A 52702-nucleotide genomic window follows, 5' to 3' on the forward strand; every position below is an offset into this window, starting at 1 on the left:
CTTACTTGACTCAACCAACTCGTCGTTTTGCTTTTTTGTAAGCAGTCCGCCGTGTCGGTGGATGCGCATTATAGGGATGCAGCGAATTAACGCAAGCACTTTTTTGAGAAAACTTTAAAAAACTGCCTTTTGTATCCTTTTTAGTCTAAACACCACAAAAGAGAAACTTTATTAACGCTTCAGTAACTTTTTAACCGTATTTAAGGCCATAAAAGTACAAGACTCTAAAAACAAAAAGGCCCAGCAATATAGCTGGGCCTTTAAATAGTTTGCGTTTTTAGTTGTTAAGCAATGCCGTATTGATCACGGTATGCTTTTACTGCAGCTAAATGCTCATCCATTGTACCTTTGGCTTCTAGGTAACTAATTAAGTCAGCTAGTTTTACAATAGAGATAACTTTAGTGCCAAAGTCTCGCTCGACTTCTTGAATAGCAGATAACTCAGCTTTACCTTTCTCTTGGCGGTCAAGTGCAATTAAAACACCACTTAAGTCCGCACCATTATCTGCAATGATTTCCATAGACTCACGAATAGCTGTACCCGCAGTGATCACGTCATCGACTAACATGATCTTACCTTTAAGTTCAGAACCTACTAATGTACCACCTTCACCGTGTGCTTTTTTCTCTTTACGGTTAAAACAGTAAGGTACATCTTTGTTGTGATGATCAGCTAAAGCAACCGCTGTTGTTGTTGCGATTGGAATACCTTTATAAGCAGGGCCGAATAATACATCGTAATCAATGCCCGCATCTTCAAGTGCTGCAGCGTAAAAGCGACCCAAGCGTGCAAGGTCACGACCGGTATTAAATAAACCTGCATTGAAAAAGTAAGGACTAGTGCGGCCAGACTTTAAAATAAACTCACCAAATTTAAGCACCTGCTTTTCAAGTGCGAATTCAATAAACTCTTTTTGATAATCTTTCATAACTAATAAACCTACTTATTTATTAAGCTAATGCTTGCTTTTGAACGTCGATAATTTCACGAATTGAATGTTTAGCTAATGTAAGTAGCTCATCAAGTTCGTCGAATGAGAAAGGTTCGCCTTCAGCTGTGCCTTGGATTTCGATGATTTTGCCAGTTTCGGTCAAGATCACGTTCATATCTGTTTCGGCTTCAGAATCTTCTAGGTACTCAAGGTCACTAATTGGTTGACCTTTATATACACCAACTGAAATTGCCGCAATCATATGCTTAAGTGGGTTTGAATTGATCATACCTTTACTACGCATGTAAGTAAGCGCATCAACTAATGCAACACATGCACCACTGATTGATGCCGTACGTGTACCGCCATCTGCTTGAATTACATCACAATCGATAGTAATGGTGTTTTCACCTAACGCCTTTAAGTCAACCGCAGCACGAAGTGCACGTGCGATTAAGCGTTGAATTTCCATAGTACGACCGCCTTGCTTACCGCGCGATGCTTCACGACCATTACGAGTATGTGTTGAACGAGGTAACATACCGTATTCAGCCGTAACCCAACCTTTACCTTGGCCTTTCATAAAGCGTGGTACACCAGCTTCAACAGTTGCTGTACACAAAACTTTAGTATTTCCAAACTCTACTAATACTGACCCTTCAGCATGCATAGTGTAATTACGTGTGAATGTAACCGGTCTAATTTGGTTAGGTGTTCTTTCGCTTGGACGCATTAACGATCCCCTTAATTCTGAATTTGCCACATTATAAGTCGATGTGGTGCTAGATGCCATGTTCATTTACATAATTAACTGCATCAGAAAAGCACATTTCAGAAAATTTACGCTAGAGGTTAAAAGCTGATTCGGTATAATCAGTCAACTTTGTAAATTTAATAACACTAGGAAATCATCCATGATCCACAGCATGACAGCTTATGCGCGCCGCGAAATTAAAGGCGAATGGGGCACTGGCACTTGGGAAATTCGTTCAGTAAACCAACGTTACCTTGAAACTTTTATCCGCGCACCTGAGCAATTTCGTGGCATGGAACCGGTTATTCGTGAGCGTTTACGTAAACATTTACAACGCGGTAAAGTTGAAGTTTTCTTAAAGTTTGCTGCAAATCCAGCGCATGTTGGTGAGTTAACGATTAACGAATCACTCGCTGAGCAATTAATTAAAAGCGCTCAATGGGTGCAAAACCAAAGTAAAGGCGACATCAACCCTGTTGATATTTTACGTTGGCCTGGCGTGATGGAAGCCGAAGAGCTCGATATGGATAGCGTAAACACTGCGCTAATTGCAGGCTTCGATGAAGTGATTGAAGATTTTAAACAAGCTCGCGGCGATGAAGGCGCAAACTTACAAGAAATGATCGCAACTCGCCTTGATGCTATTTTAGAGCAAGTAACTATTGTTGAAGGCCACTTACCAGAAATCGCTAAATGGCAGCGCGAAAAACTAAACCAAAAGCTAGAAGAACTAAAAACAGACATCGATGAGTCTCGCCTTGAGCAAGAGCTTATTTACCTTGCACAAAAGCAAGATGTTGCTGAAGAACTAGATCGCTTAAAGTCACATGTTAAAGAAACCAAAAAAATCTTAACTAAAGGCGGCGCATGTGGCCGACGCCTAGACTTTATGATGCAAGAGTTTAACCGTGAAGCAAACACATTAGCATCAAAGTCTATCAACAGTGATATCACAAACGCTGCGGTAGAACTAAAAGTGTTAATCGAGCAAATGCGCGAACAAATTCAGAATATTGAATAAGCACGCTTTACAGTTTTTTATAAGACCCAGCACCTGCTGGGTCTTTGTTTTTGAAAAGTCTAAAAGCAGGCAAACTTGAGCACTTTTAGCGAAATAAAGTACAATAGTTCAATTAAAGGCTTGGATTAGCGATAGTCCGAGCCTGTTTATTTTTTATTAGAGACAGATCATGGCGCAAACTCGCGGAAATTTATTTATCTTGTCAGCTCCATCAGGGGCTGGTAAATCAAGCTTAATTAGTGCTTTATTAGAGAAACACAGCGATATGAAAGTATCGGTTTCGCATACCACTCGCTCACCTCGTCCGGGTGAAGAAAACGGTGTGCACTATCATTTTGTTTCTGTGGATGAGTTCAAAGCGCTAATTGAGAAAAATGACTTTTTTGAATGGGCGCAAGTGTTTGATAACTACTATGGTACGTCTAAGCAAGCTATCGAAAGTCAACTTGAAGCGGGTATTGATGTATTTTTAGATATCGATTGGCAAGGCGCTCAGCAAATTCGCAAATTAGTTGATGATGTTGAGACTATCTTTATTCTTCCACCATCAAAAGAAGAACTTGAATCACGCTTAAATAACCGTGGTCAAGACTCTGCTGAGGTAATCGCAGGAAGAATGGCAAAATCACAATCAGAAACATCACACTATAATGAGTATGATTATGTTGTTGTTAACGATGACTTTGATACTGCACTTACAGAAATCGAAACGATCGTTATGGCTAAACGTTTATCGTTAAAAAGCCAAACTGTGCGCCATCAGGCGTTATTAGAGAACTTACTTAAGTAATACTTTTTTAAGAATAAGATAAAAATTAACCACAAGCTATTGGCGAATTTAACTTGGTACAGTAAACTACGCCTTTGCTTAAGAATTTATTTGGAGTGCTAAGATGGCTCGCGTAACTGTTGAAGATGCAGTAGATGCAATTGGTAATCGTTTTGACTTAATTTTAGTTGCGGCTCGTCGTGCCCGCCAAATCGCGGTTGGTGGTAAAGATCCACTCGTTGATGCTGAAAATGACAAACCAACGGTTATTGCTTTACGTGAAATTGAGAAAGGGTTAGTAGATAGCTCTTCTATGGACTTAATTGATCGTGAAGAACAACAACATCAAGAAGCAGCAGAAATGGCTGCAGTGGCTGCTATCGTAGGTGGCAACCAGTAATCAAGCTCCCCGCTTTGATTTAGCTATACGGCTAGTATTTCTACACTAGCCGTTGGCAAGCCCTTCTTTTCATCGTATATTCTATTCATACCGTTACCGATTTACTTCATTTGCGCATTGGAGTGTGACTTTGTATCTATTCGAAGGCCTCAAAAAGAAAATATCCGAATACTTACCACCTGCTGATATTGAGCTGGTACAAAAAGCATACGTGGTCGCTCGCGAAGCCCACGAAGGCCAAACACGCTCAAGTGGCGAGCCTTATATCACCCACCCTGTCGAAGTGACACAAATACTTGCCGGCATGCACTTAGACCACGAAACGCTTATGGCTGCCCTGATGCATGACGTGATTGAAGACACTGACTTTAGCCAACAAGACTTAGCTGAAATTTTTGGCGACACCGTTGCCGAGCTTGTTGAAGGGGTGAGTAAGCTAGATAAACTCAGCTTTAAAGATAAAAAAGAATTCCAAGCCGAAAACTACCGCAAAATGATCATGGCGATGACGCAAGATATTCGCGTGATTTTAATTAAATTGGCTGACCGTACTCACAACATGCGTACTTTAGGCGCACTGCGCCCTGACAAACGCCGTCGCATTGCCCGTGAAACCCTAGAGATTTACGCACCAATTGCGAACCGCCTTGGTATTCACGATATTAAAAATGAATTAGAAGATTTAGGCTTTCAAGCGTTATACCCGATGCGCCATCGCGCATTAAGATCAGAAGTGGTCAAAGCACGTGGTAACCGTAAAGAAGTTATCAGTAATATTAAAACTGAAATTGAAGCGCGTTTAGAAGAGTCTGGCATCGAAGCAACTATATCTGGCCGCGAAAAACACCTTTATAGTATTTACAAAAAAATGCTTAATAAAGAGCTTTCATTTAACGAAGTGATGGATATCTACGCGTTTCGTATCAATGTTGATAATATGGATACCTGTTATCGCGTATTAGGTGTTGCGCATAACCTTTACAAGCCAATCGAAACTCGCTTTAAAGATTATATTGCTGTACCAAAAACTAACGGCTATCAGTCGCTTCATACCTCATTAGTTGGCCCTCATGGTATTCCTGTTGAGATTCAAATTCGTACCCACGATATGGATCATATGGCAGATAAAGGGGTCGCTGCTCACTGGATGTATAAAAAAGCCGGTGATAATGCAGGCCACACAGCACAACAACGTGCTCGCCAATGGATGCAAAGCTTACTGGAACTTCAGCAAAGCGCTGGTTCGTCTTTTGAGTTTGTTGAAAACGTTAAAACAGAGCTATTCCCTGAAGAGATCTATGTTTTCACGCCAGATGGCCGTATCGTTGAGCTACCCATGGGTGCGACAGCAGTCGACTTTGCTTATGCAGTTCATACTGATGTAGGTAATACCTGTGTGGGAGCACGCGTTAACCGTAAACCTCACCCACTCAGCAAAGCGCTTGATACAGGGCAAACGGTCGAAATCATCACCAGCTCTGGAGCACACCCTAATGCAACTTGGTTAAACTTCGTTGTAACAGGTAAAGCACGTTTAGGTATTCGCAATTACCTGAAGAGCCAACAGCATGAAGAAGCCATGCTGCTCGGTCGACGTTTACTAGACTCAGCACTTGGTGAAACCAAACTGGATGATATTCCAGATGAAAACATTCGCCGTGTACTTCAAGAGCATGAACTAAATACCGTCCTTGAGCTACTAGTCGAAATAGGCTCAGGTAATCTCATGAGTGTGCTTATTGCAAAACGCTTGATGCAAGTTGATGCAGACGACCTAGACGACCTAGCACAAAAAGCAAAAGCGACCATCATAGGTACTGAAGGCATGTTAGTTAATTACTCTAAATGCTGCCGCCCAGTCCCAGGTGATGCAATTACAGCTTATATAAGCCAAGGTAAAGGCCTTACGGTTCACCGCCAAGAATGTAAAAATATTCGTGGTTGGGAAAAAGAGCGCTCAAAATACCTCGTTGTAAAATGGGACGATAACCCAGAGAAAGAATATATTGCTGCCCTTCGTATTGAGATTATTAATCACCAAGGTGCGCTGGCTAAATTAACCAATGTTGTTGCCTCAACCCAAGCCAATATTGTTGAAATAGCGACTGACGAAAAAGAAAGTAATTTATACATGATAGATTTAGGCATCACGGTTAAAAACCGCGTTCATGTTGCTAACATTATGCGCCGCATTCGCGTTATGCCTGATGTGCAAAGAGTCTATCGTAAAAAGTAACAAGGATAATCATGAACAAATCTTTTATTTCTACTGATAATGCGCCTGCAGCTATCGGTACTTACAGCCAAGCAGTTAAAGTAGGCACGGCTGTTTATTTATCAGGTCAAATTCCACTTGTACCAGAAACAATGGAAGTGATCTCTGAAGACTTTACTGAGCAAACTCACCAAGTATTCAAAAACCTAACAGCTGTTTGCCAAGCTGCGGGTGGTCAAATTCAAGACATGGTGAAAGTAAATATCTTTCTAACTGACTTATCTAACTTTGCGATTGTCAACGAAGTAATGAGCCAGTACTTTAAGCAACCATACCCTGCACGCGCCGCAATTGGCGTACGTGCGTTACCAAAAGGTGTGCAAGTTGAGATTGACGGTATCATGGAGCTACCTTCAACAAACTAATCAGCCCTGCCAGCAACACAAAGTTGCTGGCACTTTTTTAGAAAAAGTTATTACTTCCCTCACCCGAAATTCTTGACTCATTAGCAAATCTCTAGCACTCTGTTGTTATAACAAATAAAACCTTTAGCTAATGTAGTCAAAAAGGATCTCCACGTGTTTAAGCTCGCTCACAACGGCAACGTTTTATTAGATGTTCATGAAAACTCGCCTCCTAGTGCTGCGTTTATTATCGAAGCATTAGAAAAGTCACCATTTTGCGAATGCAGAGTGGATCATGAAGCTATCAATAAATTCTTCAAAAGTGACTCTAACGAGCGCATGCTTGTTGTTGCCTCTAAACATGATGCGAGCCTAGTTGTAACCCTAAGCGATGATAAAATGCTTGCTACAGGCGAACTTACTCTTGCTGAAGGCGGCAAAGTTATGACGCTTGATGAAGCTAAAAAGGAGCTTATCAGAGCGGGCGTTGCTCGCGGATACAAACAAGCTTTCTTGGAACAGCTATTACAACAACAGTTTGAGTTACCAGCAGGAGAAGTCGCTAAAGGCGTGCTAGCAAAAGGTCGCTTACCTATCGATGGCCAACCATCAAAACTAGTTTCTCAAGTTGAAACGCTCAAAGATCGCTTAAAAAAACCCAAATTGCGTGAAGATGGTACTGTCGATATGCGTGATTTTGGCAAGCTTGCCAGTGTCGAACCCGGCGTATTACTTATCAAGCAAATCCCTGCGACTCCGGGTAAAGAAGGCTTTACTGTTACCGGTGATGTATTACCAGCCAAGCCTGGTGAAAGTAATACTCTAGTTGCTGGTGAAGGTACCGAAATATCTAAAAATAATCCGCTTGAACTTATTTCAGCCATTGCAGGTGTTCCAGTAGATATCGCGAATGGTATGCGTGTTGATGATATTTTTACCATTGCCGATGTCAACGTAAAAACCGGCCATGTAGATTTTGAAGGTAGCGTCATTGTAACTCATAATGTTGAGCCGGGAATGCGTATTAATGCCAAAGGCGATATAACAGTTATGGGCACTGTAGAGTCTGGTCATTTATCTGCAGCTGGTGATATCACCATAAAACAAGGCGTAATTGGCCACCAACTCGAAGATAAAAAGTTATCATGTAATATCATCAGCCAAGGTGACATTCACTTATCACATGGTCAATACAGCTACCTTGAAGCAAACAATATCCTCATCGACCGACAAGCCAGCCATTGTGTAATGAAAGCCACTAAATTGTTGCAAGTCGGCCAAGAAGATAACCCCCAAGGAAAACTATTTGGCGGTGAAATTTTAGATGCTCAAATAGTTATTGCTGGCGAAATTGGCAATGAATCAGGCGCGAAGATGGTGATTAACTTAGCGGCTTCAGGTGCTGATGTAACAGCACAAACAGACCAATGCTTCAAAGATTTAGCACAAACAGATTCGCAACTTGATACCTTACAAGCGGCTATCGAAAAAGCGGATTTAGTAAAAGATGCAGAAAAGAAAAAAACTCTTCTGGCTAAAATAGGGGCCACACAAATGCACTATTGCGAGCAAGCTGAAATGCTTGAGAAAAAACTATCAAGTTTAGAGCATCATTTGCATGATTTACTTGAAGATGCGCAATTAGTCGTTAACAAAACATTGCACTCAGGGGTAGAAATACATATTTTTGAAAAAGTGCTACGTACAAACCGTAAGTACCCCCCTTGCAAGGTTAAGCTTGAAGAGAACAAGGTTGAGGTGGAGTTTAAAACCAGTTAATAAAAAAGAGGCTTTAAGCCTCTTTTTACTAGGGTCATTAATCTTAACTTAGAGAATTCCTTCCACTTGCTGTTTTAGCTGTTCAGGCCAAACACCAACTTGTACTTGCCCGATATGCTGTTTTTGTAACAGCAACATAGCGAGTCGTGATTGACCAATCCCACCACCAATTGTTTGCGGGAACTGCTTCGCAAGTAGCTGTTTATGCCAATCAAACTCTAAACGAGCTTGGTCGCCTGTAATCGCTAATTGTGTAGCTAAGGCATCAGGGCTTACACGAATGCCCATTGAAGAGATTTCAAAAGCATCTTCTAGCACTGGGTTCCAAACTAAAATATCACCGTTTAAGCCAGCAAATTTACTACAGGTTTGGGTTGACCAATCGTCATAATCCGGTGCTCGTACGTCATGAATTTTGCCATCGGCAAGTGTGCCGCCTATACCAATTAAAAATACCGCACCGTATTCTTGTGCTACCGCTTTTTCACGTTGTTTTGCAGTAAAGTCAGGATACATCTGACGTAACTGTTCACTGTGTACAAAGGTGATTTGCTCTGGCAAAAATGGCGTTAAATCAAACTCGCTTGATACAAAGCGTTCGGTTGCTTTAATAGCCTGATAAAGTGATGTTACGGTTTCTTTTAGCTTGTCTAAGGTGCGCTCAGTACTCTCGCAAATTACTTTTTCCCAATCCCATTGGTCAACATACACCGAGTGAATTGGGCTTAAAGATTCTTCATCTGGGCGAAGCGCCTTCATATGCGTATAGAGCCCCTCACCTACCGAAAAATCGTAATCAGCCAAGGTTTTGCGTTTCCATTTAGCTAAAGAGTGCACTACTTCAAATTGGCTACCCGGAATTGTTTTCACTGCTACCGATACAGCATTTTCAGTACCGCTTAAGTTATCTTGAATACCATCGCCTACTTTTGCCAAGATCGGCGCTTGTACCTCAACTAATCCTAATTGTTGTTCTAATTGGCTTGAAAAAAACTGTTTTACTTTACTAATTTGCTGCTGTTGCTGCAGGTAGTGTGAACTCATAATAATTGGCCTCATTCCCAGTTATTGTTACTTGCTTGATTAGAGAAACCCGCTGCTTGGCCCCTCTTGTTAAAACAATCCTCAACTAAACAAAGATAATTTTCAATAACCCGCAATAAAAAGAACTTAACATTGAAATTTTCATAAAAATAATGCTATAAATTTTACTGATTCAATAATTAACACTAATAAATACCATGGAAAATTATCAAATCGATAATCTCGATAAAAACATCCTTAATGCTTTAATGGAAAATGCGCGAACAGCGTATGCAGAACTTGCTAAACGCTTTGCAGTAAGTGCCGGAACTATTCATGTTCGAGTCGAAAAGATGAAACAAGCGGGAATTATTACAGGCACCCAAGTCAGTATTGATGCCAAACAGCTTGGTTACGATGTTTGCTGTTTTATTGGTATTAACCTCAACAATGCCCGTGATTACCCACAAACGTTACTGCATTTAAAAGAGCTAGAAGAAGTCGTAGAAGCCTATTACACCACGGGTAATTACAGTATATTTATCAAAGTGATGGCACGCTCAATTGATCATCTACAAGATGTGTTAATTAACAAAATACAAGCCATCGAAGCTATTCAATCAACAGAAACGCTGATCTCATTACAAAACCCAATTAGCCGTGCTGTTGTTCCCTAGGGTATAATCAGCGCCAATTAGAATCCGTCAACGAGCACACAACTATGGATACAACTCGCTTTGAGCGTGTTAAGCGCGTGTTAGATCGCCGCCAAACGGACCTAACGGTTTGTTTAGAAGAAGTACATAAGCATCATAATTTATCGGCCATTGCCCGCACAGCTGACGCGACAGGCTGCCATCATGTTCATGCTGTATGGCCAGAGAATCAAAAATGGTTAACTAACAATACTTCAGGTGGTAGTAAAAACTGGCTCGAAACTCACTTGCATCGCAATATCGATGAAGCCGTAGCCATGATGCGTGCGCAAAATCCTGATGTACAAATTTTAGCAACTCACCTCAGCGACGACGCAGTCGACTTTCGTGAAATTGATTACACCAAACCGACAGCTGTTATTGTTGGTCAAGAACGTGATGGTATTTCGCCGCGTGCCCTCGCTCATGCTGATAAAAACATCATCATCCCAATGCAAGGAATGGTGCAATCTCTTAATGTATCTGTTGCAGCGGCACTTATTTTATTTGAAGCACAGCGCCAACGTGAAGAAGCAGGTCTTTATAACCGCGATATGCTTGATGCGAAAGTTAAGCATCGTATTTTGTTTGAAGGCTGTCACCCTATCATTGCTGAACAATGCCGCGAAAAAGAGCTGCCGTACCCTGAGCTGGATGAAAATGGGGAAATTGTTGCTGATGAAACGTTCTGGAACATTTTAAAACACACGCAACCGCTTGAAGCCACTAACGAGTGCAAGTAAACTGAAAAACAGTCTACTAATTAATAATTTGAGTCACCTTTGAGTCATCCTAGCTTAGCGTTATACCCAATTACAGAATTAAAAGGCGTCGGCCCAAAAATGGCCGAGCGCCTTGCTAAGCTAAATATTCATACGGTGCAAGACATGCTGTTTCATTTACCTCACCGCTATGAAGACCGCACCCGTATTCATCCCATCTGCGAGCTGCAACCGCATAGCCATGTTAGTGTTGAAGCCACTATTGAAACCAGCCAAATTACCTTTGGAAAAAGGCGCATGCTGGTTTGCCAAGTAAATGATGGCACGGGCCGTTTAACGCTCAGGTTTTTTAACTTCAGCGCGGCTCAAAAAAATGCCTTAGGTACAGGTAAAATCATTCGTTGCTTTGGTGAGATCCGCCGTGGTCGTGTTGGCTTTGAAATGACACATCCTGAATACAGCTTATCGGATACCCCTTCTGAGCAACCAACTAATACCACGCTTACGCCTGTTTATCCTGTTACCGAAGGGCTAAAACAGTTATCTATTCGTGCGCTTAGCGATCAAGCACTTGCACTATTAACTAAGTACCCTGTCGAAGAGTTGCTGCCAGAACAGTTTCAGCCGACCGGAATGCGTTTAGCCGATGCACTTATGACCTTACATCGCCCACAAAACGATATTGATTTAACTGCCCTTGAACAAGGTATGCACCCTGCCCAGCAACGGCTAGTGTTTGAAGAGCTGCTTGCGCAAAACTTAAGCCTTTTAAAGCTACGCCAAAAAGGGCAAACGGTAAAAGCGGTTGCTTTAAAACCTCATAACCAACTTGAGCAACAGTTTTTAGCTAATTTAGCTTTTAGCCCAACCAACGCGCAAAGTCGTGTGGTGGCAGAAATCAAAGGTGACTTACAACACCCGTTTCCGATGATGCGCCTAGTACAAGGCGATGTCGGCTCTGGTAAAACCTTAGTCGCAGCGCTCAGTGCGCTCAGTGCTATCAGCGAAGGCTATCAAGTAGCGCTAATGGCACCAACAGAGATTTTATCAGAGCAACATGGCATCAACTTTAGCCAATGGTTTAATCAACTCGGTGTTGAAGTTGCCTGGTTAGGTGGCAAAAGTAAAGGTAAAGAGCGAGCAGCGACTTTGGAAAAAATCGCCTCTGGGGAAGCACAAATGATTGTTGGCACCCATGCATTATTCCAAGAACAGGTTGAGTTTAATAATCTCGTTTTAATTATTATTGATGAGCAACACCGCTTTGGTGTTCATCAGCGTTTATCACTGCGTGAAAAAGGCCGCTTTGGTGATTGCTACCCACACCAATTAGTGATGACTGCAACCCCTATCCCGCGAACCTTAGCAATGACAGCCTACGCTGATTTAGAAACCTCAGTGATTGATGAGTTACCACCCGGTAGAACGCCTATTACAACGGTGGCTATTCCTGATGCACGCCGAGACGAAATTATTCAACGTGTGAGAACAGCATGCTCAGAGCAAGGTCGTCAAGTGTATTGGGTTTGCACTCTGATTGATGAATCTGAAGTACTGCAATGCCAAGCCGCCGAGGATAGCGCCGAGCAATTAAAAGCAGCACTGCCAGAGCTAAACGTTGGCTTGGTGCATGGCCGGATGAAAGCCGCCGAAAAGCAAGCCATTATGAGTGAGTTTAAAGCCGGCAATATTCATGTACTGGTTGCCACAACCGTGATTGAAGTGGGTGTTGATGTGCCTAATGCGAGCCTTATTATTATTGAAAACCCTGAACGGTTAGGGCTTGCACAACTTCACCAGCTACGCGGCCGTGTTGGTCGTGGGGCAACGGCATCACACTGTGTTTTACTTTATCATGCGCCATTATCAGCTACAGCGCAAAAACGCTTAGGTGTGCTGCGTGAAAGTAATGATGGCTTTGTGATTGCTGAGCGAGATCTCGAAATCCGTGGCCCAGGTGAAGTACTTGGCACCAAACAAACAGGCTTAGCTGAATTCAAAATCGCCGACCTAAACCGCGATAAACAAACACTCAATCATGTCAGACCCATCGCTTTCAAAATATTGAATGACTACCCAGAACTTACCGATAAATTGATTCAACGCTGGCTTGCAGGCAAATCAAACTACGCACAAGCTTAAAGCTAACTTCAGTATAATTTTGTTGTTCAACAAAAAAAGCCCAGCTAATTAGCTGGGCTCACAAGTAAGGGAGTGTTCACTTAGAATTTGTATTCAATACCAACACCTAGGTAATCTTGGTCAACTTGATTGTCTGTATCAAACGTTGAGTAGAAACCAAATACTTTGGTGTTTTTGTTTAGCTTGTGATCAACACCTGCAGAAATAGCTGTTTTCTTATCGCCTTCATCAAAGTCAATTACTTGGTACTGTACTTTGAATGTGTTGCTATTCATTTGGTAAGCAGCATTTACTAAGTAGCCATCAGCTTCTGCGCTACCATCCACTTTTTCTTGTGTTTGGTACATAGCACCTAGTTTGAAGTCACCTAGTTTACCTTGTACTGTTGCACGAACAATGTCGTAACCTTTTACTTCGCTGTCAGCTGCAACTGATGCATAAAGTTTGCTTTCTTTAAGTTTTGCATCGCCGTAAGTTAACGCTACTGAGTACCCGTTATCAGCATCTACATCATCTTCAGCTACATAAGTTGCTAATACTTTGAAGCCACTGAAGTCTTTAGAAGCATAAGAAATAGTGTCGCCTAAACGGTTTTCACCTTTAAATGCGTTTTTGATATCACCTTCAAGGTCATTGAATAAATCAACTTTACCTTGAGATTGCTTCATTGCTGTATCGTTACGACCGATAACAACTTGACCAAAGCTACCTTTCACACCCACGTATTGATTACGCGCAGTGATGTTATCGTCGTTGTCGCCTTTTGAATCAGCGTCAGATACGTCTACACCAAACTCAAATTTATAAACCGCTTCTAAGCCTTCAGAAATTTTTTCTGAACCTTTTAAGCCAAAACGTGAGTTATTGCTTTTAATTTCAGTGAAAGACCCTTCGCCATCATCTGATGATTGAACAGTCACGTTTGCTTTACCATATACATCTACATCAGCTAGTGCAGAAAAAGATAAACCACCAAATAAAGCTAGGAATAAGCTAGACTTTGCAAATTTCATGTCGTTTCCTCAATAATCGCAACAAAAAACACATGTTGTGTTTCAATGCGCGCAGTGTGACAGTAAAAAATGACAGAAAGATGACAGTTGAAATAAAAGCGTCAATTTAGCTTCATAAAATGTAATTAATTTTGAAATAAAAACGTAACTCACTGTTGTAAAATTAAATTTTTATGAAAGCTAAATTAAATTAATTTTAAGCTTTTATTTGTAGCTCAGTTAATAAAGTGACTAACTTCTCTAACAGAGGGGTTTGCTCGTTGTCTCTGTGGTAAGCAACAAACACATCACGCGATGTATGCGCAACATCTTCAACATGATAAAGCTCACCAGATTTAAGCTGCTCTTCAACTAATAACTGAGGAATAAAGGCACTGCCGCCGCACTTCAAAATTAAATCAAGCGCAATACGGCCCGTACTGGTTCTAAAATATGGAGGGGCGTGGCCGTTAAACTCACGAGCATGCCATAAAGAAAAGGTGGTCCCCCAATCAACATAGACATATTGATTATCGAAAAAGTTTTCACTATTTGCTGTTTCAAAAGCACTCACAGGAATAATAGGTAACTCACAAATTCGCTGTACAACCAGTTCATCTACTTTAGGGGGATCGAACAACACAGCTAAATCTAGAGTACGTTCCAGTAATAAGCGAGTACTCTCTTGTTGTGCTTTGACTTCAGCAACTAACGACACACCCGGCATAGCAGAAACAATATTAGTAATACCAAACTGTAAAAATGCATCCCAAATATTAGGTGTTCCTGCTAAGCTAATTTGCTTATGCATATTATCTGCAAGTGCCACATCAACTTTTGCGCGCTGCATACCCGTAATGATCATTTGTGCATGTGGCAGTAATCGCTCACCAGGCGCCGTTAACTGTATGTTGTTACGTTGGCGAATAAATAAGTTAACGCCTAAACCTTGCTCTAATTGTCGGATCCGAAAACTCACCGCAGACTGTGTAATATATAAATTTTCAGCTGCCTTACCGAAATGGCGCGTACGGACCACTTCAACAAAAGTCTTCAATAAATCGATATCCATTTTTTACCCTTACGATAAAAATAATTTGTTTAATAAAATCTACAACTTGATCCATACTCCAGCAAGAAATTAGGGCATGAGGATAAAGCCATGAGCAATGACATTTCATCACTTCGTCAGGCATTTGCAAGCCAACGTCAATTCTATGATGATCAAAATTTCCCACGCGGTTTTGGTCGTAGTGGTCACTTCACTTTGCTAGAAGCCGACATTCTCGAGCAGCATGGTGTTGTTCTAAAGGGTTTATACAACAAAACCCTAGAACCACAAAATGAATTTCAAACTCAATTTGTACAAGTTGTCACCGGCAATCTTGACGCGACCAATGCAATTGAACGTGCTTGGGTCAAATACCTAAAGCAAACCACTTGCAAAACGAAATTTCATACATTGTTTGGACGTTCCCGTATTGCAAACCCAACAACACAAAGCGTTGAATATTATTCTGAGTCAGACAGCTTATAACGATTTGCTTTTTTAGGCTTTTAAGGTTAAAACTTGTAGTAACTATTGCTTCGCCAAAAAGTTATAACAAGGCAAACCGTGACTAGAAGAATATTAATAATTGAAGATACGCCAACGATTGCGCGAGTGCAAAAGCATATCGCGCAAAAAGTTGGTTATGAAGCCGATATTGCAGGCTCGTTGGCTGAAGCAAAAAAGTTAGTTGAAGAGCACTCTTATTTTTGCTCGGTAGTAGACTTTATTCTACCTGATGCACCAAAAGGCGAAGCAATTCCTTTTACTATCGCCTCTGATATTCCCACAATTGTCATGACGGGAAACCTAGATGAGACAACGCGTAATATTGTCGAAAAGCACCCAATAATTGACTACATTACTAAAGAAAATAAACAAGCTTATCAGTATCTGGAAAAACAACTCGCTCGCTTGCCTCGAAATGAGCAAGTGCAAGTTCTTGTCGTTGATGATTCAGCGGCAACTCGCCACCACATTTGTAACTTATTAACTCGTCACAAATACCAAACCATTGAAGCTGTTGATGGTGTCGACGCTTTAAAAGTACTGGCTGAAAACCCAAAAATATCGGTGATCATTACCGATAACGAAATGCCAAACATGAATGGGGATGAGCTTTGTGTTGAAATTCGTCGTTTATATTCCAATGATGAAAAAGCCATAATCGGCATTTCTGCACTCGATACTCTGCACTTATCAACGCGCTTTTTAAAATCTGGTGCAGACGATTACCTTCGCAAGCCATTTAATAATGAAGAATTCTATTGCCGGCTAAGTCAAAACGTCGACATGCTTGAAAACATTAAAACGATTCGTTTACAGGCAAACACTGATTACCTCACTAAGCTGCCTAATCGCCGCTATTTCTTTGGTGAAGCAAACAGCCACCTCAAAGCTGCAAAACTGGCAGAAAACTCTGTCTCTTTAGCTATGATCGATATTGACCACTTTAAATCAATAAACGATAACTATGGTCATGATGCCGGTGATGAAGTGCTTAAAGGCCTATCGCAATGTATGGCAAAGTATTTTAAAAATAATTTAGTTGGCCGCTTTGGTGGTGAAGAGTTTGCAGTATATTTTGCTGATCAAGACCGACATGAATCGTTACAGCGTTTAGAAAAATTCCGCTTATTTGTTGAAAAGCACAGCCCTGAATTTAGCAAAGACCGTATCAAGTTTACGCTGTCGATAGGTTTTCATAATGGGCCTATTTATAGTTTAGATGAACTAATAAAACAGGCCGATCTAAAGCTTTATCAAGCAAAAGAGTCTGGGCGCAACAAGCTAATAAGCTAAGCCTATACAGGCTTAGTCACTGCCTCTAATTTCGCTTTGCGTTGCTTACGACTTTGGCGGTACGAATCCCAACTGAATAACGCCAAAGCGCTCCAAATACAGGCAAAGGTCACCACACGCTCAGCATCAAATACCTCACCATAAAAAGCCACGGCAAGCATAAACATTAAACTTGGACCAATGTACTGAAAAAAGCCTAATGTGCTGTACTGAAGGCGTTTTGCTGCACCGGTAAAACACAACAGTGGTAAAGTTGTAACCACTCCTGCACTTATCAGTAACACGTTAATATGCCAATCATTTGCAGTTAAATCAGAGCTTGGCGAAGGCGCCATAAACCACCAGTAAATAAGTGCAACAGGTAATAAAATAAGTGCTTCGAGCAATAACCCTGGTAATGATTCAATCGGCAGCTTTTTGCGTAAAAGACCATAAATAGCAAACGAGCCAGCTAGCGAAAAAGCAACCACAGGAAATGATCCAAAGCTCACTAATTGAAGCAGCACACCACAAAGCGCGAGGCCTACAGCAACGCCTTGCCATTTACGCAGCCGCTCACCTAAAAACAACATACCAAGCAACACATTTAGTAGTGGGTTGATGTAATAACCTAAACTAGCATCGAGCATGTGATTATTGTTCACCGCCCAAATAAATAACCCCCAGTTAAAGCCAAGTAAACTTGCTGTTATTACCAACATCAAAAGTAATTTAGGTTGCCCAAGCACAATTCGAATACGCTGCCATTGATGACGAGCTGCAATAATAAGAAGTAAAAATAACACCGACCAAATAACACGGTGCATTAAGATCTCAAAAGCAGAAACCTGCTGAAGAAATTTAAAATAAATGGGTGCAAGACCCCACATAAAAAAGGCTAAACAAGCGAAAATGACACCTTTTCGCTGCTCAATGTTGGTAGGCATAAGTTTGGCTTTATAGTTTAAAAGCGCTATTTTACGCCCCCTAAACAGTGACGCAACCAAAACACGCTAAATAAGCCCATGTATTTACTTCTTAAAAGGGACTGCCATTGTTGCAAAGTAACGCCGTGACATTAAGCTCCTGTGAAACGCTGAATTCTGCATTTTGAGGTAGTTTGGGTATATTGCTAAAGACATCGCTATAAAAAACCACTAAAATGCTCGGCGATGAATACCAATACCGCAATGTCCAACACACCCGTTCGATCACCACAAGCCGTACTCAAACAAGTGTTTGGTTACAAGGACTTTCGTGATGGCCAAGAAGCGATTATAGCCGCAGCGCTAGACGGCCAAGACTCGCTTGTACTTCTACCAACGGGTGGAGGCAAATCATTATGCTATCAAGTACCCGCTTTGATCCTCGATGGTGTTACTGTGGTTATCTCGCCGCTTATATCCTTGATGCAAGACCAAGTTGCCCAACTAAGAGCGCTCGGCGTGCAAGCTGCCTACATCAATAACAGCCTGCCTTTTGAAGAGCAACAAGCTGTCTATCAACAATTACACTACGGCCAAATTAAGCTGTTATATGTTGCACCAGAAAAAGTATTACAACACGAATTTTTAGAGCGCTTGAGTCATCTTAAACTCGCACTTTTTGCTATTGATGAAGCTCACTGTGTGTCGCATTGGGGGCATGACTTTAGGCCGCATTACTGTCGGCTCAACGAGTTAAAGCAACGCTTTATGCACGTGCCCATGATGGCCCTTACAGCAACGGCAGATAAAGCAACTCGTTACGATATTATTGAACAACTTCAGCTTAACCACCCTTACGTGCACACTGGTAGCTTCGATAGACCTAACATTCGTTACACCATAGAAGAAAAATTCAAACCTATGGTACAGCTGCTTCGATATTTAAAAGAGCAGCAAAATCAAAGCGGCATTATTTATTGCACCAGCCGCAAACGGGTTGATGATGTAGCCGAAAAACTTGCTGACGCAGGGTTTAATGCCGCCGCCTACCATGCAGGTATGAGCAATGAACAACGCCAATTTGTGCAATCGGGCTTTGCCCGTGACGATATTCAAATTGTGGTTGCGACCGTTGCCTTTGGCATGGGGATTAATAAACCAAACGTACGTTTTGTGGTGCATTACGATATTCCAAAAAGCATTGAGGCTTACTACCAAGAGACCGGTCGTGCAGGTCGTGATGGTCTGGCTGCAGAAGCGATAATGTATTTTGATCCGGCCGATATTGGTCGCGTACGCCGCTTTTTTGAAGATATTGAAGACGAGCAACGGCGTCGTGTTGAAGAGCAACGCTTTAATGCTATGGCCAGCTTTGCCGAAGCACAAACATGCCGCAGACAAATTTTGCTAAATTACTTTAGTGAATATAAGCGCGAAACCTGTGGTAACTGTGATATTTGCTTAAACCCACCGACTAGCTTTGATGGCACACTTGTCGCACAACAAGCTCTCTCGTGTGTGTATCGTGCAGAACAACGTTTTGGTATTGGCTATATTGTTGAGTTACTGCGCGGCGCAAACACTAGCCGTATTCGTGATAACAATCACCACCAGCTAAGCACCTATGGCATAGGAAAAGAGCATAGTGTGGAGTTCTGGCTAAGTATTTTAAGGCAGCTTATCCATCAAGGGTTATTAAGCCAAGATATTACCCAAGGCTCTTCATTACGCTTAACCGAAGCCGCCCGTGCGGTGCTTAAAAGTGAGTATGCACTGCAACTTGCTGAACCTCGCCTACAAGCTAAGCACGTTTACCAAGATAAACTTGCTCAGTTTAATTACGATAAAAAGCTGTTTGCAAAATTACGTGCCTTACGTAAAGAGTTGGCAGATGCTGATGATGTACCACCTTATGTGGTATTCAATGATAAAACTCTCGCTGAAATGGCGCAGCTCATGCCAACCAATGACAGTGAGTTTTTGAAGGTATCAGGAGTTGGTTTCACTAAGCTCAATAAGTACGGCGAACCGTTTTTAAATACCATTCGCGACTATCTTGCCGCTAATTAGGACTGCTATGACTGAACTAAGCTACGATGCTGAGCATGAAATCATTCTCATAACGTCAAGTGAGCTTCCACACGACGAAGACTTTGAACTTTGGGCAACCCTTTTCTTACACGCTCCAGCAATAACAACCGCCGACTTTGATGCTGGCGCTGATCGTCATCAATTACGCTTTCACTTTACAGATCATAGTTTTAATCTAAACTTTGAACATTACAGTGAAAGTATTTGGATTAATGCTGAAGGCATTGAGGCCAGTGCAGTTTTACCGCAACTTTATCAATATTTAGTCATGCAATTACAATAATAAGCTAGACTTTTTTCCACGCTTAGTATGTAGTAGTTGCACAGGACATACTCAACTAAGGGTGTAAATGGGATTTAAGCAGTCGCACTTTGTTGCTAGGCTAATAACACTATTACCAATCTGCATAGCAGCCAATGTTCATGCAGAGCAGCAATTCACTGACGATAATAATTATTGTCAAAACCAGCGCACGCTTAAATCGCAAGATAATAACTTACGCCGCCAACTCGATGCAGATAATCCACTTCCCGATGCTGCTAATAACCGTAAAATAGTCGCCATTGAACTTGAACAGCTAAACGTCTTTAACACTGAGCTAGAAGAAGAAAATAACTTTTTATTCCGGTTTGCCAATCGCGCTCACATGACGACTGAGCCAGAGGTAATACACAGCGTTTTATTGTTCGAAGAAGGTGATGTTTACAATCCACGTAAATTACTAGAGTCAGAGCGGTTACTGCGTAAACAAGGCTATTTATATGATGCACGTATCAACGCAAAGCTCGATTGTGATGGCAACGTCCATGTAAAAGTAATTACGCGCGATCTGTGGACTTTATTACCAGAAATAAGCTTTAGCCGTAGCGGCGGTGAGAATGAGTCGAGTATTGGCTTTCGCGAGTCAAACTTTTTAGGCTGGGGTAAACGAGTGTCATTTAGCCGCACCCGTGATGCTGATCGCACAGGTTACCTATTTGTGTATGACGATCCACATATATTCTCTAGCCGTTATCAAGGCCGTTTAGAATACTCAGACAACGATGACGGTAAACGTCATTACCTCGATGTCAGCTACCCGTTTTTCTCGATTGATACGCCCTACAGTTACGGTGTTACAAGTTACTCTGACCAGCGCAGAGAATCTCTTTACTACCGTGGTGATGTAGTTAGCGAATTTGAGCAAAAGACCATATTAAACCGTGCTTACTTTGGTCACTCATCACAACTTGGCAATAGCTGGACTCAGCGTATCAAACTCGGGGTAGAAAATCGTAAGGATACTTTCAAGGCCATATCATTAACAAATTTACCTATTGCTGAAGACCGAACGCTCAACTACCCCTATGTTAGTGCACAGTGGTTTGAAGATCATTACGTTAAGGTAAGAAATTTCGATAGCATCTACCGAACAGAAGATTTAAACCTCGGTTGGAATATCCACGCCTTACTCGGTTATTCGAGTAAAGACTTTAGCGACGATGCCAGCCGTACTATTTATTCGTTATCTTTATCAAAGGCGCATTACTCTGGAGACAACCAATTGTGGCGCTTTAAAGCAGACCTTGATGGCTACTGGAATGAAGAAACCGATGACGTAGAAAACCTGTTTGCCAGCACGCAGTTACAGTATTACCTCAATACCACACTAAGACAAAGCTGGTATGCCAAAGCCCGCCTACAATATGCAGAAAATCTCACAGCTGATAAGCAACTCACGATTGGTGGGGAGAATGGCCTGCGTGGATACCCGCTTGACTACCAAGTTGGCGACCGCAGCTTTTTAGTGACTTTAGAGAAGCGCTACTACTGGGAATATGACTTACTGCAATTGTTTAAAGTGGGTGGTGCCGCGTTTTATGATATTGGTAGAGCTTGGTATAACAACAAAGATAATGGCGATAACGGTAACGTGCTGCAAAATGTGGGAGTGGGCCTTCGCTTAGCGCCAAGCCGTGCCAATGCCGGTACGGTAATTCACCTAGATATTGCCGCACCAATTAACAAGCAAGATGATGATATCGACTCTGTGCAGTGGCTAGTAACGGTTAAAAATACCTTTTAAAGTAGTGTTATTGTTTAGCTAAAAAGCTAAAATCGAAACGTAAAATATTAATTTAGGAACCCTTTTGGACTTCGTCGAATTCTTTAACGAGCAATATCATTTAATCGTGACTGTCATCGCAGTTTTGCTTTACCCGCTGCTTCGTAAAACCACCAAAAAACTGCTGTTAAAAGCAATTAAAGGCAAAGCTGATCCGCATCGTGAATACCGTGCTGAGCTGTTGCTCAATATCATTCTTGCCATTGTCATGCTGTGTTTAGTATTGGTTTTTTGGGGTATAGAGCTACGCGGCTTACTAGTACTTGGCTCATCCATTTTTGCCATGCTAGGTGTCGCGCTTTTTGCAGCCTGGTCGTTACTAAGTAACCTAACAGCCTTCTTGTTGATGTTTATTCAAAACGACTGCCGCGTTGGCTTTTGGGTGAGAGTAATTGACGGTGCAAACTTCTTAGAAGGCCGCATTATCGAAATGGGACTAATGAACGTGGTACTTGAACACGTTGATGGTCACAAAGTGATTTACCCAAACAACATCTTTGTTACCCGCCCTGTGATGGTCCTAAAAAACCCACCTACGGCAACCAAAGCGCCAACCATAAAACGTATTTTAGGTCCAAAAAAGTAACGACTTTAAGTTAACGAGATGCTTGCTAAAGAGGTGTTTTTTTTCTGCTTCCATAGGCGATTAATATAAAACTAAATAAAATGACTAGAGGGTGAAATAACACAATGTGAACAACACTTTGCTCAGTAAAAAAGCCGTGCGTAAGTGAAATAGCAAGCGTGCATAAGCCTGTATAAAATAGAAAAATTTTCATCTTTGATCCTTTAGTCATTCTTACGACAAGTAAGTAAAAAAACTATAAAACTTGTACTTGCTCTAAGGTCAAGTATTAGATGGGGACAGGCGGATACAAAAAAGCCAAACAGGTAGTTTGGCTTTTTGAATTACAGAATAGGGTATTAGTTATTTAATTCTGCGGTTTTTAACTCGTCTTCAATATCACTTATTTCATCAATAAAGTTTTCGAGCTGTTGTTCAACTAGGCTGTTTGCGTGAGCAAAGTAAGCAAGATGGAATACGGCATCCCCCTCGTTTACCAGCGGCATTGTTTGCTGACCAATGACAATACCGCTGCGTGGCGCTAGTAACTCAAGCTCAGCATCACCAAGAGGGCTACTAATATAAGCTAGAACCTGCCCTTTCATTACTCGCTCACCGAGTGATACTTGTGCACGAACAATACCGTCAACTTCAGCGCGTACCCAACTCGTCGAGCTTGCAATAATCGGCTCTGGTAGCTTTTTAGCACGCTTGCCACGCACCATTTTTAAATGGCGCATGACATAGTCAACACCTTGCACACCAGCTGCAATGGCTATTGGGTCAAAGCGTAGCGCTTCGCCGGCTTCATAGGTAATAACGGGTATTCCTAAATTGGCCGCTTCACTGCGCAATGAGCCATTACGAAGTGACGCGTCAATCACCGCTGGAGTACCAAACGCTTTTGCCATAGCCGCCGTTGCAGGGTCGCTCAAATTGGCACGAATTTGTGGCAAGTTAGTTCGGTGAATTGCACCTGTGTGCAAATCAATAATATGCGTACAATGCATTGCCACCTGAGTAAAAAACGCATTCGCCATTCGCCCTGCTAACGAGCCTCGTGTTGAGCCCGGAAAACTGCGGTTCATGTCACGGCGGTCTGGTAAATAGCGTGACTTGTGAATAAAGCCAAACACATTCACAATCGGTACCGCAATAATAGTACCGCGCAATTGCTCTGGATCGATTTTAGCAAGCAACTGCCTAACAACCTCAACACCATTGAGCTCATCACCGTGAATTGCAGCACATACCATTAATACAGGCCCTTGCTGCACACCATTGACGACTTCAATTGGAATATTTAACGGCGAGTGGGTGTAAAGCTTGGCAGCTTCAATCGCAAATGTTTTACGTTCGCCAACACCAACCGTATCGCCTAAAATTGAAAACGGTGTATTTTTCTTAACCTTAGCCACGCACTTTTCCTTTTAATAGAGCGCTTATTTTCCTATGGGTAAAGGCTTAACCTTTACCACGCGTTGCAGTTCTTTTTGATGCCGCTGTTTTTTCAATAAACTCAACAATCATGCCTGCAATGTCTTTGCCGGTTGCAACTTCAATACCTTCAAGACCAGGTGATGAGTTAACCTCCATCACCAATGGACCACGTGCAGAGCGAAGTAAATCAACACCCGCTACGTTTAAACCCATCGCTTTAGCAGCTGCAACCGCTGTTCTTCTCTCTTCTGGAGTAATACGAACCAATGTCGCACTACCACCTCGGTGTAAATTAGAGCGAAATTCACCTTCTTGCGCTTGACGCTTCATCGCAGCAATTACTTTATCGCCTAATACAAAACAGCGAATGTCCGCACCGCCCGCTTCTTTGATATACTCTTGCACCATAATATTGGCTTTTAAGCCCATAAACGCTTCAATTACACTTTCTGCAGCTTTACGTGTTTCAGCTAATACCACACCAATACCTTGGGTACCTTCAAGTAGCTTAATAACCACTGGTGTGCCACCCACCATGCTTAATAAATCTTTTACATCATCAGGTTTACTTGCAAAGCCTGTTACTGGCATACCCACACCTTTACGTGAAAGTAGCTGTAATGAACGTAACTTATCGCGTGAGCGAGTGATCGCCACTGATTCATTGACAGGGAATACCCCCATCATTTCAAACTGACGTAATACCGCACAGCCATAAAAGGTCACTGATGAACCAATACGCGGTACGATAGCGTCAAAATCTTTTAAATTTTCACCGCGGTAATGGATTTCAGGCTGCTCTGAATTGATGTTCATATAACAACGAAGTGCATCAATTACTTTCACTTCGTGACCACGTTGCTCTGCTGCTTCAATTAAGCGACGTGTTGAATATAAATTTTGGTTGCGAGATAAAATACCAAGTTTCATAGTTAAAAACCTTAACTGATAAACTCATACACGTAACAACGTGTGATAAGTCCTTTTCCTATAATAAATGAGATAAAGCCGGATCAACGACTATGCGATTTTCCATTGCTGTACGCCCTAACAACATTCTAAACTTCATTGTTGAACGGTTACTTAAAGTCACCCTTACAGGCCAGCTTTGGGTTCCTGCGACTAATTTTGTTTCAATAAAGTAGCGTAGCTCACGCTGACCGCTTGAACTGGTCACATACTTACGCTCAACTACTTTGGCGCGACACTCTACCGTTGTTTCTACATCGTCTTGTAGAGGATGGGTAGTAAATTTCACCCATGCTTCGCCATTTTCTGAAAATTCCTCAATGTCAAAAGCATGAATACATGAAGTTCTCGCTCCGGTATCAACTTTTGCTTTGATTTTTTCTATTCCCAGTTCAGGCAGGCCAAGCCACTCTCGCCAGCCAACAATAATTTTTGCGCTCATTAATGTGCCCTCTATAAAAAAGTGTCTTATACGCTACAGAGCTAGAAACACCAACGAAATATATTTATCCCCTCGATAAATCGATTTCATTAATATAGTCTTGACTATACTAATGTATATACTCAACTATATCGCACTATTTGTAAAACGAGAGTTCAATATGATCAATGGGTTACTTCATGTCTTAATCTTAGACGAACAAGGCGGTGCACGTGCTATTGAAAATAGTACTGAGCTGCAAAATTGGCAACCCGAACACGGAAAACTTTGGGTGCACATGGACTACAGTCAAGCTGAAGCCGTTGAATGGCTTGAGCAAAGTAATTTATTAACTGATTACGAACTTGAGTCGCTGATTGCCGATGAAACACGCCCGCGTTTAAGTAAAGTCACTAATGGTAATATGCTGTTTTTACGTGGAGTTAACTTAAACCCAGCGCAAAGTCCAGAAGACATGGTCTCGCTACGCTTGTTTATTAACGAAAACATTGTGGTCACAACACGTAAGCGCCGTTTATTATCGGTGCAAGATATTGTTGAATCGTTCGATGGCAGCAATGGTCCTTGCACAATTTCTGAGTTAGTGTGCCAATTAGCGCAAAACCTAACCTCGCGTATGCAAGCTGTTATCGACAATTTAGATGACACACTCGATGGATTTGAAGATGAAATTGATGAACCAAACAAAGGCTTTGATCATCAATCATTAGCACAAATTCGCCGCCAGACAATCGCGTTAAAACGTTATCTACGGCCACAAAAAGAAGCACTTATTACTTTGTTAAACAACAAGTATAAGTGGTTAGATGAAGACGATAAGGCACGCTTAAACGAAACAACTAATATGTTGATCCGTTATTTAGAAGAGCTAGATAGCTCAATTGAACGCGCGCAAATTATTCAACAAGCAATTACTAGCCAAGTATCTGAGCAACTAAATCAGCGCATGTATGTGATGTCGGTGGTTGCTGCATTGTTTTTACCACTTGGCTTCTTAACAGGCTTATTAGGTGTAAACGTAGGCGGTATTCCGGGCACTGAAAGCCCTTACGCATTTAGCTTGTTTATTATTTTCTTGGTGGTGCTAACCGTTGGGATTGGCATTTACTTTAAAAATAAAAAATGGCTATAGCTCGACAACCTTTTTAATTAAATCAAGGCGGACGGCATGTTCGCCTTTTTTTGTTGCCAAAATCAGGTGCTCGCCACCGGAGTTGAGTATCTTCAAGGTCTTTGCCTTACCTTCTAACTGCTCACCAGATTCTAAGGTAATGCGTAATAAAGAGTTATGCATGCACCATAATTCATATTTATCGTAGTCGCCACAGGCGATGGGTTGATAAGTCATTGGCTTTTGAGACTGCTGAAGGAATAAATCGAGCTTAGAAGATATTAAAGTGAAGAGCAAATGGCGCTCTCGGCAGGGATCGAACCTGCAACTTAGCCTCCGGAGGGCCACGTGATATCCATTTCACCACGAGAGCACATTTGTCGTCATCAATACTGACTCGCGATATCAGCATGACAACCCGGCAATGATAATGGCATCTTGTGCTAAATGCTAGCATCGAGGCCTTTATATGCACATAAATTCAGCAATTTGCATTAAAACACTTCACTTTCGTGCAGAACCAAGGTATTAACGTATACTTAATAAAATTAATAACAAGGTGGCAGTATTGCCATGTAAGGGGAATTTGATCATGAGTTTAATGTCTACAGAGCAAGTCGCGGAGTTTTTAGGTGTAAAAGTCGAACGCGTAAAACGTCTTGCTCGCGAGCATTTACTGATCTCGAAATCACAAGATGACAAAGGGGAGCCTTTGTTTGAACAAGAAGATGTAAAAAAATATAAAGAACTTGCTGAGCGAATTGGCGGTCTTTAATTTTTAGCTTTTTCTATGAAGTGGTTAAGCTGTGTAAGCAGTGGCGCCACTTTATCCATTGCACCGCGTTGTTCATACCAACAAATACATAAAAGCAAAAACAGCGCATGAAATGCCGCGAGCTTTTCAACTGATAAGTAAAACTCGTGATGTTCGCACACTAACGCTTGATATCCTTTAAGTAAAGCCAGTTGCTGCTCATCATTTAACGCAAAGCTCACTACCAGCGCAGCTAAGTCAAAATAAACATCGTTGCTTTTGGCATACTCAAAGTCGATTAAAAACATCCCCGTCTCATTCACAATGATATTTTCTTTCACTAAATCATTATGACAAAAGCCCATGTCTTTAGGCGCTGAAGCAATATAAGCCAGAGACTGTTTTATTAGCTCTGAATGTTGCTGGTACCGCGCTGTTTGCTGGTAGTAGTTAATTTCGTAGGCAATATCCATCGGTTCAGTAAGCACAGGGTAACGATGTAAATTAACTAAGTCGGGCAATAAGCTACTACCAAACTCACCGCTGGCAATGCTGCCTGCCACGTATTCGAAAATAGCCGTATCGGTTGCTTGTTCTAACCAAAGTGGGGCTGGGCAGCAGCTTTGCTTTGCAAAATGCGCTTGCGCCGCAAGGCCAATCGCCGGCCAGTGGTCGCGATAGTGCTTAACCAAGAAATCTTGGCTTGCTGTTTTAACTAGGTAGTTATCATTGCTTAGCCCCTCAACCAGCGGGCTGATTGAGGTGATAACTAAACGTGAGTTGAAGCGCGTAAAAAGCGCGTGAATTTGTTGCTCAGTTTTCATCTATAGCTGTGCAAGCGGCTTAGCCTGATGCTGCTCGTATTCTTCATACCAGGTTTTAAAGCCCCACGCGGCCATAATGGTGTAAAACACGAAAAGTACTAAGGTTGGGTAATACCCTTTTTCAAAGTATAGGTACATAGATGCCGCATCAATCACAATCCAATACAACCAGTTTTCCAGTACCTTCTTGGCAACAAGGTAGGTTGTCACCACTGCAAAACAGGTGGTAAAGCTGTCTAAATAAGCAAAATCAGCGTGGGTGTAATTGGTCATCACAAAACCAATGGCAACTGAGGCCAGTGAGGTGGCAAGCAAAATCACCGCATGACGCTTTAACGACCATGAAATAATGGGCAGATGATCTTTATTATTCATGCCCCTGCGCCAAACCACCCAACCATATACCGCCATATACATATAGTAAAAATTAAGTAGCGACTCCATCAACAGTGCGCCATTCCAGTACATTACGGTATAAATAAAGGTGCTCACAAACGCGGCTGGCCAACACCATAAGCTTTCTTTAATCGCTAACAGTAAATACGCCATCGATAAGGCAACAGCAATATATTCCCAATGCGACATGGCAGTAAAGCCTGAGAAGGTTTCGCTTAAAAATTCCATAACACGCGCTACTTTAGGGTTTAGTCTTCGCTAGGCGACAAGTCACCATGTAAGAATTTACAGACAAAAATAGCTTTACCAAACTCTTCATAAGAACGTTTGATTTCAGTATTAAGTACAGACATCACTAAATCATAGTCACCAAAAATCTGAGTAGATAAGGTATTGGTGATCACTTTAAGCCCTTCGTAACTGTTTACACGGTCAATAAAACCTTTGATAAACGGAATGTAGTCTTGATGTAGTGGGTACTTACTGATCTCTACTGAAAGTTTCATTATGATTTACCGAGTCTTTGAAAAGTATTGCATTGTAACCCGCTTATACTAACAAGTCATGGCTATGGTTATTTTTTAGTGTAAAATCAGCCCCGATAAACATTGAGGATTCATTATGGCACGCCGCATCACTTACAAATTTAAAAACCAGCCTCGCGAAATCAATTTTGCAAAAGATAAATACCGCGATATGTACCATGCCATTGCTGCGGCTGAAGGCATTGATTTAACCAATTATTTAAAGATGGAACAGCAAGTCGAAATGACTTCAAAAGGCTCTGCAGCAGTACGTAACTTTCGTGACCAAGAATTCGCACGAATGGGTTTCAGTGACGTGTATTTTATTAAAGAGTAACAAAGTTACTCTTGATACTCGTAGCTTACACGTGGGGTGATATTACAGAGTAATTCGTAAGGAATGGTTGTTGCGCACTGGGCAATCTCTTCAACGGGTAGCTCAGGCCCCCACATAATCACCTCATCACCAACTTTGATGTTGTCGCGGTTATCACCAATATCCACCGTGATCATATCCATCGCTACACTGCCAACAATACCATAGCGTTGTGATTTGATAACTACAGGTGTGCCCTGCTCGGCATGGCGTGGATAACCATCGCCATAGCCCATCGCAACCACCGCAAGCTTAGTCGGTTTATCGCTGTGCCAACGCCCGCCATAGCCAACACACTGATCGGCATCGACATCGCGTATCGCGATAACTCGCGTTGTTAAACGCATAACAGGCTCTAGTCCGTGCTGCTGCCCTACACCATTAAGCATTGGCGATACGCCATAAAGCATCAAGCCAGGGCGCACCCACTCACCATGGCCTTTTGGCCAAGCAATAATGCCAGCAGAGTTTGCAAGGCAATGCTGCTCACTTTTGCCTTCTGCCAATGAATCAAATAAGGCAATTTGCTGAGAGGTCTTTTCATCATTGATGTCATCGGCGCACGAGAAATGCGTCATTAACTTAATGTCATCACGGGCATTTGGGCTTGCTTTTAAGCGACTGTAGAAAGACTCAAATTGCGATGGCGCAATACCCAGTCGATGCATCCCCGTATTCACCTTTAACCAGCATGCAATTGGTGCATCAAGGCTTGTGTTTTCAAGCGTTGTCAGTTGATTTTCATCGTGAATAATGGTTTGAAAGTTATTGGCAAGCAAGATAGGTAAATCATCTTTATGGAAAAAACCTTCAAGCAATACAATCGGTTTTGTCAGTCCACCTGCACGTAGCGCTAACGCTTCGTCTATTCGAGCAACCGCAAAAGCATCGGCATCATTTAGATATTGGGCAATTTTTACTAAGCCATGGCCATAGGCGTTGGCTTTAAGCACTGCCATTACTTTGCAACCAGGCGCAAAGCGCTTCACTTGTGCTAAATTATGAGCAAGTGCTTTTAGGTTGATTTCGGCAATGGCTAAGCGCATTAGTATTCGTCGTCCATAGCTGGACCCGCGTAGTTATCAAAACGCGAGAATTGACCTTGGAAGGTTAAACGTACTTTACCGATTGGACCGTTACGTTGCTTACCTATAATGATTTCGGCCACGCCTTTTTCTGCACTGTCTTCGTTATATACTTCATCACGGTAAATAAACATGATTAAGTCGGCATCCTGCTCGATTGAGCCTGATTCACGTAAGTCGGAGTTGATTGGGCGTTTATCGGCACGTTGCTCTAGGGTACGGTTAAGCTGCGATAGTGCAATAACCGGACACTGCAGTTCTTTTGCCAGTGCTTTTAATGAACGAGAGATTTCAGCGATCTCTAAAGTACGGTTATCCGACAAGCTTGGCACACGCATTAGCTGCAAGTAATCGACCATGATCATACTAATACCGCCATGGTCGCGGGCAATACGACGTGCACGCGAACGCACATCTGTAGGTGTTAGGCCCGATGCATCATCAACATACATCTTACCTTTTTCCATCAACAAACCCATGGTTGACGACAGACGCGCCCAATCGTCATCATCTAGCTGGCCGGTACGAACCTTAGTTTGGTTAATACGACCTAGCGATGCTAGCATCCTCATCATGATTTGCTCTGAAGGCATCTCTAATGAGTAAATAAGTACAGGCTTATCTTGTGTCATGGCGGCGTGTTCGGCTAAGTTCATCGCAAAGGTTGTTTTACCCATCGATGGACGTGCCGCCACAATGATAAGGTCAGAAGGCTGCATACCCGCCGTCATTTTATCCAGATCGGTATAGCCGGTACTTACACCCGTCACACCATCTTGTGGCGACTGATAAAGCTCTTCAATCTTATCAACGGTTTTTTCTAAGATACTATGTAAGTTTTGTGGGCCTTCGGTGCTTTTACTACGCTGCTCAGCAATTTTGAATACTTTACTTTCAGCAAAATCAAGCAGGTCATGACTAGTTCGCCCCTCGGGGCTAAAACCAGCTTCTGCAATTTCGTTCGCAACACCAATCATTTCACGAATAACAGCACGCTCTCGTACGATATTCGCGTAAGCATCAATGTTCGCCGCACTTGGCGTGTTCTTGGCAATTTCAGCAAGGTAGGCAAAACCACCAACACTACTTAACTGATTGTTTTTCTCTAAGCTCTCAGAAATAGTGATCAAATCGATTGGATCACCCCCTTCAGCAAGATTCACCATTGCTTCAAAAATGAGCTTATGGGTGCGGGTATAAAAATCCTGTGCAACCACTAACTCAGCAACACGGTCAAACGCTTGATTATCAAGCATTAAACCACCTAAAACAGATTGCTCAGCTTCTATTGAATGGGGAGGGACTTTTAACGTATCGACTTGCTTATCTGGTTTGGCCATAACATCACAAAACTAAAATTGAATGGCTCTATTCTATCTACTTGCTAAGGCTCTGCAAATAGTAAAGCGGGAAAACTTCCCGCTTTATTGTAATTGAGTGAACTGTAATCGTTATTTCTGTTTACGAAGTTCAATGCGTCCGCTAATCGTATCCATTTCTATATCAGCATCCCCACCGTTAATACTAAATTCTAAGTCGCTAGATGGGCCGTATTTCGCCTTCGTTGCTCTGTCATCACTAAGCTCATTAACGATTTTACCGTTAGCGTGAGCTTCAATTTCAAACTTTGCCGATACATCAGCTGGGAAGTAAAACTCGGCGTCTCCACTGACTGATTCAAAACGAATATTGGCATCTTCAAGCAGCTTATTGATGTGAACTTCAGCTTCACCGTTAACGGTATTAATACGCAGTTTTTTAATTGCATCAAATGCAAAGTCGATATCACCGTTTACGTTTTCAAGACGCACATCTTGCGCTTTGGTCTTTGACTTAATGTCGCCATTCACCGCGGTAAAGCGTAAAGCACCTTGTGAGTTTTTATCGTTAATTTCACCATTAACGGTTTCAAAGCGAATATCACCGTTTAAGTCGTGGGCATTTACATCGCCATTGACCGTTTCAAAGCTCATGTTGCCGCGAATATCTTGCACTGTGATATCACCGTTGACGGTATCAATCTCTGCGCCCGCTTCAAGCTCTTTAGCACTAACTGTGACATTCACCCCAGCAAATTCAAGCTCACTGCTTTTTGGCATGTAAATGGTTAAACGAGAACCGTCACCACTATTCCAGCCACCTAAGTTACGCGGCATTTTTACGATAAATTCAACACGGCTGCCTTCAACCTCTAAACGATAACCTTGTGCTTTATCGTCAAGCTCACCTTCGATTTTAAGTTGTGGTTTATCCCACCCTTCAATGCGTACATCACCACGTTGGTTTTCAATAAAAATGCGTTTATTTGCAGGTACATCAATTTGTTCATTAATGGTTTGTCCTGCCATTGCCATCAGTGGCAGTAATCCTAAAGTTAAGGCTAGTAATTTCATAATTGTCACTCCTAAATCGTTTGCCACTTCGGTGCATGCACCTTGTTAATTAAGTCCAGTTGTTGCTGATAAACCTGCGACAGCATTTGTAATAAAGCTGGGTTTTCAGGTTCATTCTCAAGTGCTTGCTTTATGGCACTTTCGGCTTCTTCTAACTCTTTTAGTTGCTGCTGCCAGTTATCGGTTAACGCAGGTTGATTTTGATACTGCACCAACAAACCTTGCTTTTGCTTAGTAAAATAATCGCTCATTGCCATCATGCTATTTGGCTCACCTTGGCCAACAAAAAGCTGTACGGTCAATAGTGCGGCAATACAACAAGCGGCAACTGCAGCGAGTTTATTCCAGCCATGGTTTGGCTTCTCAGTTTGCTCTGGTTGCCCTGTTGCAATTGCTCGCTCAACACCGGGCCAGAGATCTTTGTCTGGGCTAATATCTTGCTGCTGGTTAAGCGAGTCATTTAAAAATTGTTCAAATTCTGGCTTACTCATTTTCATACCACTCTTTTAATAACTGCCTTGCACGGTGAAATTGCGATTTACTTGAACCGACTGCCATATCAAGCATGCTTGCTATCTCTTCATGGCGATAGCCTTCAATTGCATGAAGTACAAACACCATACGTGCTCGCTCAGGTAGTCTCAGTACTAATTTGTCAAGGCCGTTAAAGCCGTCGCAATCTGCTGCGCTTTGCTCATCCATACCGCTTTGTTCAAAACTCACTACTTTTTGAAACCAGCTTTTATGTTTGCGAATGTAGCTAATCGCAATATTGCTGGTAACACTGTGTAACCAAGTCGAAAATTGTGAGCGTCCATCAAAGTTCGCGATTTTGTGCCACAACTGTACAAACACTTCTTGTGTTGCATCTTCGGCGTGCTCTTTGTCTGCAAGCAATCGCAAACATAGGCTATAAACCCGCTTCACATGCAACTCATAAAGTGTTGCATAGGCTGCTTGATCACCGCTTTTTACGCGCTCTATCAAGGCATGCTCACTTTGCTGGGCGAACGCTTGTTCTGCATCTATCAACATCCTGGATGTTGTCCTTTATGATTATTGTTGTGAATTTAGTGTATTAGACGTAAGGAGGGATTCAAAAGGTTTAAATGAAATTAAATTTTTTTGTGTAAGCTACAAATAATTGAGCTTACACAATTTTATTTGGGGATTTACGTTATTCGGCAGGTGATGCTTCGCTTTCTTCTTCAGTTGTTTCTGCAGTTTTGTAGCTCCAACCTAAAAATACGATACGTGCCGAAGAAGCAGGCGTGCCGCCATTTTGTACTTGTAATAAACCCGCATCATAGTGAGCACCACTGCCCCCTGTTGCGGTAATTGTAGAGCCACGTACACTACCAAACAGCTCACCACTTCCCGATAGCTTCACCGTTGTCAAAGGGGCATAAATAGCCGCATATAAATTCGCAGCACCGCTAAATTGCACGCCATTTACACCATTAAATGATGAGTAGAATGATAACGACGGATGACCACTAGTAGTTAATCCTTCTTGCTCAGTAATAACTTTTGCGCCTGCGCCAATATTGACTTTTCCGGTTAATAACACAGTTAAACTACTGTCTTTTTTAATAGTCAGTGTTGTGCTCCCCGCCATCGAAAAGTCACCATCAATCAGTAAAATAACATCACCACCAGAAACTTCCATTTTGCCGTCACTGGTCATTTTGAGTCTATCAAGAGCAAAAATATACTCTTTGCTATTGCTACCATTAGCTTGGTTCTGTGCTTTAGAGTTAAACAAGAAAACATCAGCAAGGCTTGGCATAATAACTTGGCTACCACCGCGACTAAAATAGCCCTTTTCAGTATTAAGCTTAAATTGTTGCGTAGGACCTACGGAAATAGAGCTGTAACTGCTTACTTGGTCTGTGATGCCTGTCATTTTCTCTGGCAAAATTAACGGGTCGCAACTGGTATCTGGGTTTGTAGGGTCATAATCGGGTGCAGCTGGATCGGCTACAGTTACCGGTTCAACATTCGGGTTCACGTTAAATTTACGATCACTATAATGCACACCATCTTGCTGGTTATTGCTGGTATCTTTAAAATCGCCTGAACCGCCATACATAATATCCAACGCTTCGCCTTGGCTATTCGTGATGAATGTTGACCACTGCATTTTTGCATCACCATTGGCTCGCACAACCCCCGAAACAGTCCCGCCACGATGGGTATAATAACCACGGGTATAGACATTACCGTCTACACGTAAACCACTGCCAGGAGAGATATAAACACCGGAGTTCGAATGGATATTACCAATAATTGGTGATGAGCCATTTAAGTAAATAACTCCGGTCGCTTTTACATCGCCCTTTATCGGTGAATGACCCGATAGCACTACATCTGAATCACCAGCAATCGTTGAAACATCACCATCATTTGACTTGGTTTCTTCGTAGGTGCCTTTGCTCGAGTCATAGCTATCGATACTACCACTGCCCGATAAATCGACTCCCTTACAGCCCACCATCGCATTAGTGAAAACAGAGCTACCTTTCGCGCCTTGTACTGCAAAACGGGCGACTAAGTTACTTTGTGCGTCACCATCAAATCGTTGCCCTAAGCTTGCAATTTCAAGCTCACCAGCAGCATTTTGACTTAAACTGGCATTAAAAATGGCATCATCAGCAATAACACCAGAGCCCGATGCGTTACTGGTTTTACTGATCAAATCTTCAACCGCTAATACACCTTCCTCATTCAAGGTTTGTTGCAATAACTTAGCTTGTTCAAACACACCTTTTTCAGCCATTAAGCGGCTGTTTAATTTCTTTTGAAAGTTGCCACTTAAACGTTCTTGAACAACGTTTTCACGTAGCGAACTAAGCACCACTATGCTAGCCATACTGGTCAAGATCAACACTGTAATTAGGGTAAAACCATTTTGCTTGTTATACACTGCCAGCTCCGTATGCTTTGACTAATATTGCATTAGTTAAGGCAATATCAATGTTAATACCATTACCGAACTGAGCTGGTAAATCATTTGGCTTTACAGTGACTGTGACAAGCTCACCGGCGATATCAAATGACAAAGCTTCGATTCCTGTCAGTAATCGCTCTGAGGCAGCACCATCGAGTGAACACATTAAGTTGCTACCATTTAAGCTATATACTTCAACCACCTGCGCAGTTGTCGCAGAGCCATCACAAGCAATCACTCCGCTAGGTTGAGTAATGGTAATCGTGCTTTTATCTGCACTGATGGTCGGTGTTAGTTGTGCCTGCTTTATGCTGCGGGTGAATACTTTACTAGTATAGCGAATCACTTCTTGAGCGTTTTCAAGCTCTTTACTTACTTCAATCGTGCTTTTTATCGCCGAGTAAGACAAGCTCACTCCCGCTAATAAAAAAGCGCCGGCAGCCAATGCCACCATCAGTTCAACTAAGGTAAAACCCTGAACGTGTTTATTCATGAGCACACTGCCGTTAAATCAGGAAAACTGGCATTTAGACTAATTTGATTTTCTGCATTGTCTGTCATGCGTTTATCAACCCAAGCCACATTAATTTGCATGTCATCACTGTAAGTAGCTGGGATCGTCAGCTGATAATCACTCACTTGTGGCGCGAGCGAAGCTCTAAATATCGCGTCTTGAAAAAGTGCGGTATTAGTTTTTTGAATTTCACAAATGCGTGGCCACAAACGCTCAATGGTGTTTTGCCCTTGAATAAGTGACACAGTGTAATCAAAACTATTGGTTGCATATTGCAGCGATTTTAGCTGCGCTGCCGCCAAGCCTAATAATGCGATGCCAGCGATCACCACTGAAATCATCACTTCTAATAATGAAAAGCCTGCCTGCTTATTCATGCACATCCTCGCTGTGAATTTTCTACTAACCAGTTTTGGCCACTTTTAAGCACACACATCACGTAATCAGTGGTATTTGTGTGCTCATCTTTCACTAAAATTTCAGCTTGTTTATCAACTTCGCCACTGGCACTAATGGCCAATGCGACTAAATTGACGGCAACGCCGCTTTTTGTGACCGAAAATTCTTTTAAAACCGTGTCTACGCCGCCCTCGTTGAGGGTCACTTGCCAACTATTATTACTAACAGCTAGGTTAATAGGTTTGTCGCGTTTGACCGCTTCACTGCGTGCAAATTTATAAGCACTATTTAATTGATTTGCAGTAGTTACGACGCGATCTTGCAAAATTTGCTGACTAAAAGACGGGAAAGCAAGGGCTGCCATAATGCCAATAACACTCAGCACAACCATTAACTCAATTAAGGTAAACCCTGCAATTCGACGCAATTGTGTTACTCCCAGCAATCACTAAATGAAGCGCTATAACTACCATCATGTTTAACGGTTAAGTCACCACAGCGATCACTCGCTTGCGCCGAACCCGATTTAGGAGCGGCTTTTAAACTGTAGCCACGATTTTTAAAATCGCTTACAGCACCTGATACTTTATCTGTTGCTGTGTAAGTAAGGTTGTAATAGTCAGTATTTTGAGTTGCAAATGCATTGGGGTAGCCGCCATTTCGTGAATAAATTCGTTCAAGACTGGCGCTGTATTGCAGTAACTCTTGTTGAATATCTGCACGGCGACTACGTTGCATGTGCTCAGTGTAAGCTGGCAGTGCTACGCTATACAGAATCCCTAAAATAGCGATCACGATAAGAATTTCAACTAGTGTAAAGCCTGTTTGTTTACCCATTCCATGTGATACTAATGCACTTCTCAACCTTAACCCCTTAATACTTTTTAACCAGCATAATATAAATGACAGCGTTGTCAGTGTCAATTTTAACCAATTTACTTTTACTCATTCGATTATACTAATAAGAACAAAGAAATTAAGAAAAAAGAACGTATGTTCTTAAAATAGGTAATAATATAGGGTTAGTATTTGTATGTTTAAAATATAGAAACCAATACTATTGGATGGCAACTGAAGAAGCAATAGCGGTACAAAATGCTACAATTTATAAATTTCAGGCACAAAAAAGCCGCACCTAAGTGCGGCTTTTTTTACTTAATATTGCTATTAAGCTTCAGCGATAACGATTACTTTGATAGTAGCCGATACGTCTGAGTGTACTGCGATTGCTACGTCAAATTCGCCAGTCTCACGGATAGTACCTAGAGGTAAACGAACTTCTGATTTAGCAACTTCAACGCCAACAGCTGAAATAGCTTCAGCGATGTCGCGAGTACCGATAGAACCGAATAACTTGCCTTCGTCACCAGCTTTAGAAACTAGTGTAACTTCAGCTAATGCTTCTAACTTGTCAGCGCGAGCTTGAGCAGCAGCTAGATCTTCAGCGATCTTAGCTTCTAAATCAGCACGACGTGCTTCGAAAGTTTCGATGTTAGCTTTAGTTGCAGGAACTGCCTTACCTTGTGGGAAAAGGAAGTTACGTGCGAAGCCAGATTTAACTACAACCTGGTCACCTAGGCCACCTAGGTTTGCGATCTTGTCTAGTAGAATAACTTGCATGTCTCTACACCTTTTAAAAACTGTTAATCCGCTGCTTACTTATGTAAGTCAGTGTATGGAAGAAGGGCTAAGTAGCGAGCACGCTTGATAGCAGTTGCTAGCTGACGCTGATATTTAGCGCTAGTACCTGTGATACGGCTAGGTACGATTTTGCCACTTTCTGTAACATAGTTTCTAAGAGTAGCTAGATCTTTATAATCGATTTGTTGTACGCCTTCCGCTTTGAAGCGGCAGAACTTACGACGTCTGAAATAACGTGCCATGAGTAAAATTCCTCAAAAAATTCTTTCTATATGTTGAGCATGCAAGACCAATTGGCTTAAGCCGTTTCGGCCTTCGTGACGGTTTAAAAACCCCGTCACTTGCACTTGTTGCCCAACGTGCAATTGTTGAGTTTGTTGTTGCATTGGCGTGCCGCTGGCAACAACTTGAAGCCTGACATAACTATTACGGTTAAGGTCTGCTTCAACTTGCATCGATTTATGTTCAAGAACAAAAATACAATGCGGTATACCAGCAGGGCTTTGACTATATTTAGGTGTTTTACAAACAACCCCAGATAGTGTCAGCTGATTCATATAAGGATTAAGCGGTTGGCTCATCTTTTTGTCTCAACTGCAAGCGCCATGCTTGAACTCAAAACGATTAAGCAGCTGGTGCTTCTTTCTTCTCTTCTTTCGCAAGAGGAGATGCTTCAGTTACAGCGTCTTTAGTACGCATAACTAAGTTACGAAGCACTGCATCGTTGTAGCGGAAAGTAGTTTCTAGCTCGCTGATTACTTCAGTAGGTGCTTCAACGTTCATAAGAACATAATGAGCTTTGTGAAGCTTGTCGATTGGGTAAGCCAATTGACGACGGCCCCAGTCTTCAAGACGGTGGATAGTACCACCAGCTTCAGTGATAGAACCAGTATAACGTTCGATCATACCAGGTACTTGCTCACTCTGATCAGGGTGAACCATGAATACGATTTCGTAATGACGCATGGATATTCCTTACGGTTAATAGAGCCTTCTACCGTTTCGGCCAGTCGGTTTAAGGCAAGGAATTAAATTTAATAAGCCGAAATGAGCGCGCATTTTACGCTTAGATTGATAATTAAGCAAGATAAAACAGCAAGCCAAGCTAGATTATTGTGCTCTAATAATAATTTCTAAGCGCTAAAAACAAAAAACCCAGCCGAGGCTGGGTTTTTGAATTCTGAAAACTAAAATTACTTGATTTTAGCTTCTTTGAAAATCACGTGTTTACGAGCTTTAGGATCGTATTTTTTGATTTCCATTTTTTCAGGCATGTTACGCTTGTTCTTGTCGGTAGTGTAGAAAAAACCAGTACCAGCAGTTGAAACTAAACGGATCTTATCGCGCATGATTCAGTTCCTTAAACTTTTTCGCCACGAGCACGGATTTCTGTAAGAACCGCGTCGATGCCTTTTTTATCGATAATACGCATACCTTTAGTAGTAGTGCGTAGTGTTACAAAACGTTTTTCACTTTCAACCCAAAAACGGTGAGTTTGTAGGTTAGGTAGGAAACGACGTTTAGTCGCGTTTCTCGCGTGTGAACGGTGATTACCAACCGCTGGACGCTTACCTGTAACTTGACATACTTTAGACATGTCTATATATCTCCAATAACTTCGCTCGAGCTTAATTTTCCCTTAGGCCAGTATTTGTGCCCCGGGATAAATCGAAGGGCGCTCTTTATACAGCTTATACAGGCAAAGATCAAGTAACAGATCTTATCCAATCAGCTCATGTGTAAATTTGATAGCGGCTAATTATAAAGATCGAATGCCCTTAGGGAAAGTAAAAACTGCATTTAAATTAAACTAATTTCTAAAATCGCCCTAAACTGCTCATTTTTAACACACTCTCTAATACAGTTGGCTCTATATAAGCCCTCTTTCGGCAAACGAAACACAATTTTCACCACCCACTATGATGTGATCCAGCACATTTATATCGACTAAGGCTAAAGCTTGCTGCAATTTAGTGGTGATCAATTTATCGGCCTGACTAGGTTCAGCAACTCCACTTGGGTGGTTATGAGCAAGTATTAGTGCCGCCGCATTATTACGCAGCGCTGCTTTAACCACTTCACGGGGGTACACAGACGCAGCATTAATAGTGCCGTAAAAAAGTACTTCGTCTTTAATCAACTGGTTTTGACTATCTAAGTACAGCACCATAAATACTTCCTGCTGTAAGCCACGTAACTGAATAGTTAAATAGTCATACACGGCTTGTGGCGAGTTAAATAGTGCCTCGCGCTTACATTGCTCAAGCATATAGCGCCGGCTTAATTCAAGTACCGCTTGAAGCTGCACATACTTAGCAGCTCCTAAACCCTTTTGGGCACAAAACTCTTGTTCAGATGCATTAAATAAGTCGTGCAAAGTGCTGTTTATATCGAGCAGGTGCTCAGCCAGCTCAATGGCATTCATGCCCGGTACACCGGTACGTAAGAATATTGCTAATAACTCTGCATCTGAGAGTGCTTTGGCACCTTGGGCAAGTAACTTCTCCCGCGGTCTTGCTGATAAAGGTAAATCGGTTAATGGCATTGCTTCATCCTTAAAACAACTATTCCATATATTAAACTGTACTATAAAATTTAGTTTTTTCCTGTCTGTAGAAAAGAAAACTTCATGCTATCGGTAAAGATTTGCTATCGTTAGCCCATATCGACAAAGGTTAAATTTCACGTAATGACAAAATCAGTAAATAAAAAAATCCTGTTAGGTATGAGTGGTGGTATTGCAGCCTATAAATGCGCAGAACTTGTTCGCCGTTTAAAAGATCAAGGCTGTGAAGTAAAAGTCGTCATGACCGACTCAGCCAAACACTTTATTACTCCTTTAACAATGCAAGCGGTAAGCGGTGAGATTGTTTCTGATTCATTACTCGACCCAGCAGCAGAAGCCGCAATGGGTCATATCGAATTTGCCAAATGGGCAGACCTTATTTTAGTCGCCCCTGCAACCAGTAATATTTTAGCGAAAATGGCCATGGGTATTGCAGATGACTTACTGACGACCCTACTACTGGCTACCCCTGCAAAAGTGGCGGTTGCACCTGCCATGAACCAACAAATGTATGCCCACCCTGCTACACAAGCAAACCTTGCCACACTTAATGAGCGTGGCGTGGCTATTTGGGGCCCAGGTAAAGGCGAGCAAGCCTGTGGTGATGTAGGCGCAGGACGCATGTTAGAGCCTCATGAGTTAGTCGCGCTTTGTACACAACCTGAAGTAGAGCCATTACTTGCAGGCAAAACCATCACGATTACTGCAGGACCAACCCGAGAAGCCCTCGACCCGGTTCGTTATATCTCTAACCACAGCTCAGGCAAAATGGGTTATGCCCTTGCAGAAGCTGCACTTGCGCTAGGTGCAAAGGTAAATCTGATTTCAGGCCCCGTAACAATTAAAGCACCTGCTAATGCCCTGCTTACTAATATAGAAAGTGCTGAGCAATTACTTACCGCCTCAATGGAACTGGCCGCGCAATCGGATGCTTTTATCGGCTGTGCAGCAGTGGCTGATTACCGTGCAGCTGCAATTCATGAGCAAAAGATGAAAAAGCAAGGCGATGAACTAACCCTTACTTTAGTTAAGAACCCAGATGTCATCGCTAATGTCGCAGCACTTAGCGAAAACCGCCCTTATACCGTTGGCTTTGCGGCAGAAACTCAAGATGTTGCAAGCTATGCACAAGGTAAGTTAAAGAACAAAAATCTCGATATGATCTGCGCAAATGACGTATCAAAAGAAGGCCTTGGCTTTAATTCTGATCATAATGCTTTAACACTCTTCTGGCACAATGAGCAGCTAGATTTAGCAATGGGAAGTAAAAAAGATTTAGCCATGAGCGTAATGACTGAGCTTGCCAAGCGTTTGTAAAAATGCTGGAAAGAAACTGAATAAAACATTAACATAAGCCACTCATTTGCACAAAAAATGGCTTGTCTGACTCCCAACAGCGCAAGTAATAAATTATAAGAAAGGAATGGTCATGCCTGCGACAAAAAGAAGTAATCGCAAAGAGCAGATTCTGCAAGCACTCGCACAAATGTTAGAAACCAGCCCAGGTCAACGTATCACAACCGCAAAACTTGCGGCTGAGGTCGGTGTGTCTGAAGCTGCGTTATATCGTCATTTTCCGAGTAAAGCACGGATGTTTGAGGGCCTAATCGAGTTTATTGAAGATACCCTGTTATCACGCATTAACCTCATTTTAGAAAATGAGAAAGAAAGCCAAACACGTGTCTACAATATTTTGCTGTTATTGTTAGCCTTCGCCGAGAAAAACCCGGGCATTACCCGCATTTTGACCGGTGATGCCTTACAAGGTGAACAAGAGCGTTTACGTGAACGTGTACAAGGCTTATTTGAAAAGCTAGAAACTCAGTTCAAGCAAGTGCTACGCGAGCGCAAACTGCGCGAAGGTAAAGCATTCCAGTCAGACGAAAGCACCCTAGCCAACTTCTTACTCGCCTATGTAGAAGGTAAGATGAACCAATTCGTGCGCAGCGACTTTAAAGCAAAACCCAGTACACAATTTGAAAAGCAATGGCCAGAGTTACAAAAGATTTGGTTGTAGTTCAAGTTTTATTAGCTGGTAGTTAAACTACCAGCTTAATACCTACCTTATATACACTTGATTTGAAAAATATTTCTTTTTTGAGTTAGTTAATTGAATTTCGGCCTGGTTACCAACAAGCTGCAATAGTAAGCCCTGAGCAATTTCCCTTTCACCCAGTTTCGATTTCACAACAACTTCTTTTCCTATTGCTCCTTGCAACCTCGGTTTAGGGAAACTCGCTTTAGTAACTGGTTTTAGCCCTTCATTTTCAACAAACAAATTTAGACAATGCTGCTTAGCGGCACTGATCCAGTCATCATGGGATTTAACAATATCAACGTTATTTAAAAAGTGTATCAACGCACTATTTCGACTACTAAATTCACTCGAAACATCGGCCATATTTTTAACTTGCGCCCATTTACGAATAACAACGTACTTGCCTTGCGTGAGCCTCGCTAAACTCGTCGATGCGCCCGTCATCCGGCTATACCATTCGATTCTATAACAAGAAGAACCCAAGCTATGAAGTAGAATAGTCGTATTGCCAAATTCCTTAGTACTGCCCTCAATAACACTCACTTTCAATCCTTTAAGCAAAAGTAAATCAGACTTAAAGGATATGAAGAACAAGCCGTTATGATAATGAGTGACTTTCTTAGTAAGCCTAAGAAATATTCCTAGATTGCAGAGAATGGTTAAACAACTTAAAGGGGTAATCGAGATTAAAGAGCAAAGAATGATGATTCATTTTGAATATTGAGCGGAGTGGATTTTCTCCGCCCAAAAAGCAAAAAGCCCACAGTTTTCACTGTGGGCTTTCTTTAAATTTGGTGAGTCAGCCAATAAGCCGGGTTCTGTCGTGGATAATCATTCGTCTAGGCCATAAATTGCTCTATGGCTCAAGCAACCTACCCGGTTCTCACGTGGGCCACGCGTTCATTATTTAAAATGATAGAACCCTATTTGGTCTTGCTCCGGGTGGAGTTTACCTTGCAACCAACTGTTACCAGTGGCCCGGTGCGCTCTTACCGCACCCTTTCACCCTTACCAACCGAAGTTGGCGGTCTCCTCTCTGCTGCACTTGTCGTAGGCTCGCGCCCCCCAGCCGTTAGCTGGCACCCTGCCCTGTGGAGCCCGGACTTTCCTCCCCCTGCGTATTTTCGTTGCAGGCAGCGATTATCTCGGCTGACTCGGCGCGCAGTATACCTGAGCGCGCACGTCTATGCAGTAAAGAATTAGTCTTTTTCGTCAATAATTGCTTTATAAAGTGCATTTTTCTTCAAACCAAAATACTCAGCCACAACACCACAGGCTTTTTTCAGTGGCATTTCGGCTTCGAGTAAACCTAGCATGCGGCGCGCATCTTCTGGAATATCGTCACTTTGCTTTGCTTTACCCGGTAGCATCAGTACGATTTCACCACGCTGCTTAGTGGGATCATCCGTTAAGAACTGTTTTAGCTCGGCAACTGTGCCATTGAAAAAGGTTTCGAAAGTTTTGGTAAGTTCTTTGGCAAACACTACTGGCTGCTCTGCACCGAGAGCTGCTTCTAAATCATCAAGGCTCGCCATTATACGGTGGGTACTTTCATACATGATGCTAGTAATACCTGAGTTTACCGCTTCGATAAAAAAGCTCTGCCTTGCTTTACTCTTTGCAGGTGTAAAACCAATAAACTGAAAACGATCTGTTGGTAAACCAGAACAACACACCGCGGTAATTGCAGCACATGCCCCCGGCACCGGCGTGACGTGCGCGCCTTGTTCACGGCATAAATTAACCACCGCATAACCTGGGTCGCTAATAAGTGGCGTGCCGGCGTCAGATACCAGCGCAATATTCATTCCTTGCTCTAACCAATCTACAATTTGTTGCGCTTTTTGTTTCTCGTTATGGTCATGTAAAGCAAAGGTTTTTGCTTTGATATTAAAATGGCTTAACAACTTTCCTGTGTGACGAGTATCTTCAGCGGCTATTAAGTCAACCTCAGATAGGGTTTGGATGGCACGCTGGCTGATGTCATCAAAGTTACCAATAGGCGTGGCAACAATGTAAAGAGTGCCGATTTTATCTGAATTGTCCTCATTTAACATTGAGGTCTCCTGCGTCAGTCAGTAATATAAGCAAATCGCGTTAACGTATCGGGAAATCATTGTGCGACTTAAACTTGTTAGTCTATTAATTGTATTGTCAGGGTTATCGGCTTGTAGCACAACCGAAAAACCTCGAAATAGTGCAGAAAATCAATCGGGCCAATCGAGTATTGCCCTATCACAGCTAACCGACGCACAATCTATGTACCAAGCAGCGCTAAATCGTCAAGGCGCAGATAAAATACAGCTTTTATACACTGCGCGTGATGCTGCTATCAGTGAGGAGCGCTGGGCACTACTAGAAAAAGTCTGCCTTGAACTAGAAGCGACCCCAAGTGTAGACCAAATTCAAAACAAACTTTACATTGCTCTTGCACAAGAGCATCAAGGCAAAAGTGATTTAGCTTTAGCTCAGTTACAGCAGCTCGAGCCACAGTTAAGCCAGCCTGAACATCAAGCATGGCACCAATATTTAACTGCGCGTGTTTATGCATCGCAAGGCATGCCAAAACGAGCAATGCCTTTCTTTTTTAAAGCATCAACACTTAGCAGCGAAAACAATTTTATCGTTGCCAATCTAAACAAAGATTTATGGCAAAGCCTAACCCAGCTTTCATCGTACGCACTTGAGCGTTTTAATCGTGGCTCTGTGGTGCAACAAGGTTGGGTAAATTTAGCGCTCTATCACCAAGTGTATTTAGGTGCGCCTGTTGAGCTTCATCAAGCAATGAACAACTGGCTGCGTCGCTACCCGGGTCACCCAGCAGCTGAGGTGCTGCCTAAAAAGGTAACAGAGCTAGTACAAATTGAACCTTTAAATGTAAACCGCCTCGCAGTACTACTCCCTCAATCAGGCGCCAATGAGCGGTTAGGTGATGCACTAAAAGCTGGTGTGCTTGCTGCCTTAGATGGAAAATCATTAGAACAAACATTATTTATTGATGAGTCGCTATCAGCCGCTGAAATTACACTTAAACTCAGCGAATTTAATGCTGATTTTGTTATCGGCCCTTTATTAAAAACTAATATCGAAAAGCTAACCAACGCTCAAACACTAGTTGATTACCCAGTGATGCATTTAAACACCTTTGATGGTGAGCGAATTTCACAACAGCACTTTTTCTTTGCTTTAAGTCCTGAACATGAAGTTCAGCAAGCGTTAGAGCGATTTTTAACAGCGGGCTATCAAAAGCCGATGCTACTAGCGCCAAATAATAGTAACGGCCAACGCCTAGTTGAATACTTCAATTCGCAGTGGCAACGCTACAGCGAAGTTAAACCGCAAATTGGGCTTTACTCTGGTAAAGACGACATGCCGAAAACAATCACTGGCTTACTTGAAGTAGACCAAAGCAAAGAGCGTATTAAAGTTGCCAAATCGTTATTCAAGCAAGAAGTTGAAAGTGAAACTCGCTCGCGCAGCGATATTGATGTGATTTATATTTTAGGTGATGCTACTGAAACGCGTTTAATCAAGCCCTATTTAGACGTAAACGTAAGTACTTTTGCTGAGCGTATTCCGCTTTATGCCAGCTCAAAAAGCCACAGTAAGCAAATCGATAGAACCGACAAAGGCGATTTAGATGGCCTTTATTTTACGGAACTACCTTGGATGCTTGATGGTCAAATTCAACAACACAATTTACGCCAGCAATACGAAAGTTTATGGCCAGAAAACGCAGATATAAGCCAGCGCTTATTTGCCATGGCATTCGATGCAGCCAGTATGCTAGGTGATGTGAAGCAATTAAGCATGGTGCAAGGTAAACGCTTTAGTGGTATCAGTGGTCAACTGAGCATTGCCAGCAATGGCTATGTTACGCGCACTTTAGATTGGGCACAGTACAAGAATAAACAAATTATTGCGGTTGATTTAGCGACTGAGCAACCAATTCCATTATTTATGCAATCTGCCTTTGGAATTAACGCAGCTGAATAAGCTTTTTAAAACGTAGTAATAGCTCAAGGATGAAGCTATGTCTTGGTTTAAGCAATTATGGCAAAATAGCCGCGAAAAAGGCCTGTATTACGAAAAACAGGCTGAACAATATTTAATACAACATGGTTTAAAAGCCATTGAACGCAATTACTTATGTAAATACGGTGAGCTAGACCTAATAATGCGTGACGGGCAAACGCTGGTATTTGTAGAAGTAAAATTTAGAAAAAACGCCTTGCGTGGTGGCGCAAACTATGCGCTCAGCAAACAAAAGCAGCAACGATTAAGGCGCACGATTAGCCATTATCTTGCCGAGAAAAAAATCTCAAACCAGTCTATGCGGATAGATTATGTCGCTATAACAGGTGAGCTTAACAGCACCCTAAACTGGTTTAAAAATGTTCACTAACGCCGTTTGGCGTCGGCTTAATTTGGTAGGTTATGCAAGAAACGATAAAAAAAATCTTTACTGAAAATATTCAAGTTCAAATAGCGGCAGGTGAAGTACTGCCAAGCGCACTTGAATCAGCAGCATTCACCATTGCACAAAGCCTCATTAACGGCAATAAGCTGCTATGTTGTGGCACTCCTAGCTGTCATATGTTGGCACAGCACATGGCAGGGCTATTAATTAACTTTTATGAAACCGAGCGCCCTTGCCTACCCGCAGTTGCGCTTGCACAAGACCAAGTTAACTTAGGCGCAGCAGCCAATAACGATGAGCACGAAACCTTTGCACGACAAATTCGTGCATTTGCTCAGCAAGGCGACCTTTTATTAGCAATTGCAGTTAATGGTAATGAAAAGCAAATTATCTCAGCAGTTGAAGCGGCACTGACTCGTGATATGAAAGTGATTGTGCTTGTTGGTGATGACGGTGGTGAATTAGTTGGCTTACTTGGCCCAAATGACGTTGAAATTCGTGTGCCATCAAAGCGCCCAAGCCGTATCGTTGAGTCGCATTTAGTGAATTTGCACTGCCTCAGTGAACTTATCGATTTAACCTTATTCCCACAGGAAGAAAATTAATGTTTAAACAGTCTTTAATTGTTATTAGTACCGTTTTATTGCTGCAAGGCTGTGCAGCTGCCGTTGTCGCCGGTACAGCGGGCGCTGTAACTGCCGCGAATGATCGCCGCACAATCGGTTCACAAATCGACGATAACAACATCGAAATTAAAAGCTCTATCGCTATTAGCGAAAATGAGCGACTACATAAATTTGCCAACGTAAACGTTATCAGCGTCAATGGTATTGTGCTTATGATTGGTCAAGTTGCTAACGCAGAAATGAAAGACGAAGCACAACGCGCTATTGAGGGCGTTGATGGCATTCGTAAAATTCACAACCAAATTCGCATTGGTTCGAATATTGGTATGAGTACGCAAACACACGACTCTTGGTTAACCTCTAAAGTGAAAACGCAATTGCTTACCACAGAGAGTATTAGCAGCAATAACATCAAAGTTGTAACAGAGAATGGCGAAGTCTTTTTAATGGGCTTAGTGAGCGATTCTGAAGCGAATTTGGCGGTTGATGTAGCACGTAACGTATCAGGCGTTGAACGTGTTATTAAAGTGTTTGAATATCTGTAACGCTAAATAGTTAATTAATAATAAAAAACCCGCTAAATAGCGGGTTTTCTTTTGTCTGACTAAGGTTACTTAATCACTCGTAAGTGAGCACCTTTTTTCTTCTCTGGCTTAGCAGGTGGTTCATCATCTGGCGTAATATCGTCAGGTGTTTCAACACTTTCTAATACCGGAGCAAAATCGTCTTCGTCCTCGATGAATTCTTCTGCAGTAAATACAGTCCCTTCACCATTCTCACGTGCATAAATTGCGAGCACAGCACCCATAGGTACGTACACTTGCATTGGTTGGCCACCAAAGCGCGCATTGAAGCTCAGCTGTTGGTTGTCCATTGCAAATTGCGTTACCGCTGATGGGCTAATGTTCAAAACGATCTGACCGTCTTGCACAAACTGTGTTGGTACTTGTACAGCAGGAAAATCAGCGTTGACCACTAAGTGTGGTGTGCACTGATTATCAACAATCCAATCAAAGAAGGCGCGTAGTAAATAAGGACGATTAGGCGTCATTATAAACGGATCTCACGCTCAGCTTCAGTTAGTGAAGCTTGGAATGATTCACGCTCAAATAAACGCAACATGTATTCTTTAAGCTCTTTTGCGCCTGCACCATTAAGCTCAATGCCAAGCTCAGGTAAACGCCAAAGTAGTGGTGCTAAGTAACAATCAACTAAGCTGAACTCTTCACTCATGAAGTAAGGTGCTTCAGAGAAGATTGGTGCAATAGCAAGTAACGCCTCTGTAAGCTCTTTACGTGCTTGCGCAGCTTCGCTGCTACCGCTAGTGATTTTGTTAGCTAGGCTATACCAATCCGTGTCGATACGATGCATCATCAGACGACTACGGCCACGCATAACCGGATAAACTGGCATTAGTGGAGGATGAGGGAAACGTTCATCAAGGTATTCCATGATGATGTTTGCCTGATATAAACCAAGCTCACGATCGATCAGTGTTGGTACTGTACCGTAAGGGTTAATCTCATGAAGTGCTTCTGGCAGGTTATCCTTTTCAGCCAGGTGAATGTCAACACTTACACCTTTTTCAGCAAGTACGATACGTACTTGATGGCTATACATACAGTTAGCACCAGAAAACAGGGTCATTACAGGGCGCTTATTGGCAGCTACGGCCATGCCTACCTCCATTATATTACAAAAACAGCAATAGGGGCTTAAGCCCCTATCACAAAACTACCTTTCAAAATGCCCAGGATTAGTGAACATCTCTCCAGTATTCTTTCTTCAGCATGAATGCCAAGATAAATAGAATCACTAGGAAACCAATTACCTTTAGACCTAACGCTTCTGACTCTAAACGTGACGGCTCGCCAACGTAAGCTAAGAAGTTAGTTAAGTCACGAGCAGCACGATCGTACTCGTCAACACTCATTTCACCAGAACCATCTGTCTCAACGCCAACAACTTTAGTCACTGTGTGACCATGTTCTTCCACTTCTTCAGTGATTGGTGTTGGTAAGCCTTGTAGTTCTTGAAGAACGTGTGGCATACCTACCGATGGGAAAACAACGTTGTTTACGCCAAACGGACGAGATTCATCTTTATAGAATGACTTCAGGTAAGTATAGATCCAGTCAGTACCACGAACTCGCGCTACAAGCGTAAGATCCGGTGGCGCTGCGCCAAACCATTTAGCTGCGTCATCTTTATCAATCGCATTTTTGATGTGGCTACCTACTTTTGAGCCATCAAAAATTAGTTGCTCTTGACCAATCTCAGTAGGAATACCGATATCGCGGAACGTACGCTCATAACGTTGATACTGCATTTGGTGACAACCAAGACAGTAGTTCATGAACAATTTAGCACCGCGCTGTAAAGATGCGTTATCTTTAAGGTCAATGTTCGCATCCATTAAAGGAACCGAAGGACCTGCTGCCATTGTCAACGATGGCAACAATGCGAATAAACCGATAATTAGCTTTTTCATCATTTCGTCAACCTCGTTGGTAATGGCTTAGTTTTCTCATTCTTGCTGTAAACAAATAACAATACGAAGAACATGAAGTATGTCACAGTCGTGATTTGCGATAACAGCGTTTTGAAATCAGTTTGTGGTGTAGCACCAACCCAACCCAAGATAACGAAAGTTACCACGAATTGTGCGATGTTTAACTTGTGTAAGCCACAACGATAACGAATAGAGCGAACCGAACCACGGTCAATCCAAGGTAGTAACGCAAGCACTACGATAGATGCACCCATCGCCACAACACCCATTAACTTGTTAGGGATTGCACGTAGGATTGCGTAGAATGGCGTAAAGTACCAAACTGGGAAAATGTGCTCCGGTGTTTTCAGCGGGTTAGCTGCTTCGAAGTTTGGCGCTTCTAAGAAGAAACCATTCATCGCAGGCATAAAGAATACAACCCAACAGAATAAGATTAAGAAACCAACCACACCCACAATATCTTTTACTGTGTAGTAAGGGTGGAACGGGATTGCATCAACAATGTCTTTCTTGTTGGTGTAATACTCGTGGAATTTGAATTTAGGCTTATCTTCTTCAGCTACAGTGCCTTTCTTACGCTTGATTTCAACACCATCTGGGTTGTTTGAACCCACTTCGTGTAGTGCAACAATGTGTAAGAATACTAAGATAACGATTACTAAAGGTAATGCAATTACGTGTAGTGCAAAGAAGCGGTTAAGCGTAGCACCAGAAATTACGTAGTCACCACGGATCCAAAGCGTTAAATCATCACCAATAACCGGAATCGCACCGAATAGTGAAATGATTACCTGCGCACCCCAGAAAGACATTTGTCCCCAAGGAAGTAAGTAACCCATGAAAGCTTCAGCCATAAGCGCTAAGAAGATGAACATACCGAATAACCACAGTAATTCACGTGGTTTTTGGTAAGAACCGTAGATCATGCCACGGAACATGTGCAGGTATACAACGATAAAGAATGCTGATGCACCTGTTGAGTGAAGGTAACGAAGTAACCAACCGTATTCAACATCACGCATGATGTATTCTACCGATGCGAAAGCACCTTCAGCAGATGGTACGAAGTTCATTGTTAACCAGATACCAGTTACGATTTGGTTAACAAGTACTAACATGGCTAGAGAGCCAAAGAAGTACCAGAAGTTAAAGTTTTTTGGTGCTGGATACTGTGCAATATGCATGTTCCAAACACGTGTCATTGGAATACGATCGTCGATCCAACCAATAATTTTACCAAACATTACGCCACTCCTTTTTCTTCACCGACTAGAATAGTCGTGTCATCAAGGAAGGTATACGGAGGAATTTCTAGATTTAATGGTGCAGGTACAGATTGGAATACACGACCAGCCATATCAAATTTAGAACCGTGACACGGACAGAAGAAACCGTCGTCTGTGCCCTCTACTTTCTCACCAAAGCCACCTTGTAGGAAGCTAGGAGAACAACCTAAGTGCGTACAAATACCAACAGCAACGAAGATCTCAGGACGTTGCGAACGATATTCATTGGTTGATGATTCAGGTTGTTGAGGCTCTTCAGACGCAGGATCACGAAGTTGACCTTCATGTTCTTTCATCTGTTCAAGCATTCTTGGTGTACGATTAATAACCCAAACAGGTTTTCCTCGCCACTCAACACGTATTAATTGTCCTGGCTCAAGCTTGCTGATATCTACTTCTACAGGCGCACCCGCAGATTTAGCTCGCTCACTTGGATTCCAAGACGCAATAAAAGGAACAGCAGCCCCAGCCGCACCAACACCACCAACAACAGAGGTAGCTATGGTTAAAAAGCGACGTCGGCCATTGTCTACAGGCGCATTGCTCATCCACTTATCTCCACTATGATTCCCAACACTTGCCATATTGAGAACATCAGTTACAGCAGGTTAATTTTTAGAAATTTCAAAATAGACGCGATCATAATTAAAACCCTTGATTAAAACAAGGTTATTCACAGTCTCATGCTCGAATAAACCCTATTTAATAGATTATTAATTTAGGTTAGCTCGAGTATGAAGCCGCTGGTTATGATAACGCATATAAAAAAACAATATACTGACCAAGATCAACCTCACTAAGAGGAAACAGAATTCTGCATTAGCTGTTGTTGAACTCACTCACATTACTTGCCCCCCAATTGTAGCAAAAAATTTCATCAATTAACTGATGGATTTAAGCTAATTTTGCTAAATCTTGAAGTTTTTTTACTGTAATACGTACTAATTATTAACAACGGTTAAATATCGAACGAAAAAAGATAGGGTTTTGCGCTTCAGCTATCAGCTATCAGCTATCAGCTATCAGCTATCAGCTATCAGCTATCAGCTATCAGCTATCAGCTATCAGCTA

General features: G+C 42.2%; 61 protein-coding genes, 1 tRNA gene and 1 other RNA gene. 24 read left to right on the plus strand and 39 right to left on the minus strand.

The window, feature by feature from the left end; all coding sequences use genetic code 11:
• Positions 1–284: 284 nt before the first annotated feature.
• Together pyrE and rph are read right to left on the minus strand one after the other, a co-directional pair.
• Positions 285–929 (minus strand): orotate phosphoribosyltransferase, encoded by a 645-nt coding sequence (gene pyrE / locus NO991_RS19445; RefSeq protein ID WP_371352317.1) that lies wholly within the window; start codon positions 927–929, stop codon positions 285–287.
• A gap of 22 nt (positions 930–951) precedes the next feature.
• On the minus strand, positions 952–1665 hold the full coding sequence (gene rph, locus NO991_RS19450; protein ID WP_054554228.1) for a ribonuclease PH: 714 nt from the start codon (positions 1663–1665) through the stop codon (positions 952–954).
• A gap of 181 nt (positions 1666–1846) precedes the next feature.
• Between rph and NO991_RS19455 the strand changes: the two genes are divergently transcribed.
• The 6 genes from NO991_RS19455 to NO991_RS19480 all read left to right on the plus strand — a co-directional run bounded on the left by NO991_RS19455 (position 1847) and on the right by NO991_RS19480 (position 8274).
• On the plus strand, positions 1847–2707 hold the full coding sequence (locus NO991_RS19455; protein ID WP_235374080.1) for a YicC/YloC family endoribonuclease: 861 nt from the start codon (positions 1847–1849) through the stop codon (positions 2705–2707).
• Between the two features lie 169 nt (positions 2708–2876).
• The gene (gene gmk / locus NO991_RS19460) at positions 2877–3497 is read left to right on the plus strand and encodes a guanylate kinase (RefSeq protein WP_371352318.1); all 621 of its coding nucleotides are present in this window, start codon (positions 2877–2879) and stop codon (positions 3495–3497) included.
• A 103-nt stretch (positions 3498–3600) separates the two neighbouring features.
• Complete coding sequence (gene rpoZ / locus NO991_RS19465; protein WP_054554225.1) at positions 3601–3876, plus strand: DNA-directed RNA polymerase subunit omega; 276 nt, start codon at positions 3601–3603, stop codon at positions 3874–3876.
• 130 nt (positions 3877–4006) lie between these two features.
• A complete protein-coding gene (gene spoT, locus NO991_RS19470; RefSeq protein ID WP_199529939.1) occupies positions 4007–6112 on the plus strand; it encodes a bifunctional GTP diphosphokinase/guanosine-3',5'-bis pyrophosphate 3'-pyrophosphohydrolase in 2106 nt (701 codons plus the stop codon).
• 11 nt (positions 6113–6123) lie between these two features.
• Entirely contained in the window at positions 6124–6516 is a 393-nt protein-coding gene (locus tag NO991_RS19475; RefSeq protein ID WP_054554223.1) for a RidA family protein, read from the plus strand.
• Between the two features lie 153 nt (positions 6517–6669).
• Complete coding sequence (locus NO991_RS19480) at positions 6670–8274, plus strand: DUF342 domain-containing protein (protein WP_054554222.1); 1605 nt, start codon at positions 6670–6672, stop codon at positions 8272–8274.
• Between the two features lie 48 nt (positions 8275–8322).
• On the opposite strand, the gene asnA is transcribed toward NO991_RS19480, so the two are convergent.
• The gene (gene asnA / locus NO991_RS19485) at positions 8323–9318 is read right to left on the minus strand and encodes an aspartate--ammonia ligase (protein WP_166339519.1); all 996 of its coding nucleotides are present in this window, start codon (positions 9316–9318) and stop codon (positions 8323–8325) included.
• Positions 9319–9515: 197 nt separating this feature from the next.
• On the opposite strand from asnA, the gene asnC reads away from it, so the two are divergent.
• From asnC to recG, 3 genes are read left to right on the plus strand one after another with little or no spacing between them, the layout of a single operon-like run.
• A complete protein-coding gene (asnC, locus tag NO991_RS19490) occupies positions 9516–9974 on the plus strand; it encodes a transcriptional regulator AsnC (protein ID WP_054554220.1) in 459 nt (152 codons plus the stop codon).
• 44 nt (positions 9975–10018) lie between these two features.
• Positions 10019–10735 (plus strand): tRNA (guanosine(18)-2'-O)-methyltransferase TrmH, encoded by a 717-nt coding sequence (gene trmH / locus NO991_RS19495; RefSeq protein ID WP_054554219.1) that lies wholly within the window; start codon positions 10019–10021, stop codon positions 10733–10735.
• 39 nt (positions 10736–10774) lie between these two features.
• The gene (gene recG, locus NO991_RS19500) at positions 10775–12856 is read left to right on the plus strand and encodes an ATP-dependent DNA helicase RecG (RefSeq protein ID WP_199529936.1); all 2082 of its coding nucleotides are present in this window, start codon (positions 10775–10777) and stop codon (positions 12854–12856) included.
• A gap of 80 nt (positions 12857–12936) precedes the next feature.
• Here recG and NO991_RS19505 read toward each other — a convergent pair whose 3' ends face one another.
• Positions 12937–13869 carry a porin gene (locus NO991_RS19505; protein WP_054554217.1) on the minus strand — a complete coding sequence of 311 codons (933 nt, stop codon included), beginning with the start codon at positions 13867–13869 and terminating at the stop codon, positions 12937–12939.
• 196 nt (positions 13870–14065) lie between these two features.
• Positions 14066–14920 (minus strand): LysR family transcriptional regulator, encoded by an 855-nt coding sequence (locus NO991_RS19510; RefSeq protein WP_054554216.1) that lies wholly within the window; start codon positions 14918–14920, stop codon positions 14066–14068.
• A 90-nt stretch (positions 14921–15010) separates the two neighbouring features.
• On the opposite strand from NO991_RS19510, the gene NO991_RS19515 reads away from it, so the two are divergent.
• A complete protein-coding gene (locus NO991_RS19515; protein WP_138616409.1) occupies positions 15011–15385 on the plus strand; it encodes a DUF413 domain-containing protein in 375 nt (124 codons plus the stop codon).
• A gap of 78 nt (positions 15386–15463) precedes the next feature.
• Complete coding sequence (locus NO991_RS19520) at positions 15464–16699, plus strand: response regulator (protein ID WP_054554214.1); 1236 nt, start codon at positions 15464–15466, stop codon at positions 16697–16699.
• A 2-nt stretch (positions 16700–16701) separates the two neighbouring features.
• On the opposite strand, the gene rarD is transcribed toward NO991_RS19520, so the two are convergent.
• Positions 16702–17625, minus strand: a complete 924-nt coding sequence (gene rarD / locus NO991_RS19525) for an EamA family transporter RarD (RefSeq protein ID WP_054554213.1) — start codon at positions 17623–17625, stop codon at positions 16702–16704.
• A 225-nt stretch (positions 17626–17850) separates the two neighbouring features.
• Here rarD and recQ point away from each other — a divergent pair, with 225 nt between their 5' ends.
• The 4 genes from recQ to NO991_RS19545 all read left to right on the plus strand — a co-directional run bounded on the left by recQ (position 17851) and on the right by NO991_RS19545 (position 22386).
• Positions 17851–19674, plus strand: coding sequence for a DNA helicase RecQ (recQ, locus tag NO991_RS19530; protein WP_138601124.1), 1824 nt, complete (start codon positions 17851–17853; stop codon positions 19672–19674).
• Positions 19675–19681: 7 nt separating this feature from the next.
• Entirely contained in the window at positions 19682–19978 is a 297-nt protein-coding gene (locus NO991_RS19535; protein WP_138601126.1) for a DUF3630 family protein, read from the plus strand.
• Between the two features lie 67 nt (positions 19979–20045).
• Positions 20046–21761, plus strand: coding sequence for a BamA/TamA family outer membrane protein (locus NO991_RS19540; RefSeq protein WP_300419383.1), 1716 nt, complete (start codon positions 20046–20048; stop codon positions 21759–21761).
• A 64-nt stretch (positions 21762–21825) separates the two neighbouring features.
• On the plus strand, positions 21826–22386 hold the full coding sequence (locus NO991_RS19545) for a mechanosensitive ion channel domain-containing protein (RefSeq protein ID WP_095209703.1): 561 nt from the start codon (positions 21826–21828) through the stop codon (positions 22384–22386).
• A gap of 338 nt (positions 22387–22724) precedes the next feature.
• On the opposite strand, the gene NO991_RS19550 is transcribed toward NO991_RS19545, so the two are convergent.
• From NO991_RS19550 to NO991_RS19560, 3 genes are read right to left on the minus strand one after another with little or no spacing between them, the layout of a single operon-like run.
• A complete protein-coding gene (locus tag NO991_RS19550) occupies positions 22725–23783 on the minus strand; it encodes a succinylglutamate desuccinylase/aspartoacylase family protein (RefSeq protein ID WP_138601134.1) in 1059 nt (352 codons plus the stop codon).
• Between the two features lie 46 nt (positions 23784–23829).
• Positions 23830–24735, minus strand: coding sequence for a 30S ribosomal protein S6--L-glutamate ligase (rimK, locus tag NO991_RS19555; protein WP_054554209.1), 906 nt, complete (start codon positions 24733–24735; stop codon positions 23830–23832).
• A 58-nt stretch (positions 24736–24793) separates the two neighbouring features.
• Positions 24794–25216, minus strand: a complete 423-nt coding sequence (locus NO991_RS19560) for an ATP-dependent zinc protease (protein ID WP_054554208.1) — start codon at positions 25214–25216, stop codon at positions 24794–24796.
• Between the two features lie 160 nt (positions 25217–25376).
• Between NO991_RS19560 and zntB the strand changes: the two genes are divergently transcribed.
• A complete protein-coding gene (zntB, locus tag NO991_RS19565) occupies positions 25377–26348 on the plus strand; it encodes a zinc transporter ZntB (protein ID WP_054554207.1) in 972 nt (323 codons plus the stop codon).
• Here zntB and NO991_RS19570 read toward each other — a convergent pair.
• On the minus strand, positions 26343–26564 hold the full coding sequence (locus tag NO991_RS19570; RefSeq protein WP_194442935.1) for a Rho-binding antiterminator: 222 nt from the start codon (positions 26562–26564) through the stop codon (positions 26343–26345). The genes zntB and NO991_RS19570 overlap by 6 nt on opposite strands.
• 61 nt (positions 26565–26625) lie before the next feature.
• Positions 26626–26700 (minus strand) — tRNA-Arg (locus NO991_RS19575).
• A gap of 219 nt (positions 26701–26919) precedes the next feature.
• On the opposite strand from NO991_RS19575, the gene NO991_RS19580 reads away from it, so the two are divergent.
• On the plus strand, positions 26920–27102 hold the full coding sequence (locus NO991_RS19580; protein WP_054554205.1) for a hypothetical protein: 183 nt from the start codon (positions 26920–26922) through the stop codon (positions 27100–27102).
• Here the strand turns inward: NO991_RS19580 and NO991_RS19585 are convergent.
• From NO991_RS19585 to NO991_RS19595, 3 genes are read right to left on the minus strand one after another with little or no spacing between them, the layout of a single operon-like run.
• On the minus strand, positions 27099–27905 hold the full coding sequence (locus NO991_RS19585; RefSeq protein WP_300362501.1) for a phosphotransferase family protein: 807 nt from the start codon (positions 27903–27905) through the stop codon (positions 27099–27101). The two genes, NO991_RS19580 and NO991_RS19585, sit on opposite strands and share 4 nt — an antisense overlap.
• Positions 27906–28529, minus strand: a complete 624-nt coding sequence (gene pnuC / locus NO991_RS19590; protein ID WP_058583797.1) for a nicotinamide riboside transporter PnuC — start codon at positions 28527–28529, stop codon at positions 27906–27908. It lies immediately after the preceding gene.
• 20 nt (positions 28530–28549) lie between these two features.
• Positions 28550–28807 carry a YkoF family thiamine/hydroxymethylpyrimidine-binding protein gene (locus NO991_RS19595; RefSeq protein ID WP_054563401.1) on the minus strand — a complete coding sequence of 86 codons (258 nt, stop codon included), beginning with the start codon at positions 28805–28807 and terminating at the stop codon, positions 28550–28552.
• A gap of 115 nt (positions 28808–28922) precedes the next feature.
• On the opposite strand from NO991_RS19595, the gene NO991_RS19600 reads away from it, so the two are divergent.
• Complete coding sequence (locus NO991_RS19600) at positions 28923–29162, plus strand: DUF2960 domain-containing protein (RefSeq protein WP_054554201.1); 240 nt, start codon at positions 28923–28925, stop codon at positions 29160–29162.
• A gap of 5 nt (positions 29163–29167) precedes the next feature.
• Here NO991_RS19600 and alr read toward each other — a convergent pair whose 3' ends face one another.
• From alr to radC, 17 genes are all read right to left on the minus strand, one after another.
• Entirely contained in the window at positions 29168–30247 is a 1080-nt protein-coding gene (gene alr / locus NO991_RS19605; RefSeq protein ID WP_300362495.1) for an alanine racemase, read from the minus strand.
• Complete coding sequence (dnaB, locus tag NO991_RS19610) at positions 30247–31626, minus strand: replicative DNA helicase (RefSeq protein WP_054554199.1); 1380 nt, start codon at positions 31624–31626, stop codon at positions 30247–30249. Before dnaB ends, alr begins: the two co-directional genes overlap by 1 nt.
• Before the next feature lie 111 nt (positions 31627–31737).
• Positions 31738–32679 carry a DUF4097 family beta strand repeat-containing protein gene (locus NO991_RS19615; protein ID WP_058583800.1) on the minus strand — a complete coding sequence of 314 codons (942 nt, stop codon included), beginning with the start codon at positions 32677–32679 and terminating at the stop codon, positions 31738–31740.
• A gap of 11 nt (positions 32680–32690) precedes the next feature.
• A complete protein-coding gene (locus NO991_RS19620; RefSeq protein ID WP_187491037.1) occupies positions 32691–33176 on the minus strand; it encodes a hypothetical protein in 486 nt (161 codons plus the stop codon).
• Entirely contained in the window at positions 33163–33714 is a 552-nt protein-coding gene (locus tag NO991_RS19625) for an RNA polymerase sigma factor (protein WP_054554197.1), read from the minus strand. The genes NO991_RS19620 and NO991_RS19625 overlap by 14 nt, the downstream gene beginning before the upstream one ends.
• A gap of 142 nt (positions 33715–33856) precedes the next feature.
• Positions 33857–35605, minus strand: coding sequence for a polymer-forming cytoskeletal protein (locus NO991_RS19630; protein WP_371352320.1), 1749 nt, complete (start codon positions 35603–35605; stop codon positions 33857–33859).
• The gene (locus NO991_RS19635) at positions 35598–36122 is read right to left on the minus strand and encodes a prepilin-type N-terminal cleavage/methylation domain-containing protein (RefSeq protein ID WP_371352321.1); all 525 of its coding nucleotides are present in this window, start codon (positions 36120–36122) and stop codon (positions 35598–35600) included. Before NO991_RS19635 ends, NO991_RS19630 begins: the two co-directional genes overlap by 8 nt.
• Positions 36119–36520: a prepilin-type N-terminal cleavage/methylation domain-containing protein gene (locus NO991_RS19640; protein WP_054554195.1), complete on the minus strand. Its 402-nt coding sequence runs from the start codon at positions 36518–36520 to the stop codon at positions 36119–36121. The genes NO991_RS19635 and NO991_RS19640 overlap by 4 nt, the downstream gene beginning before the upstream one ends.
• Entirely contained in the window at positions 36517–36969 is a 453-nt protein-coding gene (locus tag NO991_RS19645) for a GspH/FimT family pseudopilin (protein ID WP_371352322.1), read from the minus strand. Before NO991_RS19645 ends, NO991_RS19640 begins: the two co-directional genes overlap by 4 nt.
• 5 nt (positions 36970–36974) lie before the next feature.
• Positions 36975–37406, minus strand: coding sequence for a type IV pilin protein (locus NO991_RS19650; protein ID WP_327077894.1), 432 nt, complete (start codon positions 37404–37406; stop codon positions 36975–36977).
• A 303-nt stretch (positions 37407–37709) separates the two neighbouring features.
• Complete coding sequence (gene rplI / locus NO991_RS19655; protein ID WP_054554192.1) at positions 37710–38162, minus strand: 50S ribosomal protein L9; 453 nt, start codon at positions 38160–38162, stop codon at positions 37710–37712.
• A 35-nt stretch (positions 38163–38197) separates the two neighbouring features.
• On the minus strand, positions 38198–38425 hold the full coding sequence (gene rpsR / locus NO991_RS19660) for a 30S ribosomal protein S18 (protein ID WP_002962753.1): 228 nt from the start codon (positions 38423–38425) through the stop codon (positions 38198–38200).
• A gap of 12 nt (positions 38426–38437) precedes the next feature.
• Complete coding sequence (priB, locus tag NO991_RS19665) at positions 38438–38740, minus strand: primosomal replication protein N (RefSeq protein ID WP_036973732.1); 303 nt, start codon at positions 38738–38740, stop codon at positions 38438–38440.
• A gap of 67 nt (positions 38741–38807) precedes the next feature.
• On the minus strand, positions 38808–39149 hold the full coding sequence (rpsF, locus tag NO991_RS19670) for a 30S ribosomal protein S6 (RefSeq protein WP_036973113.1): 342 nt from the start codon (positions 39147–39149) through the stop codon (positions 38808–38810).
• 227 nt (positions 39150–39376) lie between these two features.
• Positions 39377–39532: a 50S ribosomal protein L33 gene (rpmG, locus tag NO991_RS19675; protein ID WP_022946036.1), complete on the minus strand. Its 156-nt coding sequence runs from the start codon at positions 39530–39532 to the stop codon at positions 39377–39379.
• A gap of 11 nt (positions 39533–39543) precedes the next feature.
• The gene (gene rpmB / locus NO991_RS19680; protein ID WP_036973115.1) at positions 39544–39780 is read right to left on the minus strand and encodes a 50S ribosomal protein L28; all 237 of its coding nucleotides are present in this window, start codon (positions 39778–39780) and stop codon (positions 39544–39546) included.
• Between the two features lie 273 nt (positions 39781–40053).
• A complete protein-coding gene (gene radC, locus NO991_RS19685) occupies positions 40054–40728 on the minus strand; it encodes a DNA repair protein RadC (RefSeq protein WP_294409771.1) in 675 nt (224 codons plus the stop codon).
• 144 nt (positions 40729–40872) lie between these two features.
• Here radC and coaBC point away from each other — a divergent pair, with 144 nt between their 5' ends.
• Together coaBC and slmA are read left to right on the plus strand one after the other, a co-directional pair.
• Positions 40873–42066, plus strand: coding sequence for a bifunctional phosphopantothenoylcysteine decarboxylase/phosphopantothenate--cysteine ligase CoaBC (gene coaBC, locus NO991_RS19690; RefSeq protein WP_235374046.1), 1194 nt, complete (start codon positions 40873–40875; stop codon positions 42064–42066).
• 112 nt (positions 42067–42178) lie between these two features.
• Positions 42179–42766: a nucleoid occlusion factor SlmA gene (gene slmA, locus NO991_RS19695; protein WP_166339573.1), complete on the plus strand. Its 588-nt coding sequence runs from the start codon at positions 42179–42181 to the stop codon at positions 42764–42766.
• A gap of 42 nt (positions 42767–42808) precedes the next feature.
• Here slmA and NO991_RS19700 read toward each other — a convergent pair whose 3' ends face one another.
• The 3 genes from NO991_RS19700 to rsmI form a co-directional block, all read right to left on the minus strand.
• The gene (locus tag NO991_RS19700) at positions 42809–43330 is read right to left on the minus strand and encodes a hypothetical protein (protein ID WP_054554188.1); all 522 of its coding nucleotides are present in this window, start codon (positions 43328–43330) and stop codon (positions 42809–42811) included.
• 248 nt (positions 43331–43578) lie between these two features.
• Positions 43579–43944, minus strand: an RNA gene (gene rnpB / locus NO991_RS19705) — RNase P RNA component class A.
• Positions 43945–43986: 42 nt separating this feature from the next.
• Entirely contained in the window at positions 43987–44844 is an 858-nt protein-coding gene (gene rsmI, locus NO991_RS19710) for a 16S rRNA (cytidine(1402)-2'-O)-methyltransferase (RefSeq protein ID WP_058585920.1), read from the minus strand.
• Between the two features lie 61 nt (positions 44845–44905).
• Here rsmI and NO991_RS19715 point away from each other — a divergent pair, with 61 nt between their 5' ends.
• The 4 genes from NO991_RS19715 to dolP are packed head-to-tail and all read left to right on the plus strand — an operon-like array spanning position 44906 to position 48378.
• Positions 44906–46783, plus strand: coding sequence for a penicillin-binding protein activator (locus NO991_RS19715; RefSeq protein WP_300361914.1), 1878 nt, complete (start codon positions 44906–44908; stop codon positions 46781–46783).
• Between the two features lie 37 nt (positions 46784–46820).
• On the plus strand, positions 46821–47192 hold the full coding sequence (locus NO991_RS19720; protein ID WP_300582611.1) for a YraN family protein: 372 nt from the start codon (positions 46821–46823) through the stop codon (positions 47190–47192).
• Positions 47193–47224: 32 nt separating this feature from the next.
• Positions 47225–47812, plus strand: a complete 588-nt coding sequence (locus NO991_RS19725) for an SIS domain-containing protein (RefSeq protein WP_138602022.1) — start codon at positions 47225–47227, stop codon at positions 47810–47812.
• On the plus strand, positions 47812–48378 hold the full coding sequence (dolP, locus tag NO991_RS19730; protein WP_054554183.1) for a division/outer membrane stress-associated lipid-binding lipoprotein: 567 nt from the start codon (positions 47812–47814) through the stop codon (positions 48376–48378). Before NO991_RS19725 ends, dolP begins: the two co-directional genes overlap by 1 nt.
• A gap of 65 nt (positions 48379–48443) precedes the next feature.
• Here dolP and NO991_RS19735 read toward each other — a convergent pair whose 3' ends face one another.
• From NO991_RS19735 to petA, 5 genes are all read right to left on the minus strand, one after another.
• Positions 48444–48884 (minus strand): ClpXP protease specificity-enhancing factor, encoded by a 441-nt coding sequence (locus tag NO991_RS19735; protein WP_054554182.1) that lies wholly within the window; start codon positions 48882–48884, stop codon positions 48444–48446.
• On the minus strand, positions 48884–49510 hold the full coding sequence (gene sspA / locus NO991_RS19740; RefSeq protein WP_054554181.1) for a stringent starvation protein SspA: 627 nt from the start codon (positions 49508–49510) through the stop codon (positions 48884–48886). Before sspA ends, NO991_RS19735 begins: the two co-directional genes overlap by 1 nt.
• Positions 49511–49589: 79 nt before the next feature.
• Positions 49590–50327, minus strand: coding sequence for a cytochrome c1 (locus NO991_RS19745; protein WP_054554180.1), 738 nt, complete (start codon positions 50325–50327; stop codon positions 49590–49592).
• Entirely contained in the window at positions 50324–51589 is a 1266-nt protein-coding gene (locus tag NO991_RS19750; protein ID WP_054554179.1) for a cytochrome b N-terminal domain-containing protein, read from the minus strand. The genes NO991_RS19745 and NO991_RS19750 overlap by 4 nt, the downstream gene beginning before the upstream one ends.
• Positions 51589–52179, minus strand: a complete 591-nt coding sequence (gene petA, locus NO991_RS19755) for a ubiquinol-cytochrome c reductase iron-sulfur subunit (RefSeq protein ID WP_054554178.1) — start codon at positions 52177–52179, stop codon at positions 51589–51591. Before petA ends, NO991_RS19750 begins: the two co-directional genes overlap by 1 nt.
• Positions 52180–52702 lie beyond the last annotated feature (523 nt).

Origin of the sequence: Pseudoalteromonas sp. DY56-GL22, assembly GCF_041414715.1 — a bacterium.
GTDB classification, from domain to species: domain Bacteria; phylum Pseudomonadota; class Gammaproteobacteria; order Enterobacterales; family Alteromonadaceae; genus Pseudoalteromonas; species Pseudoalteromonas simplex.

Excerpts from the sequence above, each read along its gene's own strand:
- pyrE (WP_371352317.1), bottom strand. The coding sequence starts at position 929 with ATGAAAGATTATCAAAAAGAGTTTATTGAATTCGCACTTGAAAAGCAG.
- rph (WP_054554228.1), bottom strand. The coding sequence starts at position 1,665 with ATGCGTCCAAGCGAAAGAACACCTAACCAAATTAGACCGGTTACATTC.
- NO991_RS19455 (WP_235374080.1), top strand. The coding sequence starts at position 1,847 with ATGATCCACAGCATGACAGCTTATGCGCGCCGCGAAATTAAAGGCGAA.
- gmk (WP_371352318.1), top strand. The coding sequence starts at position 2,877 with ATGGCGCAAACTCGCGGAAATTTATTTATCTTGTCAGCTCCATCAGGG.
- rpoZ (WP_054554225.1), top strand. The coding sequence starts at position 3,601 with ATGGCTCGCGTAACTGTTGAAGATGCAGTAGATGCAATTGGTAATCGT.
- NO991_RS19475 (WP_054554223.1), top strand. The coding sequence starts at position 6,124 with ATGAACAAATCTTTTATTTCTACTGATAATGCGCCTGCAGCTATCGGT.
- asnA (WP_166339519.1), bottom strand. The coding sequence starts at position 9,318 with ATGAGTTCACACTACCTGCAGCAACAGCAGCAAATTAGTAAAGTAAAA.
- asnC (WP_054554220.1), top strand. The coding sequence starts at position 9,516 with ATGGAAAATTATCAAATCGATAATCTCGATAAAAACATCCTTAATGCT.
- trmH (WP_054554219.1), top strand. The coding sequence starts at position 10,019 with ATGGATACAACTCGCTTTGAGCGTGTTAAGCGCGTGTTAGATCGCCGC.
- NO991_RS19505 (WP_054554217.1), bottom strand. The coding sequence starts at position 13,869 with ATGAAATTTGCAAAGTCTAGCTTATTCCTAGCTTTATTTGGTGGTTTA.
- NO991_RS19510 (WP_054554216.1), bottom strand. The coding sequence starts at position 14,920 with ATGGATATCGATTTATTGAAGACTTTTGTTGAAGTGGTCCGTACGCGC.
- NO991_RS19515 (WP_138616409.1), top strand. The coding sequence starts at position 15,011 with ATGAGCAATGACATTTCATCACTTCGTCAGGCATTTGCAAGCCAACGT.
- rarD (WP_054554213.1), bottom strand. The coding sequence starts at position 17,625 with ATGCCTACCAACATTGAGCAGCGAAAAGGTGTCATTTTCGCTTGTTTA.
- recQ (WP_138601124.1), top strand. The coding sequence starts at position 17,851 with ATGAATACCAATACCGCAATGTCCAACACACCCGTTCGATCACCACAA.
- NO991_RS19535 (WP_138601126.1), top strand. The coding sequence starts at position 19,682 with ATGACTGAACTAAGCTACGATGCTGAGCATGAAATCATTCTCATAACG.
- NO991_RS19540 (WP_300419383.1), top strand. The coding sequence starts at position 20,046 with ATGGGATTTAAGCAGTCGCACTTTGTTGCTAGGCTAATAACACTATTA.
- rimK (WP_054554209.1), bottom strand. The coding sequence starts at position 24,735 with ATGAAACTTGGTATTTTATCTCGCAACCAAAATTTATATTCAACACGT.
- NO991_RS19560 (WP_054554208.1), bottom strand. The coding sequence starts at position 25,216 with ATGAGCGCAAAAATTATTGTTGGCTGGCGAGAGTGGCTTGGCCTGCCT.
- zntB (WP_054554207.1), top strand. The coding sequence starts at position 25,377 with ATGATCAATGGGTTACTTCATGTCTTAATCTTAGACGAACAAGGCGGT.
- NO991_RS19570 (WP_194442935.1), bottom strand. The coding sequence starts at position 26,564 with ATGACTTATCAACCCATCGCCTGTGGCGACTACGATAAATATGAATTA.
- NO991_RS19580 (WP_054554205.1), top strand. The coding sequence starts at position 26,920 with ATGAGTTTAATGTCTACAGAGCAAGTCGCGGAGTTTTTAGGTGTAAAA.
- NO991_RS19585 (WP_300362501.1), bottom strand. The coding sequence starts at position 27,905 with ATGAAAACTGAGCAACAAATTCACGCGCTTTTTACGCGCTTCAACTCA.
- pnuC (WP_058583797.1), bottom strand. The coding sequence starts at position 28,529 with ATGGAATTTTTAAGCGAAACCTTCTCAGGCTTTACTGCCATGTCGCAT.
- NO991_RS19595 (WP_054563401.1), bottom strand. The coding sequence starts at position 28,807 with ATGAAACTTTCAGTAGAGATCAGTAAGTACCCACTACATCAAGACTAC.
- NO991_RS19600 (WP_054554201.1), top strand. The coding sequence starts at position 28,923 with ATGGCACGCCGCATCACTTACAAATTTAAAAACCAGCCTCGCGAAATC.
- alr (WP_300362495.1), bottom strand. The coding sequence starts at position 30,247 with ATGCGCTTAGCCATTGCCGAAATCAACCTAAAAGCACTTGCTCATAAT.
- dnaB (WP_054554199.1), bottom strand. The coding sequence starts at position 31,626 with ATGGCCAAACCAGATAAGCAAGTCGATACGTTAAAAGTCCCTCCCCAT.
- NO991_RS19615 (WP_058583800.1), bottom strand. The coding sequence starts at position 32,679 with ATGAAATTACTAGCCTTAACTTTAGGATTACTGCCACTGATGGCAATG.
- NO991_RS19620 (WP_187491037.1), bottom strand. The coding sequence starts at position 33,176 with ATGAAAATGAGTAAGCCAGAATTTGAACAATTTTTAAATGACTCGCTT.
- NO991_RS19625 (WP_054554197.1), bottom strand. The coding sequence starts at position 33,714 with ATGTTGATAGATGCAGAACAAGCGTTCGCCCAGCAAAGTGAGCATGCC.
- NO991_RS19635 (WP_371352321.1), bottom strand. The coding sequence starts at position 36,122 with ATGAATAAACACGTTCAGGGTTTTACCTTAGTTGAACTGATGGTGGCA.
- NO991_RS19640 (WP_054554195.1), bottom strand. The coding sequence starts at position 36,520 with ATGAATAAGCAGGCAGGCTTTTCATTATTAGAAGTGATGATTTCAGTG.
- rplI (WP_054554192.1), bottom strand. The coding sequence starts at position 38,162 with ATGCAAGTTATTCTACTAGACAAGATCGCAAACCTAGGTGGCCTAGGT.
- rpsR (WP_002962753.1), bottom strand. The coding sequence starts at position 38,425 with ATGGCACGTTATTTCAGACGTCGTAAGTTCTGCCGCTTCAAAGCGGAA.
- priB (WP_036973732.1), bottom strand. The coding sequence starts at position 38,740 with ATGAATCAGCTGACACTATCTGGGGTTGTTTGTAAAACACCTAAATAT.
- rpsF (WP_036973113.1), bottom strand. The coding sequence starts at position 39,149 with ATGCGTCATTACGAAATCGTATTCATGGTTCACCCTGATCAGAGTGAG.
- rpmG (WP_022946036.1), bottom strand. The coding sequence starts at position 39,532 with ATGCGCGATAAGATCCGTTTAGTTTCAACTGCTGGTACTGGTTTTTTC.
- rpmB (WP_036973115.1), bottom strand. The coding sequence starts at position 39,780 with ATGTCTAAAGTATGTCAAGTTACAGGTAAGCGTCCAGCGGTTGGTAAT.
- radC (WP_294409771.1), bottom strand. The coding sequence starts at position 40,728 with ATGCCATTAACCGATTTACCTTTATCAGCAAGACCGCGGGAGAAGTTA.
- coaBC (WP_235374046.1), top strand. The coding sequence starts at position 40,873 with ATGACAAAATCAGTAAATAAAAAAATCCTGTTAGGTATGAGTGGTGGT.
- slmA (WP_166339573.1), top strand. The coding sequence starts at position 42,179 with ATGCCTGCGACAAAAAGAAGTAATCGCAAAGAGCAGATTCTGCAAGCA.
- rsmI (WP_058585920.1), bottom strand. The coding sequence starts at position 44,844 with ATGTTAAATGAGGACAATTCAGATAAAATCGGCACTCTTTACATTGTT.
- NO991_RS19720 (WP_300582611.1), top strand. The coding sequence starts at position 46,821 with ATGTCTTGGTTTAAGCAATTATGGCAAAATAGCCGCGAAAAAGGCCTG.
- NO991_RS19725 (WP_138602022.1), top strand. The coding sequence starts at position 47,225 with ATGCAAGAAACGATAAAAAAAATCTTTACTGAAAATATTCAAGTTCAA.
- dolP (WP_054554183.1), top strand. The coding sequence starts at position 47,812 with ATGTTTAAACAGTCTTTAATTGTTATTAGTACCGTTTTATTGCTGCAA.
- NO991_RS19735 (WP_054554182.1), bottom strand. The coding sequence starts at position 48,884 with ATGACGCCTAATCGTCCTTATTTACTACGCGCCTTCTTTGATTGGATT.
- sspA (WP_054554181.1), bottom strand. The coding sequence starts at position 49,510 with ATGGCCGTAGCTGCCAATAAGCGCCCTGTAATGACCCTGTTTTCTGGT.
- NO991_RS19745 (WP_054554180.1), bottom strand. The coding sequence starts at position 50,327 with ATGATGAAAAAGCTAATTATCGGTTTATTCGCATTGTTGCCATCGTTG.
- NO991_RS19750 (WP_054554179.1), bottom strand. The coding sequence starts at position 51,589 with ATGTTTGGTAAAATTATTGGTTGGATCGACGATCGTATTCCAATGACA.
- petA (WP_054554178.1), bottom strand. The coding sequence starts at position 52,179 with ATGAGCAATGCGCCTGTAGACAATGGCCGACGTCGCTTTTTAACCATA.